The sequence below is a fragment of the Achromobacter sp. AONIH1 genome, from assembly GCF_002902905.1.
GTDB lineage: Bacteria > Pseudomonadota > Gammaproteobacteria > Burkholderiales > Burkholderiaceae_B > Achromobacter.
This window is the reverse complement of sequence record NZ_CP026124.1, coordinates 5,074,692-5,129,701: the sequence shown is the minus strand read 5'-3', so window position 1 is coordinate 5,129,701 and position 55,010 is coordinate 5,074,692. Positions and strand designations below refer to the sequence as shown.

The 55,010-nt window shown below is 69.1% G+C and carries 54 protein-coding genes (2 of these 54 cut by a window edge); 23 read left to right on the top strand and 31 right to left on the bottom strand.

All coding sequences use genetic code 11. The features are described from left to right. Positions 1 to 509, top strand: the 3' portion of a protein-coding gene (locus C2U31_RS23495) for an SDR family oxidoreductase (protein ID WP_103275002.1). It extends 238 nt beyond the left edge of the window; only the last 509 of its 747 coding nucleotides appear in the window; its start codon lies off the left edge, out of view; its stop codon occupies positions 507 to 509. Between the two features lie 2 nt (positions 510 to 511). After that, a complete protein-coding gene (locus C2U31_RS23490; RefSeq protein ID WP_369869696.1) occupies positions 512 to 1,603 on the top strand; it encodes a DNA glycosylase AlkZ-like family protein in 1,092 nt (363 codons plus the stop codon). A gap of 12 nt (positions 1,604 to 1,615) precedes the next feature. Here C2U31_RS23490 and C2U31_RS23485 read toward each other — a convergent pair whose 3' ends face one another. The 17 genes from C2U31_RS23485 to C2U31_RS23405 all read right to left on the bottom strand — a co-directional run bounded on the left by C2U31_RS23485 (position 1,616) and on the right by C2U31_RS23405 (position 16,178). Further along, a complete protein-coding gene (locus C2U31_RS23485; RefSeq protein ID WP_103275001.1) occupies positions 1,616 to 3,025 on the bottom strand; it encodes a hypothetical protein in 1,410 nt (469 codons plus the stop codon). A gap of 155 nt (positions 3,026 to 3,180) precedes the next feature. Beyond that, positions 3,181 to 4,458 (bottom strand): c-type cytochrome biogenesis protein CcmI, encoded by a 1,278-nt coding sequence (gene ccmI, locus C2U31_RS23480; RefSeq protein ID WP_103275000.1) that lies wholly within the window; start codon positions 4,456 to 4,458, stop codon positions 3,181 to 3,183. Next, complete coding sequence (locus tag C2U31_RS23475; protein ID WP_103274999.1) at positions 4,455 to 4,907, bottom strand: cytochrome c-type biogenesis protein; 453 nt, start codon at positions 4,905 to 4,907, stop codon at positions 4,455 to 4,457. The genes ccmI and C2U31_RS23475 overlap by 4 nt, the downstream gene beginning before the upstream one ends. Then, complete coding sequence (locus C2U31_RS23470; protein ID WP_103276536.1) at positions 4,904 to 5,425, bottom strand: DsbE family thiol:disulfide interchange protein; 522 nt, start codon at positions 5,423 to 5,425, stop codon at positions 4,904 to 4,906. The genes C2U31_RS23475 and C2U31_RS23470 overlap by 4 nt, the downstream gene beginning before the upstream one ends. After that, on the bottom strand, positions 5,422 to 7,416 hold the full coding sequence (locus C2U31_RS23465; RefSeq protein ID WP_103274998.1) for a heme lyase CcmF/NrfE family subunit: 1,995 nt from the start codon (positions 7,414 to 7,416) through the stop codon (positions 5,422 to 5,424). The genes C2U31_RS23470 and C2U31_RS23465 overlap by 4 nt, the downstream gene beginning before the upstream one ends. After that, positions 7,413 to 7,874, bottom strand: coding sequence for a cytochrome c maturation protein CcmE (gene ccmE, locus C2U31_RS23460; protein ID WP_103274997.1), 462 nt, complete (start codon positions 7,872 to 7,874; stop codon positions 7,413 to 7,415). Before ccmE ends, C2U31_RS23465 begins: the two co-directional genes overlap by 4 nt. Further along, positions 7,871 to 8,023 carry a heme exporter protein CcmD gene (ccmD, locus tag C2U31_RS23455; RefSeq protein WP_103274996.1) on the bottom strand — a complete coding sequence of 51 codons (153 nt, stop codon included), beginning with the start codon at positions 8,021 to 8,023 and terminating at the stop codon, positions 7,871 to 7,873. The genes ccmE and ccmD overlap by 4 nt, the downstream gene beginning before the upstream one ends. Continuing rightward, positions 8,020 to 8,787, bottom strand: coding sequence for a heme ABC transporter permease CcmC (ccmC, locus tag C2U31_RS23450; protein ID WP_199770878.1), 768 nt, complete (start codon positions 8,785 to 8,787; stop codon positions 8,020 to 8,022). Before ccmC ends, ccmD begins: the two co-directional genes overlap by 4 nt. Positions 8,788 to 8,796: 9 nt before the next feature. Then, complete coding sequence (ccmB, locus tag C2U31_RS23445) at positions 8,797 to 9,462, bottom strand: heme exporter protein CcmB (RefSeq protein WP_103274994.1); 666 nt, start codon at positions 9,460 to 9,462, stop codon at positions 8,797 to 8,799. Next, positions 9,428 to 10,117: a heme ABC exporter ATP-binding protein CcmA gene (gene ccmA / locus C2U31_RS23440; protein WP_103274993.1), complete on the bottom strand. Its 690-nt coding sequence runs from the start codon at positions 10,115 to 10,117 to the stop codon at positions 9,428 to 9,430. Before ccmA ends, ccmB begins: the two co-directional genes overlap by 35 nt. Beyond that, on the bottom strand, positions 10,104 to 10,733 hold the full coding sequence (locus tag C2U31_RS23435) for a cytochrome c3 family protein (protein ID WP_103274992.1): 630 nt from the start codon (positions 10,731 to 10,733) through the stop codon (positions 10,104 to 10,106). Before C2U31_RS23435 ends, ccmA begins: the two co-directional genes overlap by 14 nt. A gap of 18 nt (positions 10,734 to 10,751) precedes the next feature. Next, entirely contained in the window at positions 10,752 to 11,228 is a 477-nt protein-coding gene (locus tag C2U31_RS23430) for a nitrate reductase cytochrome c-type subunit (protein ID WP_103274991.1), read from the bottom strand. Between the two features lie 20 nt (positions 11,229 to 11,248). Then, positions 11,249 to 13,744: a periplasmic nitrate reductase subunit alpha gene (gene napA, locus C2U31_RS23425; protein WP_103274990.1), complete on the bottom strand. Its 2,496-nt coding sequence runs from the start codon at positions 13,742 to 13,744 to the stop codon at positions 11,249 to 11,251. Then, entirely contained in the window at positions 13,728 to 14,057 is a 330-nt protein-coding gene (locus C2U31_RS23420; protein WP_103274989.1) for a chaperone NapD, read from the bottom strand. The genes napA and C2U31_RS23420 overlap by 17 nt, the downstream gene beginning before the upstream one ends. Further along, the gene (gene napE, locus C2U31_RS23415; protein ID WP_369869695.1) at positions 14,057 to 14,230 is read right to left on the bottom strand and encodes a periplasmic nitrate reductase, NapE protein; all 174 of its coding nucleotides are present in this window, start codon (positions 14,228 to 14,230) and stop codon (positions 14,057 to 14,059) included. The genes C2U31_RS23420 and napE overlap by 1 nt, the downstream gene beginning before the upstream one ends. A 119-nt stretch (positions 14,231 to 14,349) precedes the next feature. Then, positions 14,350 to 15,219, bottom strand: coding sequence for a 3-keto-5-aminohexanoate cleavage protein (locus C2U31_RS23410; protein ID WP_103274987.1), 870 nt, complete (start codon positions 15,217 to 15,219; stop codon positions 14,350 to 14,352). Then, entirely contained in the window at positions 15,216 to 16,178 is a 963-nt protein-coding gene (locus tag C2U31_RS23405) for a 3-hydroxyacyl-CoA dehydrogenase family protein (protein ID WP_103274986.1), read from the bottom strand. Before C2U31_RS23405 ends, C2U31_RS23410 begins: the two co-directional genes overlap by 4 nt. A gap of 140 nt (positions 16,179 to 16,318) precedes the next feature. Here C2U31_RS23405 and C2U31_RS23400 point away from each other — a divergent pair, with 140 nt between their 5' ends. Both C2U31_RS23400 and C2U31_RS23395 read left to right on the top strand, forming a co-directional pair. Then, a complete protein-coding gene (locus C2U31_RS23400) occupies positions 16,319 to 17,227 on the top strand; it encodes a LysR family transcriptional regulator (RefSeq protein WP_103276535.1) in 909 nt (302 codons plus the stop codon). Positions 17,228 to 17,414: 187 nt separating this feature from the next. After that, complete coding sequence (locus C2U31_RS23395; RefSeq protein WP_369869794.1) at positions 17,415 to 17,882, top strand: MarR family winged helix-turn-helix transcriptional regulator; 468 nt, start codon at positions 17,415 to 17,417, stop codon at positions 17,880 to 17,882. Between the two features lie 36 nt (positions 17,883 to 17,918). On the opposite strand, the gene C2U31_RS23390 is transcribed toward C2U31_RS23395, so the two are convergent. Continuing rightward, positions 17,919 to 18,908 (bottom strand): XdhC family protein, encoded by a 990-nt coding sequence (locus C2U31_RS23390; RefSeq protein ID WP_103274984.1) that lies wholly within the window; start codon positions 18,906 to 18,908, stop codon positions 17,919 to 17,921. A 61-nt stretch (positions 18,909 to 18,969) separates the two neighbouring features. Here C2U31_RS23390 and C2U31_RS23385 point away from each other — a divergent pair, with 61 nt between their 5' ends. The 5 genes from C2U31_RS23385 (at position 18,970) to C2U31_RS23365 (ending at position 23,392) form a co-directional block, all read left to right on the top strand. Continuing rightward, complete coding sequence (locus C2U31_RS23385; protein WP_103276534.1) at positions 18,970 to 19,596, top strand: NTP transferase domain-containing protein; 627 nt, start codon at positions 18,970 to 18,972, stop codon at positions 19,594 to 19,596. 249 nt (positions 19,597 to 19,845) lie between these two features. Then, positions 19,846 to 20,808 carry an amidohydrolase family protein gene (locus C2U31_RS23380; RefSeq protein WP_103274983.1) on the top strand — a complete coding sequence of 321 codons (963 nt, stop codon included), beginning with the start codon at positions 19,846 to 19,848 and terminating at the stop codon, positions 20,806 to 20,808. A gap of 20 nt (positions 20,809 to 20,828) precedes the next feature. Beyond that, positions 20,829 to 21,653, top strand: coding sequence for an alpha/beta fold hydrolase (locus tag C2U31_RS23375; protein WP_103274982.1), 825 nt, complete (start codon positions 20,829 to 20,831; stop codon positions 21,651 to 21,653). A 29-nt stretch (positions 21,654 to 21,682) separates the two neighbouring features. Further along, positions 21,683 to 22,732, top strand: a complete 1,050-nt coding sequence (locus tag C2U31_RS23370) for a 2,5-dihydroxypyridine 5,6-dioxygenase (protein ID WP_103274981.1) — start codon at positions 21,683 to 21,685, stop codon at positions 22,730 to 22,732. Between the two features lie 39 nt (positions 22,733 to 22,771). Then, positions 22,772 to 23,392 (top strand): N-carbamoylsarcosine amidohydrolase, encoded by a 621-nt coding sequence (locus tag C2U31_RS23365; protein WP_103274980.1) that lies wholly within the window; start codon positions 22,772 to 22,774, stop codon positions 23,390 to 23,392. Between the two features lie 72 nt (positions 23,393 to 23,464). Here the strand turns inward: C2U31_RS23365 and C2U31_RS23360 are convergent, their stop codons facing one another. From C2U31_RS23360 to C2U31_RS23345, 4 genes are read right to left on the bottom strand one after another with little or no spacing between them, the layout of a single operon-like run. Continuing rightward, positions 23,465 to 23,983 carry a nuclear transport factor 2 family protein gene (locus C2U31_RS23360; protein WP_103274979.1) on the bottom strand — a complete coding sequence of 173 codons (519 nt, stop codon included), beginning with the start codon at positions 23,981 to 23,983 and terminating at the stop codon, positions 23,465 to 23,467. A 17-nt stretch (positions 23,984 to 24,000) separates the two neighbouring features. After that, positions 24,001 to 25,290 carry an aromatic ring-hydroxylating dioxygenase subunit alpha gene (locus C2U31_RS23355; protein WP_103274978.1) on the bottom strand — a complete coding sequence of 430 codons (1,290 nt, stop codon included), beginning with the start codon at positions 25,288 to 25,290 and terminating at the stop codon, positions 24,001 to 24,003. A 35-nt stretch (positions 25,291 to 25,325) separates the two neighbouring features. Next, a complete protein-coding gene (locus C2U31_RS23350) occupies positions 25,326 to 26,624 on the bottom strand; it encodes an NAD(P)/FAD-dependent oxidoreductase (protein ID WP_103274977.1) in 1,299 nt (432 codons plus the stop codon). A 2-nt stretch (positions 26,625 to 26,626) separates the two neighbouring features. After that, a complete protein-coding gene (locus C2U31_RS23345) occupies positions 26,627 to 26,941 on the bottom strand; it encodes a non-heme iron oxygenase ferredoxin subunit (RefSeq protein ID WP_103274976.1) in 315 nt (104 codons plus the stop codon). Positions 26,942 to 27,343: 402 nt separating this feature from the next. Between C2U31_RS23345 and C2U31_RS23340 the strand changes: the two genes are divergently transcribed. From C2U31_RS23340 to C2U31_RS23300, 9 genes are all read left to right on the top strand, one after another. Further along, on the top strand, positions 27,344 to 28,447 hold the full coding sequence (locus C2U31_RS23340; protein ID WP_103274975.1) for a TRAP transporter substrate-binding protein: 1,104 nt from the start codon (positions 27,344 to 27,346) through the stop codon (positions 28,445 to 28,447). 23 nt (positions 28,448 to 28,470) lie between these two features. After that, complete coding sequence (locus C2U31_RS23335; RefSeq protein WP_103274974.1) at positions 28,471 to 30,873, top strand: xanthine dehydrogenase family protein molybdopterin-binding subunit; 2,403 nt, start codon at positions 28,471 to 28,473, stop codon at positions 30,871 to 30,873. Next, positions 30,870 to 31,697, top strand: a complete 828-nt coding sequence (locus C2U31_RS23330) for a xanthine dehydrogenase family protein subunit M (protein ID WP_103274973.1) — start codon at positions 30,870 to 30,872, stop codon at positions 31,695 to 31,697. The genes C2U31_RS23335 and C2U31_RS23330 overlap by 4 nt, the downstream gene beginning before the upstream one ends. A gap of 5 nt (positions 31,698 to 31,702) precedes the next feature. Then, positions 31,703 to 32,908 carry a 2Fe-2S iron-sulfur cluster-binding protein gene (locus C2U31_RS23325; protein ID WP_103276533.1) on the top strand — a complete coding sequence of 402 codons (1,206 nt, stop codon included), beginning with the start codon at positions 31,703 to 31,705 and terminating at the stop codon, positions 32,906 to 32,908. Between the two features lie 51 nt (positions 32,909 to 32,959). After that, complete coding sequence (locus tag C2U31_RS23320; RefSeq protein WP_103274972.1) at positions 32,960 to 33,985, top strand: ABC transporter substrate-binding protein; 1,026 nt, start codon at positions 32,960 to 32,962, stop codon at positions 33,983 to 33,985. After that, the gene (locus C2U31_RS23315; RefSeq protein WP_103274971.1) at positions 33,982 to 34,791 is read left to right on the top strand and encodes an ABC transporter ATP-binding protein; all 810 of its coding nucleotides are present in this window, start codon (positions 33,982 to 33,984) and stop codon (positions 34,789 to 34,791) included. The genes C2U31_RS23320 and C2U31_RS23315 overlap by 4 nt, the downstream gene beginning before the upstream one ends. Continuing rightward, entirely contained in the window at positions 34,788 to 35,564 is a 777-nt protein-coding gene (locus C2U31_RS23310) for an ABC transporter permease (protein ID WP_103274969.1), read from the top strand. The genes C2U31_RS23315 and C2U31_RS23310 overlap by 4 nt, the downstream gene beginning before the upstream one ends. A 74-nt stretch (positions 35,565 to 35,638) precedes the next feature. Next, positions 35,639 to 36,265 carry a TRAP transporter small permease subunit gene (locus C2U31_RS23305; protein WP_103274967.1) on the top strand — a complete coding sequence of 209 codons (627 nt, stop codon included), beginning with the start codon at positions 35,639 to 35,641 and terminating at the stop codon, positions 36,263 to 36,265. Between the two features lie 2 nt (positions 36,266 to 36,267). After that, positions 36,268 to 37,923, top strand: a complete 1,656-nt coding sequence (locus tag C2U31_RS23300; RefSeq protein WP_103274966.1) for a TRAP transporter large permease subunit — start codon at positions 36,268 to 36,270, stop codon at positions 37,921 to 37,923. 177 nt (positions 37,924 to 38,100) lie between these two features. Here the strand turns inward: C2U31_RS23300 and C2U31_RS23295 are convergent, their stop codons facing one another. Next, complete coding sequence (locus C2U31_RS23295) at positions 38,101 to 38,784, bottom strand: GntR family transcriptional regulator (protein WP_103274965.1); 684 nt, start codon at positions 38,782 to 38,784, stop codon at positions 38,101 to 38,103. Between the two features lie 83 nt (positions 38,785 to 38,867). Next, positions 38,868 to 40,652, bottom strand: coding sequence for an IlvD/Edd family dehydratase (locus C2U31_RS23290; protein ID WP_199770877.1), 1,785 nt, complete (start codon positions 40,650 to 40,652; stop codon positions 38,868 to 38,870). A 244-nt stretch (positions 40,653 to 40,896) separates the two neighbouring features. Between C2U31_RS23290 and C2U31_RS23285 the strand changes: the two genes are divergently transcribed. Then, on the top strand, positions 40,897 to 41,892 hold the full coding sequence (locus C2U31_RS23285; protein ID WP_103274964.1) for a tripartite tricarboxylate transporter substrate binding protein: 996 nt from the start codon (positions 40,897 to 40,899) through the stop codon (positions 41,890 to 41,892). A gap of 211 nt (positions 41,893 to 42,103) precedes the next feature. Next, positions 42,104 to 44,113: a cyclic di-GMP phosphodiesterase gene (gene pdeR, locus C2U31_RS23280; RefSeq protein ID WP_103274963.1), complete on the top strand. Its 2,010-nt coding sequence runs from the start codon at positions 42,104 to 42,106 to the stop codon at positions 44,111 to 44,113. Positions 44,114 to 44,167: 54 nt separating this feature from the next. Here the strand turns inward: pdeR and C2U31_RS23275 are convergent, their stop codons facing one another. Further along, on the bottom strand, positions 44,168 to 45,052 hold the full coding sequence (locus C2U31_RS23275) for a crotonase/enoyl-CoA hydratase family protein (protein WP_103274962.1): 885 nt from the start codon (positions 45,050 to 45,052) through the stop codon (positions 44,168 to 44,170). Positions 45,053 to 45,496: 444 nt separating this feature from the next. On the opposite strand from C2U31_RS23275, the gene C2U31_RS23270 reads away from it, so the two are divergent. Together C2U31_RS23270 and C2U31_RS23265 are read left to right on the top strand one after the other, a co-directional pair. Next, a complete protein-coding gene (locus C2U31_RS23270) occupies positions 45,497 to 47,599 on the top strand; it encodes a TonB-dependent siderophore receptor (RefSeq protein ID WP_103274961.1) in 2,103 nt (700 codons plus the stop codon). A 113-nt stretch (positions 47,600 to 47,712) separates the two neighbouring features. Further along, entirely contained in the window at positions 47,713 to 48,717 is a 1,005-nt protein-coding gene (locus C2U31_RS23265) for a dienelactone hydrolase family protein (protein WP_158658447.1), read from the top strand. 45 nt (positions 48,718 to 48,762) lie between these two features. Here C2U31_RS23265 and C2U31_RS23260 read toward each other — a convergent pair whose 3' ends face one another. Continuing rightward, positions 48,763 to 49,506, bottom strand: a complete 744-nt coding sequence (locus tag C2U31_RS23260) for an SDR family oxidoreductase (RefSeq protein ID WP_103274959.1) — start codon at positions 49,504 to 49,506, stop codon at positions 48,763 to 48,765. Between the two features lie 115 nt (positions 49,507 to 49,621). On the opposite strand from C2U31_RS23260, the gene C2U31_RS23255 reads away from it, so the two are divergent. Beyond that, a complete protein-coding gene (locus C2U31_RS23255) occupies positions 49,622 to 50,533 on the top strand; it encodes a LysR family transcriptional regulator (RefSeq protein WP_103274958.1) in 912 nt (303 codons plus the stop codon). A gap of 37 nt (positions 50,534 to 50,570) precedes the next feature. Here C2U31_RS23255 and C2U31_RS23250 read toward each other — a convergent pair whose 3' ends face one another. From C2U31_RS23250 to C2U31_RS23230, 5 genes are all read right to left on the bottom strand, one after another. Then, on the bottom strand, positions 50,571 to 51,380 hold the full coding sequence (locus C2U31_RS23250) for an aminoglycoside phosphotransferase family protein (RefSeq protein WP_103276531.1): 810 nt from the start codon (positions 51,378 to 51,380) through the stop codon (positions 50,571 to 50,573). A 77-nt stretch (positions 51,381 to 51,457) separates the two neighbouring features. Further along, positions 51,458 to 51,883, bottom strand: a complete 426-nt coding sequence (locus tag C2U31_RS23245) for an NUDIX hydrolase (protein ID WP_103274956.1) — start codon at positions 51,881 to 51,883, stop codon at positions 51,458 to 51,460. Between the two features lie 2 nt (positions 51,884 to 51,885). After that, complete coding sequence (locus C2U31_RS23240; RefSeq protein ID WP_103274955.1) at positions 51,886 to 53,163, bottom strand: ABC transporter substrate-binding protein; 1,278 nt, start codon at positions 53,161 to 53,163, stop codon at positions 51,886 to 51,888. Positions 53,164 to 53,260: 97 nt separating this feature from the next. After that, entirely contained in the window at positions 53,261 to 54,004 is a 744-nt protein-coding gene (locus C2U31_RS23235; RefSeq protein ID WP_103274954.1) for a GntR family transcriptional regulator, read from the bottom strand. Positions 54,005 to 54,030: 26 nt separating this feature from the next. After that, a protein-coding gene (locus C2U31_RS23230; RefSeq protein WP_103274952.1) for an AMP-binding protein crosses the window boundary here: on the bottom strand, positions 54,031 to 55,010 show its 3' portion. Its footprint extends 673 nt past the window's final position; only the last 980 of its 1,653 coding nucleotides appear in the window; the start codon falls outside the window, past its right edge; the stop codon is at positions 54,031 to 54,033.

Here is a 55,010-nt window from a genome sequence, read left to right as displayed (position 1 = left end):
CGGTCGCCGCGCTGGTGAACAACGCCGGCATCCTGGAGACCCAGATGCGGGTGGAGCAGATGGACGCCGCGCGGCTGCAGCGCATCATGCAGGCCAATGTGGTCGGCCCCTTCCTGTGCGCCCGCGAGGCGGTGCGCCGGATGTCCAAGCGGCACGGCGGCGCGGGCGGCGTCATCGTCAATGTGTCCTCGGCCGCCGCGCGCCTGGGTTCTCCTGGTGAATACGTGGACTATGCGGCGTCCAAGGGCGCGCTCGACACCATGACCATCGGGCTGGCCAAGGAGGTTGGCGCCGAGGGCATACGCGTCAACGCCGTGCGCCCCGGGTCCATATACACGGAGATCCATGCCAGCGGCGGCGAGCCGGACCGCGTCGATCGCGTGGCCGCGCGCGTGCCGATGGGCCGGGGCGGACGCGTCGAGGAAATCGCCGCCGCGGTGCTGTGGCTCTGCTCGGACGAAGCGACCTACGCCAACGGCGCCATCCTCGACGTGAGCGGCGGAATCTGACCATGGACCCCCGCCTCGAAGACCTGCGCCGCTATGCCGTCGCCCGTAGCCTGTTCACCCCGACCACGCTGCCGGCGGCGATCCGCCGCCTGGGCTTCGTGCAGGCCGATCCGATCCGCGCCCCGGCGCGGGCGCAGGACCTGACGCTGCGCCACCGCGTCAAGGACTACCGCGCCGGCGATCTGGAAAGCCGCTACGCGCGCCTGGCGATCGATGAGGACTGCCTGGTCAACTACGGTTTCCTGCCGCGCGAGCACCTGGCCCTGATGCATCCGCGCCAGGCGCGCAAGGCCTGGAGCGCCGAGACGCGGCGCAAGGCGGCCGACGTTCTGGACTTCGTGCGGGCGCGCGGCGCGGTGCATCCGCGCGAGGTCGATCAGCACTTCGCGCATGGGCGCGTGAAGAACTACTGGGGCGGCTCGAGCAACGCCAGCACGCAGCTGCTCGACGACATGCACTATCGCGGCTTGTTGCGGGTGAAGCGGCGCGATAGCGGCACGCGCGTTTACGAGGCGGTGGCGCATCCGCCGGCCGAGGGCGGCCCGGCCGCCAGCGCCCGGCGCGCGCAGGCCCTGATCGATCTGGTCGTGCGCAAGTACGCGCCCTTGCCGGCGGCCAGCCTGACTTATCTGGCGCGCCTGCTCGGCTATGGCGCGCCGCACATGGCGGCGCCGATCCAGGCGGCGTTGCGGCGCGCGCGCGAACAGCTGGCGAGCTGCCGCATCGACGGCACCGTCTGGTACTGGCCCGCCGACGAGAACCCGCGCTCGCGCCGCTACGCGTTCGACGAGCGGCTGCGGCTCCTGGCTCCCTTCGATCCCGTGGTCTGGGACCGGCGTCGTTTCACGCTGTTCTGGGACTGGACGTACAAGTTCGAGGCCTACACGCCGCCGGCCCGGCGTCAGTTCGGCTACTACGCGCTGCCGATGCTCTGGCAGGGCCGCGTGATCGGCTGGGCCAATCTGCCGGCGCGCGACGGCAGCGTGGAGCCGGCGTTCGGCTACGTGGCCGGCGCGGCGCCCAGGGGCGCGGACTTCCGGGGCGCGCTGGACGAGGAATTGCAGCGCATGCGGCAGTTCCTGGCGGCGCGCTGATGCCGTTGCCGGCTATTGCGCGTCGGTTGCCTGCAATGCCTTGAAGCGGTTCTGCCACTGCCGGATCAGCTCGACCATTTCCGCGCCGGTGCGATCGTCGAGCCGATTGGGATCATGCGGCGTCACGGGCAGCATGTTCTCTTCGAGCAGCATGTGATTCAGGACCAGGAATGCAATGGTGCGTATGTTCCCATCCGGGAACAGGTGGTGTTGCTCCAGGGTCTGGCAGCATTCGGCGATCGATGCCAGCACAAGGGCCTCGCGTTCGTGGCCCGGCGTGTCTTGCAACAGCGCCATCCGCTCGTAGTGTGCGTTGATGATCTGGTCGGCCTTCGCGCGGCACTGTTCCTCTGACCGAGGGAACGCGTGCACGCGCATATGGCCGCCGGCGCCTTTCAGCTCGCTCCATAGCTGACGGGGCGAGTATTTTTCCCGACGCTCAAACCACTCGAGCTTGCGGTTCACGCCAAGATCGCCATCACCGAAGTCCGCGCCATACGTGACCCATGCGTTGTCGCGATAGTTCCGGGGAAGGTCCGTTCCATTGTCGTGCTTCACGCCTTCCACCGCCCAACGGTGGTATTGCTCGAAGAGAGCGCCATCCAGCCGTCGATTTTCCCTGACCACGCCCAGCATATTGGTGAATGCGGTCATCATCGCGGCCATGTAGCCTCTCTCATCTTCGTACAGGGCGGGATTGCAGAAGTCGGCATCGTCGCCGTCCATCAACAGGCGGTAGCCGTCGCGCTGCGGATTGCGCATCTGCGCGAAGCAGGGAAATCCGCTGTCGCGCAGGGCCGAGGCAAAGCGTAGCTGTGCGGCCTCCAGGCTCAGCAGGTTGCGGATCGCATCGACATATTCCTTGCCGAGCCTCTCGCGCAACGCGCTGGCGTCGCAGAGCAGCTGCATGATCGCCGCCAGCTTCGCCGGCGTGCCGGCGCCGGCGGGCAACCGCGCATAGGCTTCGGAGATTCTCTTTTGCACCGCTGCCTGGATCTGATCGAAGGCCTGGGGAAGATTCGACTCGCGATCCGGCAACACGCGCGCGCCCTGCAGCGAGTCCGGCAGCGCCGGCCAGTCGTCTGGCAGCCGATGACCCTCCCAGAATCCCGCATGCTGCAGGCAGGTTTTCACCGTGGACAGGCGCAGGCTGGGCGCCAGCTTTTCTTCCGGGTCGATGTCGCGTTCCAACATCAGTCTGGCCACGCCGTGCGAAGCGCCCGTGATCAGCGTCAGGAACTGCTGATATGGCGTCACGGCACCCGCATTGGCATGCTTGTCCACCCTGGGGGGCGGGCTGGGGGCCAGGCATGGCAGGCCGTTCGCGCCAATGCCGATGTGCTTCGCGCCATCGCCCTCGTCGCAGGCGCGGGCGAGCGTGTACCAGTAGCTCAAGGCAGACGCGTCGGCCGTCAGGGTCATGCCCGTTCTCCATGCGCGCGATGGCGCGTTCGAGTGTTCGCGGCAAGCCGGAATTGGGCGCCGTCCAGCCTTGTGTGACCTCGCCGGGCCTTGCGGTTCCTTCGAAGCGGGCAATTGCCCTTGCCTGCATGGCGCCGGCAGTACGGCGACAGGCGCTAGGGCGCGATGGTGTCGGCCACCAGGTCCAGGCCGGCGCTGCCGGGCGCCACGTCGGACAGCGCGCCGGCCACGTCGCCCGGCTGCGCGGCGGCCAGGCCGTCGCGGCTGACGCGGATCTCCACGCGGACCTTGCCGCCGGCCGCCGACAGCCGGGCGGCGGGCGACATGGCGAGGCTGTCGTCGAGCGAGAAGGCGCGCGGCAGGTCCGAGACGCGCAGGCGCAGGACCGCCAGCGGCATGCGTGGTCCGGCCATGGCGCGCGCCAGGATGAATACCGTGTCCCCGGGCTGGACCCGCGCGCGCAGCGCGTCGGCGATGCGGGCCTGTCCGCTGATACGCTCCGGCGCGCTGGCGGACGCAGGCCCTGGCGTCGGGCCCGATGCCGGCGCTGGCGCGGCCATCGTTGCGCGCGCCGGACCGGCCGTTGCGGCCAGGTTCCGAGCCTGCGCGATATTGCTCTCGATCTGGCGCGCGGCCTCGGAATCCGGCGGCAACAGCGGGCGCAGGCGCTCCCAGTATCCCAGCGCCTCGGCCGCGTCGCCGCGCCGCAAGGCCATCATGCCGGCCAGGGCCAGCGCTTTGGGATGATCCGGCTCCGCCGCCAGCGCCTGGGCGACGGCGGCAATCGACGCGGCGTCGGGCGCGCCCTGGTTGGCGGACAGCAGGGCATCGGCCATGTCAGCCAGCACCGAGGGCTGGCCGGGGTACAGGCGCAGCACTTCCCGGTATGCGGCCACGGCGTCGCCGTAGCGGCCCAGCGTTTCATAGGACCTGGCCAGCATGTACCAGCCATCGGCGTCGCCAGGCGCGGCGCGCAGCCGCTGCGCCAGCGCATTGACCGCCAGAGCCATGTCGTCGCCGGCGTCGGCCTCGTGCGGCTGCGGCGCGGCGACCTGGGCGGCGCTGGCCGCCGCGCGCGGATTGCCCAGCTTGCCGTACAGGGCCGCCGCGGCCAGCGGCACGGTCACGCTCAGCAGGCAGGCCGTGGCCAGGGCGGCGCGCTGTCCGCCGGGACGTCCCAGGGCCGGCCGCGCCGAGCGGCGCAGCGCCAGGTCGTGCAGCAGTTCGCGTTGCAGCTCTTCCTCGGCCGCCAGGTCCGGCGCGCCGCCGGCCGCGTCCAGCCGCAATTGCTCGCGCCGCGCCAGGTAGAAGTCGCGCAGGCCATCCTCGGCGGCGCCCGTCGCGGCAGCGGCGGTCTTGCGCAGCAGCGGCGCCACCAGGCAAAGCAGCGCGGCCAGCAGCAGGAACAGGAAGGTGAGCCAGAGCGCGGTCATGGTTCGGTGTCCAGGAAGCGCGTCGCGCGGGCGCGTTCCTGCTCGGTGAGCGGGGCGCGCGGGTCCTGGCGGCGCCGGATGGCGCGCCACAGGACCGCCGCGCCCGCCGCCAGCAGCGCGAAGGGTCCCAGCCACAGCAGCCAGGTCGCGGGTTTGAACGGCGGGTCGTAGCGCACGAAATCGCCGTAGCGGTCCTCGAAGAAGCGCATGACTTCGCGATCGGATCTGCCCTCGGCGAGCTGCTTGCGGATCAGCGCGCGCATGTCCTCGGCCAGCGGGGCGTTGGATTCGGCCAGGCTCTGGTTCTGGCAGACCAGGCAGCGCAGGCCGTGCGCGAGCCGGTCGGCGCGTTCGGCCAGCGCGGGCGCAAGCGGGACGGTGGTCTCGCCGGCCAGGGCGGGCGCGGCGGCATGCAGGGCCAGCATCAGGAGCAGCAGCGCGCGCGTCATCGCAGCGACTCGATCAGGGGCAGCAGCTGGTCGCGCCAGATGGCGGGCGTGATCAGCCCGAGCTGGCGGTAGCGGACCCGGCCGTCGCGGTCGATGATGAAGGTCTCGGGCACGCCGTAGACGCCATAGTCCATGCCCACGCGCCCGTCCGGATCGCTGGCGGACGCGGCATAGGGGTCGCCGTTGCGAGCCAGCCACGCCAGCGCGTCCTCGGGCTTGTCCTTGTAGTTCAGGCCGTATAGCGGAATGGCGTGGCGCTGGCTGGCGTCGCGCAGCACCGGCAGTTCGTCCCGGCACGGTCCGCACCAGGAGGCCCAGACGTTGAGCAGCCAGACCTGGCCGCGCAGCGCGTCCACGTCCAGCCGCTGGCCGGGCTGGCCGAGCACCGGCAGGCCGATGGCCGGCGCCGGCTTGTCGACCTTGACCGAGGGCAGGGCGCGCGGATCGCGCGACAGGCCCAGCGCCAGGAACAGGGCCATGGCCAGGAAGGCGGCCAGCGGCAGCACGTAGCGCATCAGATCTCTCCCCGGCGGGTCGTCAGCGCCGGTGCGGCGTCGCGCCGGGCCGCGCGCGCTTCGCGATAGCGCTTGTCGCTGGCGGCCAGCGCGCCGCCCAGCGCCATCAGCAGGCAGCCGGCCCAGATCCAGGCCATGAAGGGCTTGGTCTGCAGGCGCACCGTCCAGGCGTCGCCGCCGGCCGGCTCTCCCAGCGCCACGAACAGGTCGCGGCTGAAACCGCTGTCGATGGCGGCCTGCGACAGCGGCATGTCCTGGGCTGTGTACAGGCGCTTTTCCGGATATAGCACGGCCACGGTCCGGCCGTCGCGCGAGACGTCGAAGCGCGCGCGCTGCGCCGTGTAGTTCGGGCCGGCGGCCGGCTCCAGGCCGACGAAGGCGTAGCGGTAGCCGCCGGCTTCCTCGACCGCGCCGGGCGCCATGCGCAGCTCGCGCTTGACCTCGTAGCCGTTGGCCAGCGTGACGCCGGCGATGAAGACGCCCATGCCGGCATGGGCCAGCAGCATGCCGTACCAGGCGCGCGGCTGGCGCGGCAACCGGCGAGTCCAGGCCCCATCGCCGTCGTTCAGCCGCTGCCAGGCGTGCGCGCAGGCGCTGGCCACGGACCAGCCCGCCAGCCACAGGCCCAGCACGACCAGGGGCGAGCCCAGCCGCGCCGGCCCGGGCATGGCCAGCGGCGCCAGCACGGCGGCGGCGACGCTGACGCCGAAGGCCAGCCGCAGCCGGCGGGCCAGGTCCGGCGCTTCGGCGCGCTTCCAGCGCGCCACCGGACCCACGCCCATGAGGAAGATGGCCGGCGCCATCAGCGGCACGAACACCGCTTCGAAGTAGGGCGGGCCGATGGAGATCTTGCCCCAATCCAGCACGTCCAGGACCACCGGGTACAGCGTGCCCAGCAGGACCGAGGCCGCCGCCACCGCCAGCGCCACGTTGTTGCCCAGCAGCAGCGATTCGCGCGACAGCAGGCCGAAGCCGCCGCCCAGCCCGACCTTGGGCGCGCGCCAGGCATACAGGGTCAGAGAGCCGCCGACGATCAGCGTCATGAAGCCGAGTATGTACAGTCCGCGTCCCGGATCCACGGCGAAGGCGTGCACCGACGTCAACACGCCGGAACGGACCAGGAAGGTCCCCAGGATGCTGAGCGAGAAGGCGCCGATGGCCAGCAGCACGGTCCAGCTGCGGAACGCGCCGCGCTTTTCGGTGACGATGAGCGAGTGGATCAGCGCGGTGCCTGCCAGCCAGGGCATGAACGAGGCGTTCTCGACCGGATCCCAGAACCACCAGCCGCCCCAGCCCAGCACATAGTAGGCCCAGGCGCTGCCCAGCAGGATACCCAGCGTGAGGAACGTCCAGGCCGCCAGCGTCCAGGGCCGCACCCAGCGCGCCCACATGGCGTCCAGCTCGCCGGACAGCAGCGCGGCGATGGCGAAGGCAAAGGCCACCGAGAAGCCCACATAGCCCATGTAGAGCATGGGCGGATGCAGGATCATGCCCGGGTCCTGCAGCAGCGGATTCAGATCGCGGCCCTGCATGGCGGCCGGCATCAGCCGTTCGAAGGGGTTGGACAGGAACAGCAGGAACAGCAGGAAGCCCACGCCGATCCAGCCCATCACCGCCAGCGCGCGGCCGGCGAAGGCCGGCGGCAGGCGCCGGCTGAACAGCGCCACCGCCAGCGTCCAGGCGGTGAGCAGGTACAGCCACAGCAGCAGCGAGCCTTCGTGGCCGCCCCAGACCGCTGCGTAGCGGTAGGCCAGCGGCAGGTCGGCGTGCGAATTGGCCGCCACGTACAGCACGGAGAAATCGTTGCGGGCGAAAGAGAGCGACAGGCAGGCGAAGGCGACGGTGGTCAGGCCGAACAGGGCGAAGGCCGCCGGCCGGGCCACGCGCAGTCCCGGCTGCCAGTCCAGCGCGGCGCCGGCCAGCGGCAGGATGCCCAGCGCCAGCGCGGCCAGCAGCGCCAGGATCAGGCTGAACAGGCCGATCTCGGGAATCATCGGGCCGCCTCCCGCCGGGGCGCGGCGGCCGCGCGCTGCAGGGCGTCGGCGGCCTGGGGCGGCATGTAGTTCTCGTCGTGCTTGGCCAGCACCTCGGTGGCGCGGAACACGCCATCCTCGCCCAGCTTGCCGGCGGCGACCACGCCCTTGCCTTCGCGGAACAGGTCGGGCACCAGCCCGCGATAGACCACGGGCACGGCGTGCGCGGTGTCGGTCACGCGGAAGCGCAGCGTCAGGCCGTCGGCGTCGCGGCGCAGCGAGCCGGGCTCGACCAGCCCGCCGACGCGGAAGCTGCCATGGCGGGGCGCCTCGCGCGCCGCCACCTGGGTGGGGCTGAAGAAGAACACCAGGTTCGATCGCAGCGCATTGATGACCAGCGCGGCGGCCAGCGCCAGCAGGGCGAGTCCGCCCGCCAGGAACAGGGCGCGGCGCCGGCGCGGGGAGATGGCCGGCTTCATGGCAGGTCCGCGCCGGGGCCTTGCCGGCGCTTGCGGGCGCGACGCCACAGCAGCAGCGCCTCCAATGCCAGCGCGGCCAGCGTCACCCCGTAGGCGCCCAGCAGATAGGGGCCGTGTCCGGATAGCGAGAACAGCGTGTCCAGGCTCATCGCCGGGCCCCCGCAAGCAGGGCGGCCGGCTCGCGTTCGGCGATGATGCCGCGCACGCGCGCCAGCACCACTGCCGCGCCGTACAGCCAGAACGCGGCCACCATCAGCAGCATGGCGCCGAGCATGGGGTCGGCCATGCTGGGGGCGCTGGTGAAGGTGATGCTGGCGCCCTGGTGCAGCGTGTTCCACCAGCGCACCGAGAAATAGATGACGGGCACGTTGACCGCGCCGGCCAGCGCCAGGATGGCGCCGCCGTGGTCGGCGCGGCGTTCGTCGTCCGTGGCGGCCTGCAGCGCCATGAAGCCCAGGTACAGGAACAGCAGCAGCAGCTCGGAGGTCAGCCGGGCGTCCCAGACCCACCAGGCGCCCCAGGTCGGCTTGCCCCACAACGCGCCGGTCCACAGGGTCAGGAAGGTGAACAGCGCGCCGGTGGGGGCCAGCGCGCGCATCATCATGAACGACAGGCGGGTGCGGTAGATCAGCCCCAGCGCCGCGTACAGGGCCATGAGCAGGTAGAGGAACATGGACATCCAGGCCGCCGGCACATGGATGAACAGGATGCGGTAGACCTCGCCCTGCTGCGCGTCGACCGGCGCGAGCGCCAGTCCGGCATACAGCCCCAGGCCGCCGCAGGCGCAGGCGGCCAGCGCCAGCAGCGGAACCAGGCGGCCGGCCAGGGGGTGGAAGCGCGTCGGCGAGGCATAGCGCAGCCAGCCGCCGGCGGCGGACGGCGTGGCGGGGGCGAGGAGGGGCTGTTCAGGCATGGGCATTCCTCAATCCAGCGCGACGCGCAAGGCGGCCGATGTGGCCCAGGGGCAGAGCAGCGCGGCCAGGCACAGGCAGGCGCCGAGCAGCGACAGCTGCGGCCCGGCCGGCAGGCCCGCCTGCGTGGCCGCGACGGCGCCGCTGCCGAAGATCAGGACCGGCACGCACAGCGGCAGCACCAGCAGCGGCAGCAGCGCGCCGCCGCGCAGGCCCAGCGTCAGCGCCGCGCCCAGGCCGCCCACCAGCGCCAGCGTCGGTGTGCCCAGCAGCAGCGACAGCGCCAGCACGCCGATGGCCTCGGGCGCGAGGCCGAACTGCAGCGCCAGCGCCGGGCCCGCCAGGACCAGGGGCAGGCAGGCCGACAGCCAGTGCGCCGCCAGCTTCACGGCCACCAGCAGCGGCAGCGGATGCGGGGACAGCAGCAGCTGGTCCAACGCGCCGCTGTCCAGGTCCTGGCCGAACGGGCGCTGCAGGCCCAGCAGCAGGCCCAGCAGGGCGCAGACCCAGAGCACGCCAGGGCCGATCGCGCGCAGCAGCTCGGGGTCGGGGCCGACGGCCAGCGGGAACAGCGTGCCGGCCACGATGAAGAACAGCGTGGCGCCCAGCGTTTCGGCCGGGCGTCGCCAGGCCAGTTTCAGGTCACGTTGTCCCAACAGCCGCAACGTCGCCAGCATGCGCGTAGCCATCCATGTCCAGGGTTGATGCGATGCCGGCCTGCACGAGTTCGGCGGTCTGGCGGTGCGAGGCGACCACGGCGCCGCCGCCGGCCGCGAGATGGACGCGCAGCGCCTCGCGCAGCAGGTCCAGGCTGGCGGCGTCCAGGCCGGCGTCGGGTTCGTCCAGCAGCCATAGCGGCTTGCCGCCCAGTGCCACGGCGGCCAGCGCCAACCGCCGGCCCTGGCCCTGCGACAGGCGGGCGGCGGATGCGTCGGCGCAGCCATCCAGCCGCCAGCGGGCCAGCGCGGCGCCGATGTCGGCCTCGGCGCGCGGCGTGCCGGCCAGCGCCAGGGCGCAGCGCAGGTGCTCGCGCGCGCTCAGGGCGCCGTTCAGGCCGTTGCCGTGGCCCAGGTAGGCCATGCCGGCGAAGTAGGCGGCGGGGTCGCGCCGGACGGGCGCGGCCCGCCACAGCAGTTCGCCCGCCAGGGGGCGCAGCAGTCCGGCCAGCATGCGCAGCAGGCTGGTCTTGCCGCTGCCGTTGGCGCCGCGCAGGTGCAGCAGGCGGCCCGCGTGCAGTTCCAGGTCCACGGGACCGAACCCGGCCGGTCCGCCCCGGGGGCAGATCATGCCGTGCGCGGCCAGCAGGGGCGGCGGCGCGTCAGCGGGCCGCACTTGCGCTTTCCTTGCCCGTCGCGGGCGCCGACGAGAACTCGCCCGGCGGGATGTTCGGCAACTGGTGCGCGATGCCCTTGTGGCAGTCGATGCAGGTCTTGCTCTTGTCGGCCAGGTAGGTCGAGTGCATGTTCTGCGCCCGCACGCTCTGGCGGGTGAAGTCCATGTATTCATAGTTGTGGCAATTGCGGCATTCCAGCGAATCGTTGGCCTTGAAGCGCGCCCATTCGTGGCGCGCCAGTTCCAGCCGCTTGTCGACGAATTTCTCGCGGGTGCTGATGGTGCCGAAGATCTTGCCCCAGACTTCCTTGGATGCCTGCATCTTGCGCGCGATCTTGTCGGTCCAGTTGTGCGGCACGTGGCAGTCGGAGCACAGTGCGCGCACGCCGGAGCGGTTGGTGAAGTGGATGGTGCCCTTAAGCTCGGCGTACACGTTGTCGCGCATCTCATGGCAGCCGGTGCAGAACTTTTCGGTGTTGGTCAGCTCCATGGCGGTGTTGAAGGCGCCCCAGAACAGGATGCCGGCGATGAATCCGCCCACCGTCAGGAAGCCCAGGCTGAAATGCACGCTGGGGCGGCGGATGATGTTCCAGTAGCGCTTGATGAGTGCGACCATGCGGGCCTCCCGTCGGCGTCAGCGCTTGCCCGAGGCCGGCGCGGTCAGGCGCTTGAGGATCACGTCGATGTCCTCGTAGGTGTTGGACACCAGCGGCTTGGCCTCGGCCTGCGGCACGTGGCATTGGACGCAGAAGTAGCGCCGGGGCGAGACCTCGGCCAGCACGTTGCTGTCGCGGTCCATGTAGTGGGTGACGCTCAGCGGCGGGGCCTGCGTTTCCTCGGTGTTCACGCGCGCGTGGCAGGCCAGGCAGCGATTGAAGTTCTTGTCGATCTGGTAGCCGTCGATCTTGTGCGGGATGGTGGGCGGCTGCATCGAATACGTGCGCATCCGCTTGATGTCCTTGTTCTCGATCGGGCTGATGAGCGGCGGGTCGGCTTCCTCGGCGATGGGCGTGGGGCCGCGCATGGGGTCTTCCAGTTCCACGGGCGGCGCGGCCCAGGCGGCGGACGCGAGGGCGAGGCACAGGGCGGGCGGCAGGACGCGTAGGTTCATGGTTGTCTCCGGTTCGCCGCTCAGACCTTGACGATCTTGACCGCGCACTTCTTGAAGTCGGTCTGGAACGAGATCGGGTCGGTGGCGTCCAGCGTCACCTTGTTGATGAGCTGGCCGGCGTCGAACCAGGGCACGAACACCAGGCCGCGCGGCGGCTTGTCGCGTCCGCGGGTTTCCAGGCGGGTGCGCATTTTGCCCCGGCGCGAGATGATCTCGACCTCGACGCCGCGCCGCAGGCCCATGGCCTGCGCGTCGTCCGGGTGCATGAAACAGACGGCGTTGGGAAAGGCGCGGTAAAGCTCGGGCACGCGCCGCGTCATGGAGCCGGAGTGCCAGTGTTCCAGCACGCGTCCGGTGGACAGCCAGAAGGGATATTCCTTGTCCGGCGATTCCGGGGGCGGCTCGTAGGGCAGCGCAAAGATCACGGCGCGGCCGTCGGGGTTGCCGTAGAACTCGAAGCCCGCGCCCGGCTTGACGTAGGGGTCGCTGCCTTCGCGGTAGCGCCACAGGGTTTCCTTGCCCTTGACCACGGGCCAGCGCAGGCCCCGCGTCTCGTGGTAGGTGTCGAACGGCGCCAGATCATGGCCATGACCGCGGCCGAATTCCGCGTATTCCTCGAACAGGCCCTTCTGCGCATAGAAGCCGAAGGCGTCGGCCTCCTGGTTGGCGTAGTCCTTGTCGCGCTCGCTGTTGGGATAACGGTTGACCTTGCCGTTGGCGTAGAGCACGTCGAACAGGGTCTTGCCCCGGTACTCGGGTTTCCTGGCCAGCAGGTCGGCGGGCCAGACTTCCTCGATCTTGAAGCGCTTGGCGAACTCCATCAGCTGCCACAGGTCCGAGCGCGCCTCGCCCGGTGCATTCACGAGCTGGTGCCAGAACTGGGTGCGGCGCTCGGCGTTGCCGTAGGCGCCTTCCTTTTCCACCCACATGGCGGCGGGCAGGATCAGGTCGGCCGACAGCGTGGTGACGGTGGGATACGCGTCCGACACCACGATGAAGTTGTCCGGGTTGCGATAGCCGGGCAGGCCTTCGTTCATGAGGTTGGCGGCGGCCTGGATGTTGTTGTTGACCATCACCCAGTAGGCGTTGATCTGGCCGTCCTTGAGCATGCGGTTCTGCAGCACCGCGTGCGCGCCCACCTTGTCCGGAATCGTGCCCTCGGGCAATTGCCACAGCTCCTCGGCGTGGGCGCGGTGCTTGGGGTTGGTGACCACCAGGTCGGCCGGCAGGCGATGCGAGAACGTGCCGACCTCGCGCGCGGTGCCGCAGGCCGAGGGCTGGCCCGTCAGCGAGAACGGGCTGTTGCCCGGCGTGGAGATCTTGCCGGTCAGCAGGTGGATGTTGTAGACCATGTTGTTGGCCCACACGCCACGGGTGTGCTGGTTGAAGCCCATGGTCCAGAAGGACGTCACGCGCACCTTGGGATCGGCGTATAGCTCGGCCAGGTCCTGCAGCTGCTTTTTCGGCACGCCGGACAGCTTGGACGTGTATTCCAGGTCGTACTTGGCGACGAAGCGGGCGAAGTCGTCGAAGGTGATGGGCTTGGAGCCGCCCGCGTCGCCGGCGTTCCTGGCCGCCTTCTGCAGCGGATGATCGGGCCGCAGGCCGTAGCCGATGTCGGTGTTGCCCTCGCGGAAGACCGTGTGCTTGTCGACGAATTCGCGGTTGACCCGCTTGGTCTGGATGATGTGGTTGGCGATGTAGTTCAGGATCGCCAGGTCGGTCTGCGGCGTGAACGTCAGCGTCAGGTCCGCCAGTTCATAGGACCGGTGCTCGAACGTGGACAGCACCGCCACCTTGGTTCCGGGCGCGGACAGACGGCGGTCGGTCACGCGGGTCCACAGGATGGGATGCATCTCGGCCATGTTCGAACCCCACAGCACGAAGGCGTCGGCGTTCTCGATGTCGTCATAGCAGCCCATGGGCTCGTCGGCGCCGAAGGTGCGCATGAAGCCCACCGCCGCCGAAGCCATGCAGTGGCGCGCGTTCGGATCCAGGTTGTTCGAGCGAAAGCCCGCCTTCATCAGCTTGAGCGCAGCGTAGCCTTCCCAGATGGTCCATTGGCCCGAGCCGAACATGCCTACGGCCGTCGGGCCCTTGTCCTTGAGCACCCGCTTGAACTGCTCGGCCATCACGTCGAAGGCCTGGTCCCAGGATACCGGCGCGAATTCGCCATCCTTGGCGTACTTGCCGTCCTTCATGCGCAGCAGTGGCGTGGTGAGCCGGTCCTTGCCGTACATGATCTTGGACAGGAAGTAGCCCTTGACGCAGTTCAGGCCCTTGTTGACCTCGGCGTTGAAATCGCCATGCGTGGCCACGACCTGGTTGTCTTTCACGGCCACGTTGACCCCGCAGCCGGTGCCGCAGAACCTGCAGGGCGCCTTGGACCACTTCAGCTTGGCCGCCTCGGACTCGGTCACGATGTTCTGCGCGTAGCCGACGATGGGAATGCCGGCCACGGTGGCGGCCGCGGCGGCGGCGGACTGCTTGATGAAATCCCTACGGGCCATTGCCATCGTCGATCTCCTCGTTCATCGCGTCCAGCGTGTCGGCGTGCTGATAGACCAGCGCCGACGCCAGCACGCCGTCCAGGCGCTGGATCGTGGAGATCTGCGCCATCATGTCGTCGGTGGAGGGAGCTTCCAGGGTGACCACCAGCTTGCCGGTGTCGGAGGCGCCATGGATGTCCGCGCCGGGAAGGGCGAGGATCGCGCGGCGCACCTCGTCCAGCCGGCGCGGCGCGGCGTGCACCACCAGGCTGGCGATATGCAGTTCAGGGGAAGGGGAGCCGGGCCGTTCGGCCCTGCTACAGGAGGCGGCAGGCTCCATCAGCTGCCCGGGGGACCGGCGAAGAGCTGGTAGAACCAGACGATGAAACCATAGCCCGCGACGATCAGCACCGACAGGACGGGCGCCATGACCGCGGTCAGGAACAGGAAACTTCGCAACTCCTGGGGCTTGGTATAGCCGTCAGATTCGTTTGACACACACCACCTCACCATTGCAGTCGGGGTATTGCGTTGAACGTGCGGATGTCGAAGTTTTTAGCAGAAGCCCTTTCAGGCCGTCAATGTTGCGGCACGGCGAAACCGCGATCCGGCCTCGCCGCGCCGGCGCTTGATCAGGCGATGGCGCCGTAGATCCGGCGCGCGTCGGCCGCGTTGGCCAGCGGACGGCCCAGGGCGCGCGCGCCTTCGGCCGCCTGCCGCACCAGCGCGGCGTTGTCCGGCGCGATGGCGCCGTCGCGCAGCTTCAGGTTGTTCTCGAAGCCTACGCGCATGTGGCCGCCGAAAGCCGCCGCGGTCGTGACGCAGGCGTTCTCCTCTGGTCCGAAAGCGCAGACGGCCCAGGGCAGCGCATGGTCGCTGGCGGCCAGAAAGGGCAGCAGATCGTGGGCGGACGAGGTCTGCCCCGCGCTGTAGCGGCCCAGCACGAACAGCACCGACCAGGCGCCGGCCGGCGCCAGTCCGCGCTGGCGCAGCGCCTGCCAGCGGCGCACGTCGGCGTCGTCGTACAGGATGATCTGGGTCAGCACGCGGCGCTCGGCCAGCCAGGCCAGGAAGGCCGCCAGCTCGCCTTCCGGGATCTCGGGCACGGCGATCTCGCGCAGTCCGATCGAGACGGCCTCGGGCGCCAGTTCGCGCACCATCGCCATCTGTTCGGCGGCGCGATAGACGCCGGCGGCCTCGCTGGTCACCTGCACCAGCAGCTCGTCGCCCACCGCCTTGCGCACGGCGGCCAGCGCGTCGCGATAGGCCTGGGCGTCCAGCAGGTGGCGTCCGTCCGGGCGGCGCACATGCATGTGCATCATGGCCGCGCCGGCGTCCAGGCAGGCGCGCGCCTCGCGGCCCAGCGCCTCGGCCGTCATCGGCACGGCGGGATGGTCGGCGGCCTGCTTGTAGGCGCCGTTGGGCGCCACGGTGATGATGACGGGGGATTCGGCCAGCGGCAGGCGCGGCGCCTGCGGCCTGGGATCGGCGGCGTGGGTCATGGCTGGATCTCCGGCAGTTCGGGCGCGATCAGGTCCAGGCCGGCGCGCAGCAGCCGGTCGTAGCGCGCGCGCTCGGCGGCGATGGTCTCGGGCGTCCAGGCGTAGAAGCCTTCGCCGGTCTTCATGCCGTGGCGGCCATCGGCGGCGCGCTCGGCCAGGCAGCGCGCGGGGCGGTCCGCGTTGCAGAACGTGGGGTACATGGTGGCGCCGGCGGCCGCGTGCACTTCGATGCCGGCATGGTCGCGCTGCATGACCGGGCCGGCCGCCAGGAAGCGGAAGCCGAAGCCGAAGCGCACCGCCGCGTCCACGTCCTCGGGCGAGGCGATGCCGCGATCGATCAGGTCGAAGGCCTCGCGCGACAGCGCGTGCTGCAGGCGGTTGGCCAGGAAGCCCGGCAGGTCCTGTCGCACCTTCACCGGCACGCTGCCGCAGCGCTTCATGAAGGCGATCAGCGCGTCGGCGCTGGCTTCGTCGCTGGTGTCGGCCATCACCACTTCCACCAGCGGCACCAGGTGCGCCGGCATGAAGAAGTGCAGGCCCAGCATGCGCTCGCGCGTGTCCAGTCCCTGGCCGATGGCGCTGATCGGGAAGCTGGAGCTGTTGCTGGCCAGGATGGCGTCGGGGCGCGCGCGGCGCGCCAGGTCGGCGAACAGGGCCTGCTTGATGTCGAGCCGTTCGGGAATGCACTCGATCACCAGATCGACGCTGGCCCAGTCCACCTGGTCCAGGCTGGCCGCCACGGCCAGGCGCGGCAGGTTGGCCTCGCGGCCGATCTGGGCCAGGTTCTCGCCGACCCGTTGCGGCAGTGCGGCGGCGCGGTCCGGGTTGGATTCGATCACTGTCGTGCGGCACGACGCGCGTGTCAGCACCACGGCCACGTCGGCCCCCATGGTGCCGCCGCCCACCACCACCGCATGCGCCGCGCCCGGATTGGGCAGCGCCTTGGCGTCTGTCTGCATGGTTTGCTCCTGGTCTGTCCTGGCGCCGTTTGCGCCACTGCGATGGGGGCCGAGTGTAGAGAAGCTTGTTTGATTGATGAATCAGATTTTTTGGATAGAATGATCTTTATATTCGATCAATGGGCTGGGCGAGGGCGGACATGCAGATCAACCTGTCGATGCGCGACATCGACACCACGCTGGTGCTGGGGCGCACGCTGAACTTCCGGCAGGCGGCAGCGCAGCTGCACCTGTCGCAGTCGGCGCTGTCGACCCAGGTGCAGCGCATCGAGGACGCGCTGGGCGTGCGCCTGTTCGACCGCACCACGCGCACCGTGCGCCTGACGGCGGCGGGCGAGGTCTTCATGCAGCAGGCCGCCTCGCTGCAGGCGGCGTTCCGCGACGCCATCGCCGCCGTCAGCGGCATCGCCAGCGTGGAGCAGGGGCAGGTGTCGGTGGCGGCGCTGCCGTCGCTGGCCGCGCGCCTGCTGCCGCGCGTGCTGATGGCGTATCGCCAGGCCCATCCGCAGGTGGCGTTGAAAGTGCGCGACACGCTGTCCGGCCCGGCCTTTGACCTGGTGCGCGCCGGCGAGGTGGACTTCGCGCTGACGGCGGCCGATCCGCAGCAGGCCGACCTGCACTACGTGCCGCTGATGTCCGACAGCTTCCTGCTGCTGATCCCCGAGGCGCATCCGCTGGCCAAGGCGCGCGGCCCGCTGCGCTGGGCCGACACGGCCGGCGCCGAGCACGTGTCCATGGTGCATCCGAGCAGCGTGCGCCAGTACACCGAATGGGCTTTCCTGCAGAACCGCATCCGCTTCACGCCAGCTTTCGAGGCCGAGCACCTGACCACCATCGTTTCCATGGTGGAGTGCGGTTTCGGCGTGGCGGCGTTGCCCGAGATCGCGGCCGGCGCGGTGGCGCAGAACGGCATCGTGCAGCGTCCGCTGATCGGGCCGGTGGCCGAGCGCTCGATCGGGCTGGTCACCTCGCGCGGCCGCAGCCTGTCGCCGGCGGCGATGGCGCTGGTGCAGGTCCTGAAGGAATATCTGGCGAAGCAGGCGCGCTAGGCTGCTCTTGCCCTGCGCGGGCAGGCGTTGATCTGGCACAAGCGTCCGGCTCGCGGCGCTCGACAGGCGATGGCCGGTGGTATTATCCTCAGTGCACTAACTAAATTGGAGCTGCCTCAACGTGCCGGATGTACAGAAAAAGACGACGTCCCAGAAGCGCGTCGCAACTCAGAAGACAGACAGCAAGATTTTCGATCCGGCCAAACAGGTGCTGTGGTCGCGCCCCGGCTATCTGGTGCGACGCCTGAACCAGATCCACTACGCCATGTTCTACGAGGAATGCAAGACGCAGAACGTGACGCCGGTGCAATACGGCGTGCTGACCGCGCTGTCGCTCAGCCCCTGGCTGGACCAGACCGCCATCGGCATGGAGCTGGGACTGGACCGCACCACCACGGCTGACGTGGTCAAGCGCCTGCAGGAACGCGGCCTGGTGGAGCGGCGCACCAATCCCAACGACAAGCGTTCGCGCCAGGCGGTCATCACCCAGGAAGGGCTGCGCATCATGGGGTTGCTGCAGGAAGGCATGGCGCGCGCCCAGCAGCGCCTGCTGGAGCCGCTGTCCACGCGCAACCAGGAAATCTTCATGAAGCTGCTGTCCACCCTGGTGGAGGCCAACAATCAGTACAGCCGCACCACGCTCAAGCCCATGTAGGCCGGGCCCGCGCGGGGCAGGGGCCGGCAGCCCTGCTCAGCCCTGGCGCGCGCTGGCTTGCGAGGGCTTGTAGGCGGCTTCGGCGCCGCCCAGCGTGTTGCGGACCCAGATCAGTTCGGCGGCGATCGCCACCGCGATCTCGGCCGGCGTCTTGCTCGCGATGCGCAGGCCCACCGGGCCATGCAGGCGTTCGATCTGGCTCTCGTCCAGGTCGAACAGCCGCAGCCGCTCGCGGCGCTTTTGCTGGTTGGCGCGCGACCCCAGCGCGCCCACGTAGAACGCGGGGGATTTCAGCGCTTCCAGCAGGGCCATGTCGTCGAGCTTGGGGTCATGGGTGACGGCCACGATGGCGGTGCGTTCGTCCGTGCCGATCTCCAGCACCGCGTCGTCGGGCATGCGGGTGAGCAGGGTCGCCTGGGACGAGTTCCAGTCGCCGTGGAACTCCTCGCGCGGGTCGCATACCGTGACGTGGAAATCGAGCGTGGCGGCCACGCTGGCGAGCACCTGGGCGGTCTGGTTGGCGCCGATGATCAGCAGCCGCCAGCGCGGCCCGTACACGCTGCGAAAGATGCGTCCGTCGAAATCCGGGCCGTCGGCCGGACCGGCGGGCGACACCGAGCTGGCGCCATCGTGAAGGTCCACCGTGCGCTGGATCAGGCGATGGCCGCGAATCGATTCCAGCACGAGGTCGAGCCATTGCGTGTCGCGCAACGGTTCGCTGATCAGGCGCAGCGTGCCGCCGCAAGGCAGGCCGAAGCGCGCGGCCTCGTCGCGGGTGACGCCGTAGGTCAGGCGCGCGGGAGCGTCCGCGAGCGCGCCTTCGCGCGCGCGGCGCATCAGGTCGTCCTCGATACAGCCGCCGGACACCGAGCCGACCATGCGGCCGTCGTCGCGCAAGGCCAGCATGGCGCCCGCCTGGCGGGGCGCCGAGCCCCAGGTCTGCACTACCGTCACCAGGTGCGCGCGGCGGCCAGCGGCCACCCAGTCGCGGGCATGTTGCAATACGTCCAGATCCAGAGCGTTCATCGGCTTCTCGCAGGCAAGGGCCGTGGCGCTGCCCCGGCTTATATTCACTATACTGATGATCATGTCGAATGTCCCTAGTGTCTACCCCTACCTGGCGTCCCCAAGTGCCGGCATCCTGCTGGCGGCGGGGCAGGGCTCGCGCTACGCCGCGCAGCGGCCGGGCGCCGACAAGCTGCTGGCATCCTTGCCACAGGGCCCGTGCGTGGCCGTGGCCAGCGCGCGCCGGCTTCGGGCGGCCGTGGACAGCGTCGTCGCCGTGGTGCGCCCGGGCAACGCGGCGCTGGCGGCGCTGCTGCGGGCGGAAGATTGCCGGGTGATCGAGGCGGATCCGGCGGGCGAGGGCATGGGGACCAGCCTGGCGACGGCGGCGCGGCATTTGCTGGCCCTGCCCGGCACGCCGCGCGCGGTGCTGGTGGCGCTGGCGGACATGCCCTGGATTCGCCACGCCAGCATGGCGGACGTGCTGGATGCGCTGCAACATGCGCCGATGGCGGCGCCGTCGCATCGGGGACAGCGCGGCCATCCCGTGGGATTCCGCGCGGACCTGCTGCCTCGGCTGGCGCTGTTGAGCGCGGACGAGGGCGCGCGGCGATTGCTCGGGCAACCGGGTCTGCGCCTGGTCGAGGTGGAGGATCCAGGCGTGTTGCTCGATATCGACACGCCCGCCGACCTGGACAGGGCAGGCTGAGCGCCGCCCGCCCGCGAGGCCGCCGTGGCGGCCTTTTTTTCGGGCTCCGGGATTTCCCCTATTTGTCAGTACGCTGACTATAAAATCAGTATACTGACCTAAATCCGGAAGCCGTCGCGGCGCTTTTCCCTATGAGAAGGCAGTTGCGCGTGATTCCGGTTTTTCCGGATTAATAGTCAGTGTGCTGATAAATAATGCTGACGCGCCGTGGCCGGGTAGGACCCGGGCCACCAAACTGGGAGCAGGGGAATGAGCAAAGTACGCAAGATCGCGTTCGAGGAACACTACACCGCGGTCGGATTCAAAGACTATTCAAAGAGCTTCGCGCAGCACATCGATCCAACGGTGCTGGCCGACCTGGCCGCGCGGCTGGTGGACTTCGACGAAGTCCGGCTGGGCGAGATGGACCGGGGCGGCATCGACTACGTCATCCTGTCGCAGACCGGGCCGGGCGTGCAGGCCGAGCCCGACGCCGCCGTGGCGTTGCGCCGCGCCCGCGAGAACAACGATTTCCTGGTCCAGCAGGTGGCCCGCCACCCGACGCGCTATGGCGCCTTCGCCACCATACCCATGCACGATCCCCGGGTCGCCGCCGCCGAACTGGAACGCTGCGTCAGGGAGTTGGGCTTCAAGGGCGCGCTGATCAACGGCCACACCAACGGCGTGTACTACGACGGGCGCGCCTATGACACGTTCTGGGAAAAGGTGCAGGAGCTGGATGTGCCCGTCTACCTGCATCCGTCCGATCCCCATGTGGTTCCGCAGGCGTACTCCGGCCACCCCGAGCTGGTCGGCGCGTGCTGGGGCTGGGGCGTCGAGACCGCCACCCACGCGCTGCGCCTGCTGTTCGGCGGCGTGTTCGACCGCTATCCCGGCGTCAAGCTGATACTCGGGCACATGGGCGAGGGCCTGCCATTCCTGCGCTGGCGCTTCGACAGCCGTTTCGCGGTGTACTCGCACGGCATCAAGCTGGAGCGCGCGCCCTCGGCCTACCTGGGCAGCAACATCGTCATCACCACGTCGGGCGTCTGTTCGCCGCCGACCTTGACCGCCGCCATCGCCGAAATGGGGCGCGAGGCGGTGATGTTCTCGGTGGACTATCCCTACGAGTCGACCGCGCTCGCCGTCGAGTTCATCGAGCAGACGCCGATGGATGAGGCGACCCGCGCACTGATCTGCCACGGCAACGCGCGGCGCCTGTTCAAACTCTGAATCCAGCGTGCGAGACTGACATGAGCAATTTCCTGTACGGCGGCAATGTCCACGCCAACGGCATCCGCCAGCACTATCTGCGCTACGGCGGCGCGCGCGGCGCGGGGCGCGATCCGGTCATCATCGTGCCGGGCATCACCAGTCCGGCGATCACCTGGGGATTCGTGGGCGAGCGCTTCGGCGAGTCCTTCGATACCTACATCCTGGATGTGCGCGGCCGGGGCTTGTCCGAGGCCGGCGCGGCGCTGAACTATGGCCTGGACGCGCAGGCCGCCGACGTGCTGGCGTTCGCGCAGACGCTGGGCCTGGAGCAATACAGCGTGGTCGGCCATTCCATGGGCGGCCGCATCGGCGTGCGCGCCGGGCGGAGCAAGCCGGCCGGCCTGCGGCGCCTCGTCCTGGCCGACCCGCCGGTGTCGGGCCCCGGCCGCCGGCCGTATCCGGCCAAGCTGCCCTGGTACGTGGACTCCATGGCGCAGGCGCGCCAGGGCATGGACGCCGAAGCCATGCGCGCGTTCTGCCCCAGCTGGACCGATGCGCAGCGCCAGCTGCGCGCCGAGTGGCTGCATACCTGCGACGAGCGCGCCGTCATCCAGAGCTTCGATGACTTCCATAACGACGACATCCATGCGGACCTGCCGCTGCTGGACGCGGCGGTCCTGCTGATCACGGCGGAACGCGGCGACGTGGTGCTGGACGCCGACGTGGAAGAGATCCAGCGGCTGGCGCCAGGCACTCGGCATCACCGGGTGCCCGCCGCCGGCCACATGATTCCGTGGGACAACGAGGAAGGCTTCTACGCGGCCTTCGGCGACTTCCTGGGCGCGCCGCTGGCGCGCGCCTGAGACGCAGATCGTCAAGCAAGGAGGGCATCATGCCTATCAGCGACTATGAAATGGTGAAGGCCTGGCAGCAGGTGCTGACCCTGTCCAGGCTGCAAGCGGGGCAGACGGTCACGGTGCTGACCAGCGCGGCCACCCATCCGCAAACGCTGGCCACGGCGCTGATCGCGACGCAGGCCATGGGCGCCGTGGTCAACCGGCTGGACCTGCCGCCCGTCAATGGCGAGCGCGCGTTGAGCCGGGACGCGCTGGCCTATCTGGGCACGACTCCGCTGACCGGCAACAAGGCCGCGATCGCGGCCTTGAAGGAAAGCGATCTGGTGCTGGACCTGATGACGCTGCTGTTCTCGCCGGAACAGCACGAGATCCTGGCCTCGGGAACCAAGATCCTGCTGGCGGTGGAGCCGCCGGAGGTGCTGGCGCGGCTGGTGCCGACCGAGGGCGACCGCGCGCGGGTCAAGGCCGCCGCCGCGCGCATCGGCGCCGCGCGCGAGATGAGCGTCGTGTCGGAGGCGGGCACGGACCTGCGCTGCCCGTTGGGCGAATTCCCGGCCATCAGCGAATACGGTTTCGTCGATGAACCCGGGCGCTGGGACCACTGGCCCAGCGGCTTCGTGCTGACCTGGCCGAACGAAGGTGGCGCGCGGGGCAAGATCGTGATCGATGTGGGCGACATCCTGCTGCCGCAGAAACTCTATGTGCGCTCGGCCATCGAGCTGACCGTCGAGAACGGCTACGCCACGCGCATCGACGGCGGCGTGGACGCGGAACTGCTGCGCGAGTACGTGGCGTCGTTCAAGGATCCGGAAGCCTACGCGATTTCGCACATCGGCTGGGGTCTGCAGCCGCGCGCGCACTGGACCACGCTGGGCCTGTACGACCGTGAAGCCACCATCGGCATGGACGCGCGGGCCTACGAGGGCAATTTCCTGTTCTCGCTGGGACCGAACAACGAAGCCGGCGGCAGCCGCTGCACCACCTGCCACATCGACATCCCGCTGCGCGGCTGCACCGTGCGGCTGGACGGAGAGGACGTGGTGCGCCAGGGCAGGGTGCTGGATGGCGCCGGCCCGAGGGACTAGTCCAGGGCTCAATCCATGACCGCTACAGGAAATCCGCACATGAATGACGATATCTCCGCCTATGAACGGCAAGGCTTCGGCGCGGCCATGGCGCCCAAGGCGCCATACGGTCTGCTGATCGTGGATCTGGTCAATGGCTTCGCCGATCCGGCGGTGTTCGGCGGCGGCAATATCCCCGAGGCCATCGCGCGGACGGTGGGCCTGCTGGCGCACGCGCGCCAGCAGGGCTGGCCGGTGGCCCACAGCCGCATCGTGTTCGCCGACGACGACGCCGACCACAACATCTTCACGCTCAAGGTGCCGGGCATGCTGACCTTGAAGGAAGCGGACCACAACAGCGCCATCGTGCCGCAGCTCGCGCCCGCTTCCGGGGAGCTGGTGGTGCGCAAGACGGTGCCTTCCGCGTTCTTCGGCACCAGCCTGGCCGCCTGGCTGTCACAGCGCGGGGTGCAGACGCTGCTGGTCGCCGGCGCGGTCACCAGCGGCTGCGTGCGGGCCAGCGTGGTGGACGCCATGCAGTACGGCTTTCGCCCGCTGGTGGTGTCGGACTGCGTGGGCGACCGCGCCATCGGCCCGCACGAGGCCAATCTCTTCGACATGCGGCAGAAGTACGCCACCGTGCTGACGCGGGACGAAGCCTTGCGGGCGACGCGGGCCTAGTCGGTTCGCGGTGAGAAAAAAGGGGTTGCGCCGCGAGGCGCAACCCCTTTTCCTTGCCGGGGCGGGACGGGCCTAGACGGGATAGACCAGGTCGTTGGCGAGGATGGTGGTGTCATACACCACCTGGCGTTCCTTCAGCTTGAGCACGCCGTCCTGCCGGGTGTAGCGGTCGTAGTAGGCGCCGGCCAGGTGCAGCGTGGTGGGGCCTTCCACCAGCGTCTGCATCAGCAGGAACGCGGCCTGCGCCTGGATCTCGCCGTCGGCGGATTCGCTGATGACGCGGGTATTGCTGACCATGTGCAGCATGTAGCGCGGGGCGAACATCTGGGTGCGGGAAATGGCCACGGCCCGGTCATGCATCATGGCGCGGCCCTCGGAATAGACCAGGCCGACCGGCAAGCCCAGGTCGGCGTTCTCGCGCGCGGTGACGCGGTACAGACCGTCCTCGGTGAAGAAATCCGGCCAGGATTCGACCTGGCCCGCGTCCAGGGCGGCGCAGTAGTCGGCGTGGAATTCTTCGATCTCCAGACGCAGCGCGATGGCGCGGGCGGGATCGATCTGTCGGGGGGAAAATTCGAATCGGGTTCTCATGTCTTGGTGTTCCTGCCTCAGAAGCCCATCACGCCGCGGTAGTAGCTGTACATGGAGCGGATGGCGGCTTCCGAGATCAGCGTGTTGGACGTGCCCTGCTTGCCGGATTCCAGCTTGAGCACGTTGACGTCGGTGCTGGCGCGGCGCACGCCTTCCTGCACGAACTTCATGGCCTCGTTGTCCTCCAGGCCGAGGAATCCCGCCGGGCCCATCAGGTTGCCCTGGCGCAGGCGATGGCGTTCCATCTCGGGCGTGTCGTCCTCGTAGCCGAACATGGTCCATTGCATGATCATGCTGTCGGGCCCGTTGGGCACGATCTGGCGCACGCCCAGCGTGTTCATCTCGCGTTGCACGATCAGGTTGGGCCAGATGGTCTGCATGGTGACGGACCAGGGCGAATCGAACTCCTTGACGAATTCGAGGAAGCGGTCGTCCTGCAGATGCAGGCCATCATGGAACGAGCGCATTTCCTTCTTGTTCTCTTCGCTGACGCTGGCGTATTTGTCCTCGCTCTTGGCCGAGGCCATGGTGCCGTGGCGGCCATGCACCGTGTCGACCAGCATGGCGGACTTGTTGCCCGCCACCAGCAGGCCGAACACCACCAGGAACGAATGCAGCAAGGTGGCGTGGTAGGGATCCTTCAGGTTCTCGTGATACATCTTCCAGTTGCAGGGCAGCTCATTGCGGTAGTAGCCGTGGATCTTGAGCTTCTTGCCGGGGAAGACGGTGTCGAAATCGGCCAGGATAGCGGGCGTCAGGTATTCCTCCAGGGCCTCGACCTCGTCGCTGTAGGACGCGAAGATCACGCCGTTGCGGGTGGCGACGCGCAACTTGCGCAGGCCGTGTTCCTCGTTCTTGAAGTCCTTGGGCATGCCGCCCTCGCGGTTCACACCGCGCTTGAACGGGATGCCTTGCAGATTGCCTTTCAGGTCGTAGGACCACTGGTGGTAGGGGCAGACGAATTCCTTGGCGTTGCCCTGGCTGTTGCGGCAGAACTCCGCGCCACGGTGGGCGCAGCGGTTCTCGAAGACATTGACCGAGCCGTCCTCGGCGCGCGAGACCACCACCGGGGTCGGTCCGACATAGGACCGCTTGTAGTCGCCCGGGTTGGGCAGCTCGGCTTCCAGGGCCACGTAGTTCCAGGTCTTGCCGTGGAATATCTTCTCGATTTCCTGGTCATAGACGGCGCGGCTGGTGTAGACCCAGTCCGGGATGTAATGCAGCGCGTCCTGCGGCCAGACACAGTCGGTCAGCGCGGTGTTCTTGGATGCCATCGTGAGGCCGATGACGGTTTGTGATTGATACATGACTAGCTCCAGTCGATACGGGGCGGCAATCGGTTTCAGGTCGTGGCGGCGCGCTGCTGGCATGCCTTCACCAGCGGCTTGAGCGCCACGGTTTCGTCGGCATAGCGCTGCGGGTCGATGGCGATGGCTTGCTCGAACAGCACGCGCAGCTGGCGCAGGTCGCCGCCGGCGTTCACCGCGATGGCGTGCACCGGCACGCCGTCGCGGTGGCCGAGCCAGATGAATCGGGGCGTCTCGGCCTGTGCTTGCGGCACGCCGCGGCAGGCATAGACCAGGCCGGGCTGGGGCAGGCCCAGCATCTGCACGTTGCAGCCATACTGATCCGTCCAGAACCAGGGATAGGGTTCGGCGGGAGCGGGCTGGCCCAGCATGCCCGCGGCGGCGGCGCGCGCCTGTTCATTGGCGTTCTGCCAGGATTCCAGCCGCAGCGCCATGCCGAGGCGGGAGCGATGCTGGCTGGCGCAATCGCCGGCGGCGTACAGATGGGGATCGCTGCTGCGGCAGGCTGCATTCACCGCGATGCCGCCGTTGGCGGGGTCCAGCGCCAGGCCGGCCTGGACTGCCAGCGACACCTCGGGCGTCAGGCCGATGGCCACCACCACGATGTCGGCCGCCACGGTGGCGGCATCCTGCAAGGTGATGAGAAAGCGCGCCTGGCGCCGGACGGCGGCGTCCGCTTGCGGCTGGCGGTCGCAGCCGGCAATGCGCGCGCCCAGGCGCAGGTCCACGCCGGCGTGGCGGGCGCGTTCGGCCAGCCAGTCCGACAATGCCTCGGGCAGCACGCGCTCCAGCAGGCGCGGCGCGCTTTCCAGGACGGTGACTTCGGCCCCCAGCGCACGCGCGGTGGACGCCACTTCCAGGCCCAGGAAGCCGCCGCCGATGACGGCGACGCGTGTCTGGGGCGCGAGGCCCGCGCGCAGCGCGGCGGCGTCGTCCAGCGTGCGGATGTAATGCACGCCGGGCGTGCCGCGCGGCAGGCCGGGCAGTTCGCGCGCCCGCCCGCCGGTCGCCAGCAGGCAGCGGCTGTAGGGCAGATCGCGGCCGTCGGCCAGTCGGGCAATGCGGCGGCCGGCGTCGATGCGCACGACCTCGGTGCCCGTCAGCAGCGTGATGCGCTGGCGTTCGTAGAAGTCCTCGGGATGCACGGAGGTGCGACCATGCGCATCGGCCGTCTGCAGCGCATCCTTGGACAGCGGCGGCCGTTCATAGGGCGCGTGCGCTTCCTGGCCGACCAGCGTGATGGCGCCTTCGTGGCCCAGCTCGCGCAGCGTCGCCGCCGCCACCGCGCCGGCCTGGCCGGCGCCGATGATGAGGATCGTATCCGCGTCGGCCATGGTCAGCCCTGCAGATCGGCGTAGATGTCCTGGCCTTCGACCTTGACGGGGTAGACGCGGATGCCGGTGGTGGCGGGCGCGCACATGGCCTTGCCGGTGCGGATGTCGAAGCGGGCCTGGTGCAGCGGGCATTCGATGCAGCCGTCTTCGAGGTAGCCGTCGGACAGCAGCGCGTAGGCGTGCGTACAGACGTTGTCGGAGGCATAGAACTCGCCCTCGCTGCGATACAGCGCAAGCTGCTTGTCGCCGGCCGCGACGGGGATCACCTCGTCGTCGTCGGTCAGTTGGTCGGTGGAGGCGATGCGGATCCAGTTCATATCAACTCGCTAGTCAGTATGCTGAGTAATTGTCGTCAGTGTACTGGTTAAAAAATCAAGCCAGGAGCTAGGGATTTCCCCGACTTTCAGGCAGCAGCGGTACGGCGTCGCGGGAGCGTTGCGGTGGTGGCTTGCCGCCTGCGTCTTTGGGTGCCCGCTATATGAAAGGAGTACCCGCAAATTGCCTGGAAGACGCTGCCGAAATTTCGGCGGAATCGGTGAAAACCCAGGCGTTTCGCGGCTGACAGCAGTGGGGGTTTACCTTGTTGACACTCAAAATTACTGTCAGTATGCTGACCAAAAATTCAGTGTGCTAACGTTTTTTTGGTTGCGCGAGCGCGGCGTTGGCACGAGTAGAAACGGGTCCAAGGGGACTCAATCGAACCAGATCGGGAGCAATCAATGCAACGACGCCGTTTCCTCGCACAAGCCGCCGGCGCAGCCGGCGCCGGCCTTGCCGCCGTGGGCATGCCAGCCGTCGCGCAATCCGCGCCGGCGGTGCGCTGGCGCATGTCCACCAGCTGGCCCAAGAGCCTGGACACCATCTACGGTTCGGCCGAAGACTTCTGCAAGCGCGTGGCGCAGCTGACCGAAGGCAAGTTCGAGATCCGCGCCTTTCCGGGTGGCGAGCTGGTGCCGGCGGCGCAGAACATGGATGCGGTCAGCAATGGCACGGTCGAATGCAATCACGTGCTGAGCACCGCCTATATCGGCAAGAACACGGCGCTGACCTTCGACACCGGCCTGTCCTTCGGGCTGAGCGCCCGCCAGCACAACGCCTGGATCCACTACGGCGGCGGCATGGCGATGCTGCGCGCGCTCTATAAGAAGTACAACATCGTCAATCACGTCTGTGGCAACGTGGGCGTGCAGATGGGCGGCTGGTACCGCAAGGAAATCAAGTCGGTCGCCGACCTGAAGGGCCTGAACATGCGCATCGGCGGCATCGGCGGCATGGTGCTGTCCAAGCTGGGCGCGGTGCCGCAACAGATTCCTCCGGGCGACATCTACCCGGCGCTGGAGAAAGGCACCATCGACGCGGCCGAATGGATCGGGCCCTACGACGACGAGAAGCTGGGCTTCAACAAGGTGGCGCCTTACTACTATTCACCGGGCTGGTTCGAGGGCAGCGCGTCCATCACCAGCATGGTGCACGACAAGGCCTGGGAGGCCCTGCCGCCGGCCTATCAGGCCGCGTTCGAGGCCGCGGCGGGCGAACAGACCATGCGCATGCTGGCCCACTACGACGCGCGCAATCCGCTGGCGCTGCGCAAGCTGATCGCCGGCGGCGCCAAGGTCAGCTTCTTTCCCAAGGAAGTGATGGACGCGGCGTACAACGCCTCGCAGGAACTGTGGGCCGAGCTCTCTGCGAAGAATCCGGATTTCGCGGCGATCTTCCCCGACTGGAAGAAATTCCAGGCCGAGCAGGCGGGCTGGTTCCGGGTGGCCGAAAGCCCGCTGGACAACTACACCTTCGCCGCCGTGGCGAAGGCCCAGGCCAAGTGAGCCGCGCCGGACAGAGGGGAGTCATGACGACAGCAGACGCCGATACGCACGGCCGGCCAGGCAAGCCGCAGGGGGTGGGCGCGCGCGTGCCGCGCAAGGAGGACGCGCGCCACCTGCATGGCAAGGGCAACTTCGTGGCCGATATGGCCATGCCCGGGCTGAGCGAGGTCGCCTTCCTGCGCAGCCCGCTGGCGCATGCGCGCATCGCCTCGGTGCGCGTGGCCAGCCAGATCGCCGATAAGGCGTTCGTGCGCCAGGCGATGGCGGACGCGCGCGACATCGTGGCGGACTCGACGCTGCCGAGCTACCAGGTCTCGGCCCAGCCGCCGCTGGCATCGGGCAAGGTGCGGTTCGTGGGCGAACCCGTCGCCATGGTGGTCGCGCCGACCCGCGCCGAGGCCGAGGACTACGCCGAACTGATCGAGGTCGACTACGACGACCTGCCGGTGTACGCGGACGTTGCCAGCGCCCAGGCGGCGCAAGGCGATTTCGTGCACGAGCAATGGCGCGACAACGTCTTCGTCACGCTCAATGTCGACAAGCAGTTCGACGAACTGGCGGCGCAGGCGGACGTGGTGGTGCGGCGCAAGATCGACCTGGCGCGGCAATGCATGGTGCCGATGGAGGGCAAGGCGGTGCTGGCCTACTGGGACCATCAGGCTGACCAGCTGGTGGTGGTCAGCGCCACGCAGGTGCCGCACATGATCCGCAGCGTGCTGGCCCAGTGCCTGGACCTGGAACAGGGTCGGGTGCGGGTGGTGTCGCCGGACGTGGGCGGCGCCTTCGGCTACAAGTGCGTGCTGCAGCAGGAAGAACTGTGCGTGGCCTGGCTGGCCAAGACCTTCAAGCGGCCGTTCCGCTTCATCGAGGACCGCCGCGAGCACCTGACGGCGGGCGCTAACTCGCGCGAGCACCATTATGAAATGGTGGCCTACGCCGACCGTCGCGGCAAGCTGCTGGCGCTGGACGCCAGGATCACCATCGACGGCGGCGCCTATTCGGTCTGGCCGTTCACCATCGGCCTGGAGCCGGGCCAGGCCATCGGCAACCTGCCGGGGCCGTATGCGTTCAAGGGCTATCGCTGCGAGACCAAGGCGGTGGCCACCAACAAGCCGGGCTTCGTGCCGTACCGGGGCGTGGCGCGCACCGGCGTCTGTTTCGCCATGGAGCTGACGATGGACGCGATCGCCCGCGAGGTCGGACGCGAACCCTGGGAAATCCGCCAGGAGAACCTGGTGCAGGGCGAACAGATGCCCTACGTCAACGTCACCGGCAAGCACCTGGACAGCGGCGATTATCCGGCCAGCCTGCGGCAGGCCATGGACATGATCGGCGTGGACGCTATCCGCGAGCGCCAGCGGCGCGGCGAGGCCGACGGCCGCCTCATCGGCGTGGGCCTGGCCACCTATACGGAGCAGGCCGCGCACGGCACCTCGGTGTTCGCCGCCTGGGGCACGCCCGTCATTCCGGGCTTCGACCAGGCCACGGCCCGGGTCACGCCCGATGGCGGGCTGGAGCTGCGGGTCGGCGTGCATTCGCACGGGCAGGGCATGGAAACGACCTTTGCCCAGATCGCCAACGAGATCCTGGGCGTGGACGTGGCCAGCATCAAGCTGCTGCATGGCGATACCGGGCAGACGCCATTTTCCACCGGCACCTATGCCTCGCGCTCGCTGGTGATGTCGGGCGGCGCGGTGTCGCAGGCCTGCAAGCGCCTGCTGCCCAGGCTCACGCATATCGGCGCGCACCTGCTGCAGGCCGATGCCGCCAGCGTGGCCTGGAACGGCGACCGGCTGGAAGCGGGCGGCAAGTCGGTGTCGGTCAAGGATGTGGCCGACGCCTGGTACCTGCGGCCGCAGTTGCTGCCGCCCGACGTGGATCCCGCCGGACTGGAAGTCACCGTCGGCTACAAGCCCAAGGTCGACACCGGCTGTTTCACCTACGCCACCCACGCGGCGGTGGTGGCGGTGGACCCCGGCACCGGCGGCGTGGAGATCCTGGACTATGTGGTGGTGGAGGACTGCGGGACCATGATCAATCCCATGGTGGTCGAAGGCCAGACCATCGGCGGCGTGGCTCAGGGCATCGGCACCGCCTTCTACGAGGAAACGCCCTACGACGACAACGGCCAGCCGCTGGCGTCGACGCTGGCCGACTACATGCTGCCCGGCGCCACCGAGGTGCCGAACATGCGCCTGCATCACTTCGAGACGCCATCGCCGCATACCGAGTTCGGCGCCAAGGGCATGGGCGAGGGCGGCGCCATCGCGCCGCCGGCGGTGCTGTTCAACGCGGTCAACGACGCGCTGCGTCCGCTGGGCGCGGCCGAGCTGCTGCGCACGCCGCTGTCGCCGACGCGGGTGCTCGCCGCCATCGCGCAGTGCAGCCGCCAGCCCGCGTCCGCCAGCGCGGAGGTGACGGCATGAAGGCCGCCGCGTTCGAATACACGCGTCCGGGCTCGCTGCAGGAGGCCTTGCGGGCGCTGCGCGCGCACGAAGGCCGCGCCAAGCTCATGGCCGGCGGGCAATCGCTGGGACCCATGCTGAACCTGCGGCTGGCGCGTCCGCCCGTCGTCATCGACATCTCCGGCCTGGCCGAACTGCGCACCGTCACGCGGCAGGACGGCGGGCTGCGCGTGGGCGCCGCCGTGACCCACGCCGAGATCGAGGATGGCGTGCACGAACTGCTGCGCGGCACGCCGTTGCAGCAGGTGGCGCCGGGCATCGCCTACCGCGCCATCCGCAATCGCGGCACGCTGGGCGGCAGCCTGGCGCATGCCGATCCGGCGGCCGACTGGGTGCTGACCATGGTCGGCCTGGGCGCGACGCTGGAGATCGCCGGCCCGGACGGGGTCCGCATGCTGCCAGCCCAGGACTACATGCAGGGCGCCTATACCACCGGGTTGCGCGAGGACGAGCTGATCGCCGCCGTGCATGTGCCAGAGGCGGGGCCGGCGGCGCGCTGGGGCTATTACAAGTTTTGCCGCAAGACCGGCGAATTCGCCGAGGCCAGCTGCGCCGCGTGGTTCGATGCCGCGTCGAAGACGGCGAGGATCGCGGTGGGCGCGCTGGACGGCGCGCCCGGATTGCTGCCCCGGCTGGCCGCGAGCATCGCGCGGCAAGGACTGGCGGGCCTGGACCCCGTCCTGCTCGCCGACGAGCTGGCCGGCGTCATGCCGGGCAAGGATGAACACCACCGCAAGCTGCACGGGACCGCGGTGACGCGCTGCCTGGCGCAGGCATTGGGTTGACGGGAATAGCCATGGTTCAGGTGACATTGGAAGTGAACGGCAAGCGCGTATCGCACGAGGCGCCCGCGCGCATGCATCTGGGGGATTTCCTGCGGGACCAGGCGCGCCTGACCGGCACCCATCTGGGCTGCGAACACGGCGTCTGCGGCGCCTGCACGGTGCTGGTGGATGGCGCGCCGGTGCGGTCCTGTATCTCCTTCGCGGTGGCCTGCGAGGGACGGCAGGTGACCACCATCGAGGGCTACGACGCCGATCCGGTGATGCAGCGGTTGCGCGCCGCCTTCACGCGGCACCACGCCCTGCAATGCGGCTACTGCACGCCCGGCATGCTGGCGACGTCGCGCGACATCGTGCTGCGGCTGCCGCAGGCGGACGAGGGCAGGGTGCGGGTGGAACTGTCCGGCAATCTGTGCCGCTGCACCGGCTACATGGGCATCGTGGCCGCCGTGATGTCCGTGCTGGCGGAGCTGCGGGCGCAGCCGGATCCCGCCGTGGATGCGCTGCGTGCCGCCCTGGCGCAGGGCCGGGGCGCCGCGCCCGAGGCCGTGCGGCAGGCGGCATTCGCGGGATTCACGCCGGTGGCGGATGGCGCCGGGGCAGCGGCCAAGTCCGCGCCCGTTCCCGCCGCCGCGCAGGCCGGCAAGAAGGAAGGCCGGGGCAGCCAGATCGACGGCGGTTTCACCGTGCCCTTTCCGGCGGCCGAGGTCTGGGCCTTCATGGTGGACCTGCCGGCGCTGGCCAGCTGTCTGCCCGGCGCTTCGATCGAGGAGCATGAAGGCGACCGGGTCAAGGGCAAGATCGCCATCAAGTTCGGACCCATGTCCGCCGCCTTCAACGGCGCGGCCCGCCTGGAGCGCGACGACGCCGCCATGCAGGCGGTGTTCCGTGGCGCCGGGCAGGACTCGCTCAGCCAGTCGCGCGCCAATGGCGACATCACTTACCGGTTGCAAGCGCTGTCGCCCGGCGAGACGCAGGTGCACGTGAACCTGCTGTATTCGCTGCAGGGGCCCCTGGCGCAGTTTTCGCGGTCCGGGCTGGTGCAGGACTTCGTGCGCCGCATGATCGCGGACTTCGGCAACAACGTCACCGCCCGGCTGCGGCGGCCCGCCGCCGCGGGCGAGGCGCCGGTCCAGGCCAGCTTCAATCCCACGGCCATGTTCTTCAGCGTGCTGTGGGCGCGCATCAAGCGGTGGTTCGGCCGGGGCGGCTGAGCGGGAAGCGGCGCCGGCGGCGTCCGGCGTCGACACATAACGGGGAAAATCATGTTCGCGGTAATCGCACGAAACTGGCGCAACGCCTTGTTGGGCCTGGCCGCTGTCGCGCTGAGCGCGCCCGCCTGGCCGCAGGCCCTGGAGCCCTTGCGGGTGCGGCTGGACTGGACGCCCTGGGGCGTGCACGGCGCCTTCCATTTGGCGCAGCAGAAGGGCTGGTACCGCCAGGCCGGCCTGGACGTGTCGCTGGAGGACGGCAACGGTTCGGTGACGACGGTGCAGATCGTCGGCGCCGGCGACAGCTTCGACCTGGGACACGCGGCGCTGGCCTCGGCCATGATCGCCCGTGAAAAGGGCATGCCGGTCAAGGCGGTGGCCGTGTTCGCCAGGCAGAGCGACATCGGGCTGCTGGTGCCGGCCGACGCCGGCATCAGCGGCCCCGCGCAGCTGAAAGGCAAGAAGGTCGCCTACACCGCCGGCTCGCTGGAAGCGCCTTTCATCGACGCCTTCCTGGCGGCCGGCAAGCTCAAGAAAAGCGATCTGGAGCTGATCAATGTCGACGCCGCCAGCAAGGCATCCACCTATGCGGTGGGGCGGGCGGACGCGGCGTTCTCCACCATCCCGTTCTTCCTGCCGGTGGTGTCGCAGACCCGGCCGTCGAACGCAGTGCGCTTCGCCGACTTCGGCCTGAACATGCCCAGCTTCGGCCTGTTCGCCAACGAGTCCAAGCTGGCCCGGCGGCGCGACGCCATCGCGCGCTTCGCCAGCGTGAGCGCGCGGGCCTGGGAGTACATCTATGCGGGGCATCAGGACGAGGCGGTCGCCGCCATCCTGGCGCAGCGTCCGCAGTCCAGGCTGGACAGGAAGGTGCTGCGCGGCCAGATCGACGCCTTGCAGCCGTACTTCGGCCAGCCGGCGGCCGGCGCGCGCCTGGGCGCCATCGTGCCGCAGGATTGGACGCAGGCCGTCGCGACCCTGTCGACCGTGGGGCTGATCGGCGCCGACGCCCAGGCTGCTTCGTTCTACGAGCCTGGCCTGGTGCACGCGGAACGCTACGACAGCCTGGTGCAGCCATGACGCAATGGGCCGTGGCGGCGAACGGCGTGCGCAAGCGCTATCCCGGCGCGGCAGGCGTGGAGGCGCTGGCATCGGTGTCGGTCGAGGTGCCGCGCGGCCGCTTCGTCAGCATCCTGGGACCCAGCGGCTGTGGCAAGAGCACGTTCCTGCGCTGCGTGGCCGGATTGGAGACCATTTCCGCCGGCGACCTGCGGGTCGAGGGCAAGCCGGTGCAGGGGCCGCCGGACGGCATGGGCATGGTGTTCCAGCGCGACGCGCTGCTGGAATGGCGCGACGTCCGCCGCAATATCCTGCTGCCCGTCGAATTCGCGCACAAGCCGGCGGCGGCCTACGCGGACAAGGTGGGCGCGCTGCTGGCCCTGACGGGCCTGGAGAAGTTCGCCGGGAGTTATCCGCGCGAACTGTCCGGCGGCATGCGCCAGCGGGTCGCGATCTGCCGGGCCCTGGTGGACGATCCCAGGCTGCTGCTGATGGACGAGCCCTTCGGCGCGCTGGACGCGCTGACGCGCGACCAGATGAACGTGGAGCTGCAGCGGATCTGGATGGAAACCCGCAACACGGTGCTGTTCGTCACGCACGGCATCGCCGAGGCGGTGTTCCTGGGCGACGTGGTCATGGTGTTCTCGCCGCGTCCGGGCCGCATCCTGGAAACCATGGAGATCGACCTGCCCCGGCCACGGCCGCTGGCGCTGCGCGAAACACCCCGGTTCGGCGAATACGTGCGGCACATCCGTGGCATGTTCCAGCGCATGGGCCTGATCGATGAGGGCGGCGCGGCCGCGCCGGTTCCGGAGGCCATCCGATGATCAGGCTATTGAAAGGCGCGGGCCGGCGCATGGCCGGGCTGGCGTCGGTGCTGGTCTTTCTGCTGCTGTGGGAGGCGGCCGCCCGGCTGTTCCAGGTGCGCGCCATCATGCTGCCGCTGCCGGGCCAGGTGGCGCTGGAGCTGGCGTCCGAGTGGGCCTGGTACGCCGGCCACGCCGCGTACACGCTGATGACCACGCTGGCGGGTTTCGCGCTGGCGGTGGCGTTCGGCGTGCTGACCGCCGTGATGCTGGTGGGATCGCGCTGGTTCGAGCGCTTCATCTACCCCTTGATCGTGGCCTTGAACAGCGTGCCCAAGGTCGCCATCGCGCCCTTGTTCGTGATCTGGATGGGCACCGGCGCCGAGCCGAAGATCGCCATCGCCTTCCTGATCGCGGTGTTCGCGATGATCGTGGACACCGTCCACGGCCTGCGCTCGGTGCCGCAGGACGTGCTGGACCTGGGGCGCGTGCTGAAGGGCTCGCGGCGCGATTTCTTCTTCAAGGTGCGGCTGCCCAGCGCGCTGCCCTCGATCCTGGCCGGCATGAAGGTCTCGATCTCACTGGCCCTGGTCGGCGCCATCGTCGGCGAGTTCGTGTCCTCGCAGCGCGGCCTGGGCTACGTGATCATGAGCGCCCAGGGCACCTTCGACACGGTCCGGGTGTTCGCGGCGATCTTCGTGCTGGCGCTCATGGGCATGGCGCTGTTCTCCTTGCTGGTGTGGCTGGAGCGGCGGCTGACGCCGTGGCTGCGGCATCACCGGGAAGACGGCTGAAAGATGCAAACCCGGGGCGCTCCGGGAAGCCCGCAGGGCAGGCGCCTGATTGGAATCGATACAGGGGAAAACAGATGCAAGCACTACTCGCCTTGTCGCGTGGCATAGACGCGGTCAATCTGCGCGTGGGCCGGGCCGTGTCCTGGGTCACGCTGCTGGTGGTCCTGGTCAGCACCGGCAACGCCATCATGCGCAAGTTCTTTCACGACAGCTCCAATGCCTGGCTGGAGTTGCAGTGGTACATGTTCGGCGCGATGTTCCTGCTGACCGCGGGCTACACGCTGCTGAAGAACGACCATGTCCGGGTGGACATCATCGCCTCGAAGCTGTCGCGCCGGGCGCAGATCGGCATCGAGATCTTCGGCGTGCTGTTCTTCCTGATGCCGGCCTGCCTGCTGATCATGTATCTGTCCTGGCCGGTGTTCATGGATTCGTATCTCAGCAACGAGTATTCATCCAACTCCGGCGGGCTGATCCGCTGGCCGGTCAAGCTGCTGATTCCCGTCGGTTTCGCGCTGCTGGCGCTGGCCGGCCTGTCGCACCTGATCAAGTGCGTGGGCTTCCTGGCCGGGCGCTGCCGCGACCCGCGCGAGCGCGAGGGCGCCAAGAGCGCCGAGGAAGAACTGGCCGAGGAAATTGCCCGCGAAGCGCAGGCGCGCGAAGCCGCCGCACAGAACGAACTGAACGAGAAGGGCCGCTGACCATGGAATTCCTCATCGCCAATCTGGCGCCGATCATGTTCGCGACCCTGATCGGTTTCCTGCTGCTGGGCTTTCCGGTGGCGTTCGCGCTGGCGGCCAACGGCATATTGTTCGGCCTGGTCGGCATGGAGCTGGGCCTGCTCAACTCCTCGCTGTTCCAGGCGCTGCCTCAGCGGGTGTTCGGCATCATTTCCAACGACACGCTGCTGGCGGTGCCGTTCTTCACGCTGATGGGTCTGGTGCTGGAGCGCTCAGGCATGGCCGAGGACCTGCTGGAGACCATCGGCCAGCTCTTCGGCACGCTGCGCGGCGGCCTGGCGATCGCGGTCGTGTTCGTGGGCGCCATGCTGGCCGCCACGACCGGCGTGGTGTCGGCCTCGGTAATCTCGATGGGCCTTATCTCCCTGCCCATCATGCTGCGCTATGGCTATGACCGCCGGCTGGCCAGCGGCATCATCGCGGCTTCTGGCACGCTGTCGCAGATCATCCCGCCCTCGCTGGTGCTGATCATCCTGGCGGACCAGCTCGGCCGTTCCATCGGCGACATCTACCGCGCGGCGATGGTGCCGGGTTTCATCCTGGCGGGGCTGTATATCGTCTACATCGTCATCATGAGCCTGCTCAAGCCGGACTCGGCGCCGGCGCTGCCCGAAGAGGCGCGTCGTTTCCAGGCTCCGAATGGCGGCCGGGGCGGGCGCTCGCTGCTGGTGCTGATGGCGATCTCCGCCGTGTCGGCGTACTTCCTGGGCCTCTGGGTCGAAAACAACACCGCGCCGTTGGACGAGCGCATCGTGGTGGCGCTGCTGTTCTGGGGCGCGACCGCCTTCGTCATCGCGCTGGTCAACAAGGCGTTGGGGCTGGGGCTGCTGTCCGCCCTGGCCGAGCGCGTGACCTTCGTGATGATCCCTCCGCTGGCGCTGATCTTCCTGGTGCTGGGCACCATCTTCATCGGCGTGGCCACGCCGACCGAGGGCGGCGCCATGGGCGCGGTGGGCGCCATCCTGATGGCGGTGGCGCGCCGCCGGCTGTCGCTGGACCTGTTGCGGCAGGCCATGGACACGACCACCAAGCTGTCCTGCTTCGTGGTGTTCATCCTGGTGGGCTCCACCGTGTTCGGCCTGACCTTTCGCGCCGTCAATGGCGATCTATGGGTCGAGCATCTGCTGACGGGCCTGCCCGGCGGGCAGTGGGGCTTCCTGATCGTGGTCAGCATCCTGACCTTCGTGCTGGCCTTCTTCCTGGACTTCTTCGAGCTGGCGTTCATCATCGTGCCCTTGCTGGGGCCGGTCGCCGACAAGCTGGGCATAGACCTGATCTGGTTCGGCGTGATCCTGGCCGTCAACATGCAGACGTCCTTCATGCATCCGCCGTTCGGCTTCGCGCTGTTCTACCTGCGTTCGGTGGCGCCCCGCGAACGCTACAAGGACAGGGTGACGGGCAAGATGATCGAGCCTGTCACCACCGGGCAGATCTATTGGGGTTCGGTGCCGTTCATCGTGATCCAGCTGCTCATGGTGGGCGCGGTGATGGCGTTCCCGGGCATGGTGATGCACTACAAGGGCGACGCCGCCATCGTCGATCCGAATTCCGTGTCGCTGGAAGTGGGCGGCGGCGATGGCGCCAGCGCCTATGGGACGGACGCCAGTCCGTTCAAGTAACAGGGCAGGGGCGGGCTAGTGTGCTGTCCCGTAGGTACGTCCGCATGACGAAATTCATCCATAGACGTCAGGGCTAGGCGCAAACCGCAGCGATACCCGTAGGTATCGCGAGGATTTGCAACGACGCCATGGCGGCTAGGGGTGGATTTCGTGCGGGCGTATCTGCGGGACAGCACACTAGGCGCCGAGCCGGGCCCGTTCCGACGCCAGATAGGCGTCCCGCGATGGCAGCAGGTGGTCGCGGCAGAGCGCCATCAAGGCGTCGCGGTCGCCATCGCGCAGGGCGTGGATCATAGCCCAGTGCTCCTGGCGCGCGCGTTCGCGATAGCCGGGCGATGCCAGCGAGCCGAAGCGGATGGGATGGGTGCGGCGCGCGTATTCCTCGATGGCCTGGCCCAGCACCGTGTTGTCCAGCAAGCCGAAAAGCTCGCGATGAAAGCGCTGGTTGCTGCGGAACACGCGGCGCGCGTCGCCGTCGGCGACCGCCGCATCGTGTTCGCGCTGCACGGCCACCAGCGCCGCCAGCCGCGCCTGCGGCACGGGCAGCGGGATCTGGCTGGCGGCATGCACCTCCAGCACTTGCCGCAGCGCGTACAGCTCCATGACCTCGCGCGCCGAGAAGGCGCGCACCACCGCGCCGATATTGCGCTTTTTCTCCACCGCGCCCAGCGCTTCCAGCTCGGCCAGGATCTGGCGCACCGCGTGGCGCTTGAGGCCGAAGCGCTCCATCAGCTCGTCCTCGGTCAGGCGCTGGCGCGGGTGCAGGCGTCCGAAGACGATGTCCTCTTCCAGCTCGGCCAGGGCGTCCGCGAGCGCGTCGGCGGCGGGTTCTGCGTGGTCGTCGGGGGAGATGGCGTTCATGATCGGCGGTCGGGCTGGGGGTTCGGGCGGTGACGTTCGGGCTGTGATCTAGGCGCGTGCAGCGGGTTGGCGCGGGCCGGCCGCTACGGCTTGGGCACGGTATCCCGGGTGGCGCCGGCGCGCAGGAAGTCGAAATCCACACCCTGATCGGCCTGCGTCACGGTCTGCATGAAGAGTTTGCGGTAGCCGCGCTCGGCCGTGGGACGCGTGACGGGCGCGGCCGCCATGCGGCGCGCCAGCTCGGCGTCGTCCACCAGCAGCGCGATCTCGCGACGCGCCACCGACAGGCGGATGCGGTCGCCATTCTGCACATAGGCCAGCGGCCCGCCGATGGCGGCCTCGGGCGTGACGTGCAGCACGATGGTGCCGGCCGCCGTGCCGCTCATGCGGCCGTCGGAGATGCGCACCATGTCCTTGACGCCGGCCCGCGCCAGCTTCCTGGGGATTGGCATGTAGCCGGCCTCGGGCATGCCGGGGGCGCCGGTCGGACCGATGCGCTTGAGCACCAGGATGTCCTGGGCGGTCACGTCCAGCGCGTCGTCGTCGATGCGGCGGGCCATGTCCTCGGCGTCCTCGAACACCACCGCGCGGCCTTCGTGTTCCATCAGCGCCGGGTTGGCGGCCGACTGCTTGATGATGGCGCCGCCTGGCGCCAGGTTGCCGCGCAGCACCGCCAGGCCGCCCACCGGATAGATGGGCGCGGCCGGGCTGCGGATCACGTCCTGGGGGAAGGGCGCGGGCGCGTCGTCCAGTTCCTCGCCCAGCGTGCGGCCCGAGACCGTCAGCGCGTCCAGGTGCAGCAGCGGCCGCAGCTCGCGCAGCAGCGCGGGCATGCCGCCGGCGTGGTGGAAGTCTTCCATGTAGTGCTGGCCCGAGGGCTTCAGGTCCACCAGCACCGGCGTCTCGCGGCTCATGCGGTCCAGGCCGGCCAGATCGATGTCGATGCCCAGTCGGCCGGCGATGGCGGTCAGGTGGACGATGCCATTGGTCGAGCCGCCGATGGCCAGCAGCACGCGCAGCGCGTTCTCGATGGACTTGCCGGTGATGATGCGATCGGGCGTCAGGCGCGATCGGGCCAGCGCCACGGCGCTGGCGCCGGTGTGCTCGGCCACGCGCACGCGGTCGGCGGTGACGGCCGGGGCCGACGCGCCGCCGGCCACCATCATGCCCAGCGCCTCGGTCAGGCAGGCCATGGTGCTGGCCGTGCCCATCACCGAACAGGTGCCCACGCTGGCCACCAGCTGGTTGTTGACGTCGGCGATTTCCTCGGCGTCGATCTCCTCGGCGCGGTAGCGGCCCCAGTAGCGGCGGCAGTCGGTGCAGGCGCCGACGCGCTCGCCGCGATGCGATCCGGTCAGCATCGAGCCGGTCACCAGCTGGATCGCCGGCACGCCCGCCGAGGCCGCGCCCATGAGCTGGGCCGGCACCGTCTTGTCGCAGCCGCCGATCAGCACCACGGCGTCCATGGGCTGCGCGCGGATCATTTCCTCGGTGTCCATGGACATGAGGTTGCGCAGGTACATGCTGGTCGGCTGCGAGAAGCTCTCGTGCACCGAGATGGTGGGGAAGTCCATCGGCAGTCCGCCGGCCAGCATCACGCCGCGCTTGACTGCCTCGATCAGCTGCGGCGCGTTGCCGTGGCATGGGTTGTAGCTGCTGCCGGTGTTGACGATGCCGATGATGGGGCGTGACAGCGCGTCGTCGGTGTAGCCGGCGCCCTTGATGAAGGCCTTGCGCAGGAACAGGGAAAAGCCCGTGTCGCCATAGTTGGTCAGGCCGCGCGCCACGCCCTGGGGGCCTTGCGCTGGGGTTGGTCCGGCGGCTTGCGCCTGCGCCGGCGTGGGCGTTCCCTTGGTCTTGTCCGTCATCGTCGTTCTCTGTCAGGCCGGGGTTTTGATCTCAATAATATTATTGATAATCCGAGTCCGAGATCATAGCCACCTGGGAAACTGGCCCGCAAGCGCTTTGATGCGGTCTTTTTATTGATTTGATTGGTAGATCAGTCGATAGAAAAATTCTGATTCTTCAATCAGGTCATGGCCCCTACACTGGCGCGGTTGACGAGCCGGGCGTCCGTTCCAATTCTTATACCCATCCCGGCAGGAGACCTACATGCCCGTTATCGCCAGCGGCGCGCGCCGCGCCGTGCTGCTTTCCCTGCTGGCCGTGTGCGCCGGCGCGTCCGTCCCGGCCCTGGCCGCCGACGCCTACCCGGACAAGCCGATACGGCTGATCGTGCCCTATCCCCCCGGCGGCGCCACCGACGTGATCGGCCGCGTGCTGGCCCAGGAGCTGACCGGCGCGCTGGGACAGACGGTGGTCGTGGAGAACCGCGCGGGCGCGGCCGGCAATATCGGCGCCGATCAGGTCGCCAAGGCGCCGGCCGACGGCTACACCCTGCTGATGGGCGCGCTGACCAGTCATTCCATCAATGCCGCCCTGTATCGCGGCCGCGTCACCTACGACGTCGAGAAGAGCTTCGCGCCGGTGTCCATCGTCGGCACCGTGCCGCTGGTGTTCGTGGTCAATCCTTCCGTGCAGGCCACCAGCCTGTCGCAGCTGATCGCCCTGGCCAAGTCCAAGCCGGGCTACATCACCATGGGCTCGGCCGGCAACGGCTCGCCCCAGCACCTGGCCGGCGAGATGTTCAAGCGCGCCGCCGGCGTGGACATCCTGCACGTGCCGTACAAGGGCAGCGGCCCGGCCATGACCGACCTGATGGGCGGCCAGGTGCTGAGCATGATCGAAACCGTGCCCGCCGCCCAGGGCAGCATCAAGGCCGGCAAGCTGCGCGCGCTGGCGGTGACCTCGGCCGAGCGCGTGCCGGCGCTGCCCGACACGCCCACCGCCGCCGAGGCCGGGCTCAAGGATTTCGAAGTCAGCTCCATGTTCGGCATCGTCGCGCCCGCCGGCACCCCGGCGCCGGTCGTCGAGCGTCTGAACGGCGAGCTGAAGAAGATCCTGGCCAAGCCGGACGTGAAGGCCTCGCTGCTGAACCAGGGCGCGATCGCCACCTGGACCACGCCGGCCGACGCCGGCGCGCGGGTGTCGGCCGAAGTGGCGCGCTGGACCAAGGTGATCGACGAGGCCGGCGTCAAGCCGGAATAAGCGGATCGCGGCGGGCGCTTCCGGGGCTTCCGGCGGCCTCCGCCAGCAAAGGCTTGCAACACGTTCGTGTTAGGCGCAAGCCCGGGCCGGCTCTCGCGCACCCCCCTCGAGGCTGGCCGGAAGCGTTGCTTTCTCATATAGTGGTTGACCCCGGCTTGGCTAGGCCGTAATGTATTTTGCGAGCCATTCCAAGACGGCGCGGGGGAAGACAATGGCCGATTTCCAGGACGACAATCAGGACGACAGGTCGCTCCTGTACCAATACTTCGGCACGCACAGCCCATATTGGCGGCTGGCGAGCGATAGCGATGCCTTCGAGCTGTCCGCGATCAAGGGCGCGGCCAATATCGCCACGGCGCTGAGCCCGGAGCAGGCCGCCGCCATCCGCGACCTGACCGGCATCACCTCCAGCCTGCGCATCGAGGTCAAGCTGTATGGCGAGCCCATCGGCCTGCACCTGGTCGGGCGCAAGATCAATCCCAAGGAATGGGCCGGCACCGCGTCGGCCTACTCGGACACCGAATCGGTGGCCAAGGACCTGGTCGAGGGCCTGTCCTTCGCCGAGACCGTGGTGTCGCAGGCCAACTCGGTCATCGTCATCGTCGACCAGCACGGCCGGGTGCAGCGCTTCAACAAGCTGAGCGAGGAATACACCGGCAAGCGCGAGCAGGACATCGTCGGGCGCAGCGTGTTCGACATGTTCATGACCCGCGAGGAGGCCTCGGCCTCCCGCCGCAACATCGCCGCCTTCTACCGCAACGGCCAGTCCTACGAGGTCGAGCGCCTGATCAACACGGTCAAGGGCCCGAGGCTGTTTCTGTTCCGCAACAAGTTCGTCACCAGCGGTAGCGGCGAAAAGCGCGTCTATCTGATCTGTTCGGGCACCGACATCACCGAGGAGCGGCAGGCCCAGGAACGCCTGCGCGTGCTGGCCAACACCGACGTGCTGACCAATCTGCCCAACCGCCATGCCATCACCGCGCAGCTGCAGGCGGCGCTCTCGGCGGGCGAGGGCGGGCGCGGCGGCGTGCTGTTCCTGGACCTGGACAACTTCAAGCGCATCAACGACCACTACGGCCATGGCTTCGGCGACCAGCTGCTCAAGGCGGTGGCGCTGGCCATTTCCGGCTGCCTGGCCGAAGGACAGACGCTGGCGCGGCTGGGCGGCGACGAGTTCATCGTGCTGCAGGAGGGCGCCGAAGTCCACGAGCTGGAGGCGACCTCGCAACGCATCATCGAGCGGCTGCGCGAGCCGTTCCGCCAGGGGCTGATCGAGGTCTACACCAGCTGCTCGATCGGCATCGCCATGTATCCCGAACATGGCGCCGACCTGGACAGCGTGGTGCGCAGCGCCGACATCGCCATGTACGTGGCCAAGGAATCGGGGCGCCACACCTATCGCGTGTTCCTGCCCGAGATGGACCGCCGCAACGCCGATTACGTGTGGCTGGACACCAATCTGCGCAAGGCCATGGCCGACGGCCACCTGATGCTGCACTACCAGCCCAAGCTGTCCGGCCGCACCGGCGAGCTGGACGGGGTCGAGGCCCTGCTGCGCTGTAAGTCGCCCGAGCGCGGCATGGTCGGCCCCGGCGCCTTCATTCCCTACGCCGAGGATTCGGGGTTGATCGCGCCGCTGGGCGTGTGGGTCATGCGCGAGGCCGCGCGCCAGGCGGCCGCCTGGAAGCGCGAGGGCCTGAACATCCGCGTCGCGGTCAACGTCTCGGCGCGCCAGCTCGAGGACAAGGGCCTGGTCAGCGAGTTCATGAGCGCGCTGTCCGACGCCGGCCTGGATCCCTGCATGCTGGACATCGAACTCACCGAGAGCTGCCTGATCGAGGACGAGCATTCGGCCATCGAGCTGATCAAGCAGTTCCGCAAGCTGGGCGCGCGGGTGCACCTGGACGACTTCGGCACCGGCTATTCCTCGCTGTCGCAGCTGGCGCGCATCCCGCTGGACGCGATCAAGCTGGACGCCAGCTTCGTGCGCGGGGTCAACGAGAACCCGGTCTCGCAGGCGCTGGCGCGCGCCATCGTGACGGTGGCGCGCACGCTGGAGCTGAAGGTGATCGCCGAGGGCGTCGAGACGTCCGAGGAAACCGCCTTCCTCGACACCCTGGGCGTGGATGCAAAGCAGGGCTATCTGTACGCCAAGCCCATGCCGGCGGCCGAGTTCACCGAATGGCTGGCGCGGCGGCGTCGGCTGCACCTGATCGCCTGAGCGCGTGCGCCGGGTCGCCCCGGCGCCTGCACGCGCCCGCCGCCGCGCGGGCGCTCAATGCATGGTGGCTTCCATGCCGGCCTCCGGCCCGGCGGCGCTGCGCCGGTTCTGCGCAATGACCAGCCGCTCCATGTAGGCGCGGTCCTTCGGGTCGATGGAGAAGGCGGCCTCGACCCAATCCTCGGTGATGTCCATCAGTTCCGAGCGCGACAGCCGCAGCACGCGCTGGCGCGCGCGCAACATGGCGCGCGTGCCGTTGAGCTTGGGCCGCAGCACGTCGATGAAGGTGCGCGTGGCCTTGTAGGCGTCGCCCGGCTCGAACAGCACGTCGACCAGGCCGCGCGCCTGGAACCACTCGGCCGTGTGCGACTCGCCGGTGCCGATCAGTTCTTCGGCCAGCCGCATGCCCGAGCGCCGCGCCACCAGCGAATAGCCGCCCATGCCGGGGAAGAGGTTGAAGGCCATTTCGGGAAAGCCCATGCGGGCATTGTTCTGCGCCAGCACGAAATGGTGCGCCAGCGCGGCCTCGAAGCCGCCGCCCAGCGCGGTGCCCTCGATCATGGCCAGCGAGATCGCGCCGGTGTCGAAGCCGCGGCTGGCGGCGTGCACGCAATCGACGCAGGCGCGCGCGTAGGCGCGCAAAGCCTCGCGCCGGCCGCCCCGGATCGCTTCGGAAAAGAAGTTCAGGTCGCCGCCCACGTTGTAGATCTGCGGGATCAGTGAGCCCGTTACCCAGAAGTCGATGGGCAGCCCGGAGTCCTTGGCGGCGCGGGCCAGCGTCATGATCTCGTCTATCAATTCATGGTTGAAGCAGGGCCGCGGCTGGGCCCGCAGCATCATCCATATGACGCGTCGTCCCTCCTCGTAGTAGGCGGAGATCTGTTTCAGGTTGCCAGCTTGGGCAAAAGGATGGCAGTCCGGATGCATGAGTTGATTCATTGCTGTCGTCCAATCGATGAAGGTGAGTCGGAGTACTGCGGGGCCAGCCTAATACAGAGCCTTTCCTGCCCGCCTCATGCTTCGCTCCTCCGTGTGGCCATGCTTGCGTGTAGGCCAAAGACCCGAGTGCATCGGCGCGTGCCGGCCTCGTTGCGTCCAGGCTCGGCCGATCGGACGAGGACGGCCTGGGCGCAAGGGATGAGGGCCCTCGCGAGTTTGCGGGTATCGAAGGGCGCGGCGGGCATCGGCGGCGTACTCGTGCGGATGGGGGAGGACCGCGTGCGCCGGACGATCGACGGCCGGGAGGAGGATGGACGGCTGTTGTCCATCCGCAACGAGGCGCGCGCGGGGTATTAGTTATGAGAAGGTTCTTATTTACGAATGAAAGTGATTCTCGATAATATTCCGTCTCGATAAGACCTACTCACCACCGCAGCTCGCACCATGCACGTTCTCTTCAAGCCGCGCGCCCTGACCCTGGGCGTGGCCCTGGCTCTGCACGCCATCCCCTTTGTTTCCGTCCACGCGCAGACCGCGCAATTGCAGCCCATCAGCGTCGAAGGCCAGAGCGTCGACGATCCGCGCGTGCCGCAGGTCACCACCGCCACCCGTACCCAGACGCCGGCCCGTTACGTGCCGCAGGCCATCGACAGCGTCAAGGTCGAGAACGTCCAGAGCTACGGCGTCAGCACGCTGGGCGAGGCGCTCTCGGGCATCCCCAACGTCTCCAGCGCGCAGGACACGCGCTTCGATTCGCTGCGCATCCGCGGCTTCGACGCCAGCAACGACTTCTACCTGGACGGCATCCGCGACGACAGCCAGTACGTGCGCGACCTGCACAACATCGAGCGCATCGAGGTGCTCAAGGGCCCGGCCGCCGTGCTGTACGGTCGCGGCAGCCAGGGCGGCATCGTCAATCGCGTCAGCAAGGCGCCGCAGCCGGGCCGCGAGTCCTCGCTGGAGGCGCAGGGCGGCAGCTGGGGCCTGCGCAGCTTCTACGGCGACCTGAGCGCGGACCCCAGCGACACGGTCAGCGTGCGCCTGAACGTGGGCCAGGAAGACGTCGACAGCTTCAGCCACAAGATCGGCGGCAAGCGCCAGCTGCTGGCGCCGTCGCTGAACTGGCGCATCACGCCGGACCTGGACTGGCTGGTGCAGTATGAATACAGCCGCTACGATCGCACGCCGGATCGCGGCATCCCCAGCGTCAACGGCCGTCCGGCCGACGTGGGCCGCCGTACCGTCTATGGCGACCCGGACCGCGACTACATCGACGACCGCGCCCAGTCCTTCCGCTCGCGCCTGGCCTACACGGTGGCGCCGGGCTGGCAACTGCGTCACACGCTGGGCGTGTTCGCGCTGGACAGCGAGTTCGACAACACCTACCTGACCGGCTACAACGCCGCCACCGGCAAGGTCAGCCGCACGCGTTGGCAGCAGGACCTGCGCACGCGCAACATCAGCAACAACTTCGAGGCCGAGGGCCTGTTCCATACCGGCGCCATCGAACACCGCGTGCTGTTCGGCATGGAATTCGCCAACCAGGATCGCTCGCCCAGGCTGTACACCGCCGCCACGCGCGGCCCCGGCGCGCAGCCCGTGCCGACGCTGGACCTGTACGACCCGGACCTTTCGCGCCAGCACCAGGGCGCGATGACGATCAACAGCGACGCGCGCCACAAGGTCCGCACCCAGGGCTACTACGTGCAGGACCAGATCAAGCTGAACGAGGCCTGGCAGGTGCTGCTGGGCCTGCGGCTGGACCGCTTCAACATCGATTCGACCAACCGCCTGCTCGACGCCTCGGCCTCGCGCAGCAGCAGCGGCGTCAGCCCGCGCGCCGGCGTGGTCTGGACACCGCTGCGCGACCATTCCTTCTACGCTTCGTACAGCAAGACCTTCTCGCCGACCGGCGGCGGCCTCATCGGCATCACGCCCAACGCGCGCGGCAATACCAATGAGCTGGACCCGGAGCGCACCCGCCAGTACGAAGTGGGCGTCAAGAGCGACTGGCTGGACGGCCGCCTGAGCACCACGCTGGCGTTCTACAACCTGGAGCTGTACAACCGCCGCACCACCGATCCCAACGATCCGAGCATCGTGCTGCTGACCGGCCTGCAACGATCGCGCGGCGTGGAGCTGACCGCCGCAGGCCGCCTGCAGGGCAACTGGTATCTGCGCGGCGGGCTGGGCCTGCAGAACGCGTCGATCGTCGAGGACAACAACGGCCTGGCCGGCAACCGCGTCGGCAACGTGGCGCGCCGCAATGGCAGCGTGTTCCTCACGTACAAGCCGGCCGAGGGCCTGTACGGCGAAACCGGCGTCACCTTTGTCGGCCAGCGCTATGCCGACAACGCCAACACGGCGGTGCTGCCCGGCTATGCGCGCTGGGACGCGCTGGTCGGCTATCGCACGGGTCAGTGGGACTGGCGCCTGGCGGTGCGCAACCTGACCGACAAGACCTATTACGCGTCGGCCACCAGCGCGGGCCAGATCCGCATCGGCGAACCGCGCACCGTGGTGGCGACCGCGCAGTACCGGTTCTGAGCGGGGCGTTGTTCCAAGCTGGGCAAGTCCCGGCTTGCAATCGGCAGGGGCAGGGGTAGGCTTCTGCTGTCGCGCGCGGGCCGTCCGCCGCGGCCAGCCCGGAGGCTTTCGCCATGCGAGACACGCGCGACCCGTCGAACACACTCGAATCCCTGCCCGCATGCCGGGCATCGCGCCCACGGCGCGGGTGGGTCCAGGCTGTCCTGCTGGCCTGTGCGGCGGGGGCGTTGCCCGCGCTGTCGGGCTGCGCCGGACAGGGCGCGAAGGCCGCGACCGAGATGTTGCCCAACGAAAGCGTGGTGCGCGTGCCGGTCCAGGTCGACCTGGAGAACGGCGGTCAGGCCAGGGGCGAGCTGGTCGTCACCGTGTTCACGCCCCAGGGCGAGGGCCGGCATCCGCTGATGGTGATCAGCCACGGCCGGGCCGGCGACGCCGCCGGCCGCACCAAGCTGGGCCGCGCGCGCTATGCGACGGCGGCCCGCTATTTCACCGACGCTGGTTTCGTCGTGGCCGTGCCGGTGCGGCTGGGCTATGGCGCCACTGGAGGCCCCGATCTGGAAAACAGCGGCCCTTGCGGCGACCGGCGTTTCACGCCCATGTTCAACCGTGCCGCGAGCGAGATCGCGCAGGTGATCGAGGCGATGGCGCGGCGGCCGGACGTGGATCCGGCCAACGTGGTGGCGCTGGGCCAGTCGGTGGGCGGCGGCTCGACCGTGGCGCTGGCGGCGGCCGGGCCGGCCGGCGTGCGCGCCGCCATCAATTTCGCGGGCGGTTCGGGCGGGGATCCGGTCAAATCGCCTGGCAAGCCCTGCGGGCCCGAGCGCTTGCAGGAAACCTATGCCGGCTACGCTGCGACCACCCGCATGCCCATGCTCTGGATCTATACCGAGAACGACCTGTACTGGGGGCCGGAATGGCCGCAACGCTGGGCCGAGGCCTACAACGCCGCCGGCGGCCATGCGCAATTCGAACGCCTGGGGCCGGACGGCGACAACGGCCATTCGCTGTTCACGCATGCGCCCGAGAAATGGAAGCCGCTGGTGCGCGACTTCCTGCGCGCGCAGGGTTACGCCATGCCGGAGCCGGGCGCGGCATCCGGCCAGGCGCGCCGTCCCTGAACGTAAACGCGGACGGGAGCGCTTCCATCCGCCCGCCGCGCCGCGTCAGGCCACGCCGCCGTTGGCGCGCAGCACCTGGCCGTTGACCCAGCCGCCGTCCGGTCCGGCCAGGAACGCCACCACGCCGGCGATGTCGTCGGGCTGGCCCAGCCGCTCCAGCGGCGGCAGCCTGGCGTAGTGCTCGATCAGTTCCGCGCTCTTGCCCGTCATGAAGAGTTCGGTGGCCACCGGCCCGGGCGCCACGGCGTTGACAGTGACGCGGCGGCCACGCAGCTCCTTGGCGAAGACGCGGGTGAAGCCTTCCACCGCCGCCTTGCTGCCGATGTAGGCGGCATAGCCGGGCAGGTTCAGCGCGATCGTGGTGCTGGACAGGTTGATCACGCGACCATCGTCGGCCAACCGGGTCGCCGCGGCGCGCAGCATGTTGAAGGTGCCGCGCGTGTTGATGTTGAACATCTGCTCGTACTGTTCGTCGCTGGTCTGCGCCAGCGGCTGCACATGCAGCACGCCGGCGTTGTTGACCAGCACGTCCACCCGGCCCAGCGCGGCTTCGGCCGCTTCGAACAGGGCGTTGGCCTGGGCGGGGTCGGACACGTCGGCGCGCAACGCGGCGGCCTGGCCGCCGGCCTGGCGGATCTGCGCCGCCAGCGCTTCGGCGGCGGCGCTGCTGGACGCGTAGTTGATGGCCACGGCGTGGCCGTCGCGGGCCAGGCGCAGCGCGATCGCCGCGCCGATGCCGCGTGAGCCGCCGGTGACGAGGGCGACGCGCCGGGAAGTCTGCTGGGTCATGGAAATGCTCCGTGTCATGAGGGAATGCTTGCCATGATCCGCTATTCCACTGGAAAAATAATCAGCCTATATTTGCAGACATAATTTCATTTGCATAAATAATAGGCCGAGCCCCATGGACCGTTTCCAGGAAATGCAGGTGTTCGCGCGCATCGCCGAGCGCCACAGCTTCTCCAAGGCGGCCGAGGATCTGCGGATTCCGCCCGCCACCGTCACCAACCTGATCAAGCGCCTGGAACAGCGCCTGGGCGCGCGGCTGCTGGAGCGCACCACGCGCCAGGTCCGCCTGACCCACGACGGCGAGATCTACTACCGGCGCTGCGTGCGCCTGCTGGCCGACCTGGAGGAAGCCGACGGCGCCTTCCTGGACAAGGCGCCCAAGGGCCTGCTGCGCGTGAACGCGCAAGGCACGCTGGCGCGGTATTTCGTGATGCCGGGGCTGCCCGGTTTCCTCGCGCGCTACCCCGACATCACGCTGCACCTGGGCGAGGACGACCGCTACGTGGACCTGGTGCGTGAAGGCGTGGACTGCGTGCTGCGCGCCGGCGAGCTGCAGGACTCGTCGCTGGCGGGGCGGCGCATCGCACTGATGCCGCAGGTGACGGTGGCCAGCCCGGCCTATCTGGCGCGGCACGGCGAGCCGGCCGGACTGGAGGACCTGGACGCGCATTGGGCGGTGAACTACCAGTCCAGCGCCACGGGCCGCGCCATGACCATGGATTTCCTGGTCGATGGCCGCAGCGTGCAGGCCGCGCCGCGCGCGGCGGTCAGCGTGAGCGGGGCCGAGCTGTACACGGGCGCGGCCCTGGCCGGGCTGGGATTGATCCAGGTGCCGCGCTACCGCGTGGCGCGGGAGCTGGCGGACGGCCAGCTCAAGGTCGTGTTGCCGCACCTGCCGCCCGCGCCCATGCCGGTGTCGGTGCTGTATCCGCAGAACCGGCAGGTGTCGGCGCGGGTGCGCGTGTTCACGCAATGGCTGGCGCAACGATTCGAGGCGGCCTTTGGCGCGGACATGCCGGTCAGGTAGCGTGCCCCGAGCGCGCGAATGGCGGCCGTGGCGGCGCTCAACGCGCCAGCCGCGCCAGCGCCTGGCCGGCGATGTTCAGGTCGATGGCCGCGTCATCGCCGTCGCCCATGAACCAGGCGGCCGACAGGCCGCACCAGGCCGCGATCCATTGCAGCAGACGGCGGGGTTCCAGGCCGGACGCGGTCGTGATCAGCGCGAAGCGGCGGTCGAAGCAGCCCGGCACGATGGCGACCGGCGGCCTGGGGTCGGCCAGATCCGGATTGCAGAAGATGTTGGCGTAGTCGAAGGCGCGCTCGCCATGCAGGCGCTTGGGGTCGATCACCAGCCAGCCGCGCTCGCCGAAGTCCAGGATGTTGTCGTGGTGCACGTCGCCATGCAGCACGGCCGGGTCGCGCGGATCGTCGAGCAGGGCGCGCGCGTGGCGGGCGCAGTCGGCCAGGATGCCGCCTTGCGCCTGCGCCATGGGCCACAGGTCGACGAACCAGGATTCCAGCGTGCGCAGCGGCGGCGGGGCCTTGGCGCGCGGCGCGTGCAGGCGGGCCAGCACATCGCAGATGATGCGCGTGGCCTCGTCGTCGCGGCCGTTGCGGGCGTACTCGGCCAGCGAGCGTGTGCCGGTGGCGCGTTCCAGCAGGATGGCGTCGTCGTCATGCGCCAGCACGCGCGCCGCGCCCTGGCCGTCCCACCAGCGCATCAGCACGCCGCCTTCTCTTTCGTCCTGTTCGTGCGAGATCTTCAGCATGGCGGGCTGGCCCTCGTGCAGCACGGGCAGCAGACGGGCGGCCGGCGTGGTGATCGGGGCGCCGGCGGGCGCGAGGTTCCAGCGTTGCAGGTAAGCGTCGAACATGGGGCGGGCGGGATGAGCGGCGTGGCCGTCCATCATAGGGGAATGCGCGGCGGGGATGACGGGAGGCGCGGCGCGGTTCAGCCCGCCAGCGCCGCCGCCTTGCGCGCCACGTCCGCCACGCCGAAGCTCAGGGCCAGCGCCTGCGCGTCCAGCTCGGCCAGCGGCACCCAGCGCGCCTGGCTGGCGTCGTCGCCGGCCACCGGCTCGCCCGAGATCCAGCGGCACAGCACGGCCACCAGGATGTAGTGGCGGCGCAGCAGGCCGTCGGCGTCGTGGTCGAACACGTCGACCGCGTCGAACACCGTCAGCGGCTCGGCGGTGACGCCGGTTTCCTCGAACAGCTCGCGCGCGGCCGCGTCCTCGATGCGTTCGCCCATCTCGATCTTGCCGCCGGGAAAAGCCCAGCGCCCCTGGTCCGGCGGATTGGCGCGGCGCACCAGCAGCACCTGGCCGTCGCGGATGACGGCGGCGATGGTGGCGGGGATGGGGCGCTGGGTGTGCATGGTCAGTCCTTGGCTGCCCCGGCCTGCTTGACCAGCGGGCACGAGGATTTCGACAGGGGCATGAAAGCCTGGTCGCCCGGCAGCGTGGCCAGCAGCTTGTAGTAGTCCCAAGGCTGCTTCGACTCGGACGGCTTCTTGACCTCGAACAGGTACATGTCATGCACCATGCGGCCATCCTCGCGGATGCGGCCGTTGGTGGCGAAGAAGTCGTTGATGGGCATGGCCTTCATCTGTTTCATGACCGCGGCGGCGTCGTCGGTGCCGGCGGCCTGCACCGCCTTCAGGTAGTGCATGACCGAGGAATACGTGCCCGCCTGGCTCATGTTGGGCATTTTGCCAAGTTTGTCGTAGTAGCGCTTGGACCAGGCGCGGGTCTGCTCGTTCAGGTCCCAGTAGAAGGCCTCGGTCAGCGTCAGGCCGGCGGCGGCTTCCAGGCCGATGGCGTGGATGTCGTTGATGTACAGCAGCAGGCCGGCCATCTTCTGGCCGCCGCGGGTCAGCCCGAATTCGCTGGCCGCCTTGATCGCGTTGACCGTGTCGCCGCCCGCGTTGGCCAGCCCGATGACCTGCGCGCGGCTGGCCTGGGCCTGCAGCAGATAAGAGGCGAAGTCCGACGAGCCCAGCGGATGGCGCGCCGCGCCCAGCACGGTGCCGCCATTGGCCTTGACCACTTCGGTGGCCGAGGCTTGCAGCGTATAGCCGAAGCCGTAGTCCGCCGTCAGGAAATACCAGCTCTTGCCGCCTTGCTCCACCGTGGCGCGCGCGGTGGTGTTGGCCAGCGACCAGGTGTCGTAGGTGTAGTGCACCGAATAGGGCGAGCACAGGTCGTTGGTGATGCGCTCGGTGCCGGGACCGCTGTAGACCACGATGCGTTTTTTCTCGCGCGCCACCTCCAGCACCGCCAGCGCCGGCGCGGAGCCGGCCACGTCCATGATGGCATCCACCTTCTGCGTGTCGTACCACTCGCGCGCGCGGGCGGCGGCGATGTCGGCCTTGTTCTGGTGGTCGGCCACCAGCAGGTCGATCTTCTTGCCCAGCACCTGGCCGCCGAAATCGGCGATGGCCATCTCGGCGGCGGTGGCGCTGCCCTTGCCGGTGACGTCGGCGTAGACGCCGCTCATGTCCAGGATCAGGCCGAGCCGGACGATATCGTCGGAGATGGCGGGGGCCTGGGCCAGCGCGGGCAGGGCGGGGATGGCGGCCAGCGCCAGGGCGGCGCACAGGCGGGTGAGCGGCCGGCGCGGGATCGCGGCCGGACGGAATTGCGGTTGGGACTTCATGGAAGGGGTCTCCTCTTGGGTGCCGGGTGTCGTCGGTCTTCGTATGGCGCCTGGGGCTGATTGCTGCGGCGCTCTGTTATTCATTCGTTCGTGTGTCTCAGCGGCCGGCCAGCAGGTCGAACTCCATCCTTACCTTGCGGAACGGAAACTCCAGCCGCGCGTAATACACCACGTTGTCGTCGATGCAGGCGTAGCGGCGCAGTTCGGCCACCGGCGAGGACACGGGAATCTGCAGCGCCTCGGCCGATTCCTGCCCTGCCTCGATCACGTTGAGCACCTGGCGCGCCTGCGTCAGGCGCGCGCCGTAGTAGCGGTCCAGCACCGGCGCCACGGTGCTTTTGTTGATCTGCGCGCGGTGCTTGCGGAACAGCGCGCTTTCCAGGAACACTTCGCTGTAGCAGAAGGGGCCGCCCTCGGTGGTGTGCACGCGACGCAGGTACTGGAAGCTGCCGTCGCGGCCGGCGTCGCAGGGCATGCCCAGCGGGTCGGGCAAGGGCAGGCCGGCCTCGGCCTCCACCAGCGACACGGTGCCCAGCTGGTTGCTCAGTTCGACCGTCTCGGCCCAGGTCTTGGGGATCAGCAGCGTGGGCGTTTCGGGCAGTTCGGCGTTGACGAAGGTGCCCGAGCCGCGCGAGCGGCGGATCAGCCCGTCCTGCTCCAGCTGGCCCAGCGCCTGGCGGATGGTGGCGCGCGAGATGCCGTAGGTTTCCACCAGCGCTTCGAGCGGCGGGATCTGCTGGCCGGGCCGCCAGCTGCGGTTCTGGATATGGCTGCGGAACAGGGCGGCCGCCTGCAGGTAGAGCGGCTGCGGGCTGTGCGAGAAGAGCTTGGGCGCGGGCATGGGCGTCGGTCGTGGGCGGGTTCGGATCAGGGGGCGGCGGCGAGCAGGGCCTCGGCCATCTCGCGCAGCCTGTGCTTCTGGATCTTCACCGAGTTGGCGCTTTCAATGGACGGGAAGGCATCCAGCGCGGTGAAGCCGGCGGGCACCTTGAAGCCCGCCATCACGGCCTTGCAGGCGGCGGTCCAGCCCGCGGCGTCGGCCCGCGCGCCCGGTTGCAGCAGCACGAAGGCGTAGGGCACGGTCTTGTCCGCGCGCGTCGCGCCCACCACCTGGCAGGCGCGCACGCCGGGCAGCGACTCGACCACCTGCTCGATCTCGGCCGGATTGACCAGGAAGCCCGCCAGCCGCAGCGAGTCGCCCATGCGCGCCTGGAACACGAACTGCTGCTCGCTCAAGGCATAGCCCAGGTCGCCGGTCTTGAAGTAGCCGTCGTCCGTGAACGCGCGGGCGGTGGCTTCGGGATTGTCCAGGTAGCCCAGCATCAGACTGGGCGAACGGATTTCCAATTCGCCCGACTGTCCCGGCGGCAGCACGGCGCCGCTTTCCGGATCGCGCGCGCGTACCCGCGCCTCGGGATGGACCAGCGCGCCGCCCGGCAGCAGGCGCGCCGACACATCGCCCCGGGCCGGCGTCGTCGGCTGGCCGGCGGCCAGCGCCTGGAGTTCGCTCGATCCGTACAAGCCCGTCAGCGGCACGTCCTGCTGCCGCGCCAGGTCCAGCATGCCGTCCAGCGCCGGGGTGAAGCTGGCGAAGCCGAACAGCCGCGCCGATGCCAGGTCGCCGGGCGCGGCCGCGCGCATGATGCCCGTCAGGGCCTCGTTGTTGGCGTAGGTATGAGTGATGGCGTGTTCGCGAATCTCGCGCGCCGAGGCCGCCGCGTCGAACACCGGGGAGCAGACCACCGGCGCGCCTTGCGCCAGCCCGCTGACCAGCGTGGAGAAGCCGAATGCGCCGCAGAACGGCGCGCTGGCCAGCACGCGGGTGGCCGGCCCGTAGGCGAAGGCGC

Excerpts from the sequence above, each read along its gene's own strand:
- C2U31_RS23380 (WP_103274983.1), top strand. The coding sequence starts at position 19,846 with ATGAGCAAAGTACGCAAGATCGCGTTCGAGGAACACTACACCGCGGTC.
- C2U31_RS23400 (WP_103276535.1), top strand. The coding sequence starts at position 16,319 with ATGCAGATCAACCTGTCGATGCGCGACATCGACACCACGCTGGTGCTG.
- C2U31_RS23235 (WP_103274954.1), bottom strand. The coding sequence starts at position 54,004 with ATGCCCGCGCCCAAGCTCTTCTCGCACAGCCCGCAGCCGCTCTACCTG.
- ccmI (WP_103275000.1), bottom strand. The coding sequence starts at position 4,458 with ATGACCGCGCTCTGGCTCACCTTCCTGTTCCTGCTGCTGGCCGCGCTG.
- C2U31_RS23490 (WP_369869696.1), top strand. The coding sequence starts at position 512 with ATGGACCCCCGCCTCGAAGACCTGCGCCGCTATGCCGTCGCCCGTAGC.
- C2U31_RS23330 (WP_103274973.1), top strand. The coding sequence starts at position 30,870 with ATGAAGGCCGCCGCGTTCGAATACACGCGTCCGGGCTCGCTGCAGGAG.
- C2U31_RS23385 (WP_103276534.1), top strand. The coding sequence starts at position 18,970 with ATGTCGAATGTCCCTAGTGTCTACCCCTACCTGGCGTCCCCAAGTGCC.
- C2U31_RS23370 (WP_103274981.1), top strand. The coding sequence starts at position 21,683 with ATGCCTATCAGCGACTATGAAATGGTGAAGGCCTGGCAGCAGGTGCTG.
- C2U31_RS23240 (WP_103274955.1), bottom strand. The coding sequence starts at position 53,163 with ATGAAGTCCCAACCGCAATTCCGTCCGGCCGCGATCCCGCGCCGGCCG.
- C2U31_RS23345 (WP_103274976.1), bottom strand. The coding sequence starts at position 26,941 with ATGAACTGGATCCGCATCGCCTCCACCGACCAACTGACCGACGACGAC.
- C2U31_RS23315 (WP_103274971.1), top strand. The coding sequence starts at position 33,982 with ATGACGCAATGGGCCGTGGCGGCGAACGGCGTGCGCAAGCGCTATCCC.
- C2U31_RS23355 (WP_103274978.1), bottom strand. The coding sequence starts at position 25,290 with ATGTATCAATCACAAACCGTCATCGGCCTCACGATGGCATCCAAGAAC.
- C2U31_RS23310 (WP_103274969.1), top strand. The coding sequence starts at position 34,788 with ATGATCAGGCTATTGAAAGGCGCGGGCCGGCGCATGGCCGGGCTGGCG.
- C2U31_RS23360 (WP_103274979.1), bottom strand. The coding sequence starts at position 23,983 with ATGAGAACCCGATTCGAATTTTCCCCCCGACAGATCGATCCCGCCCGC.
- ccmB (WP_103274994.1), bottom strand. The coding sequence starts at position 9,462 with ATGCTGGCGACGTTGCGGCTGTTGGGACAACGTGACCTGAAACTGGCC.
- C2U31_RS23295 (WP_103274965.1), bottom strand. The coding sequence starts at position 38,784 with ATGAACGCCATCTCCCCCGACGACCACGCAGAACCCGCCGCCGACGCG.
- napE (WP_369869695.1), bottom strand. The coding sequence starts at position 14,230 with ATGGTGAGGTGGTGTGTGTCAAACGAATCTGACGGCTATACCAAGCCC.
- ccmD (WP_103274996.1), bottom strand. The coding sequence starts at position 8,023 with ATGAGCCTGGACACGCTGTTCTCGCTATCCGGACACGGCCCCTATCTG.
- C2U31_RS23485 (WP_103275001.1), bottom strand. The coding sequence starts at position 3,025 with ATGACCCTGACGGCCGACGCGTCTGCCTTGAGCTACTGGTACACGCTC.
- C2U31_RS23435 (WP_103274992.1), bottom strand. The coding sequence starts at position 10,733 with ATGGTCGCACTCATCAAGCGCTACTGGAACATCATCCGCCGCCCCAGC.
- C2U31_RS23320 (WP_103274972.1), top strand. The coding sequence starts at position 32,960 with ATGTTCGCGGTAATCGCACGAAACTGGCGCAACGCCTTGTTGGGCCTG.
- C2U31_RS23255 (WP_103274958.1), top strand. The coding sequence starts at position 49,622 with ATGGACCGTTTCCAGGAAATGCAGGTGTTCGCGCGCATCGCCGAGCGC.
- C2U31_RS23340 (WP_103274975.1), top strand. The coding sequence starts at position 27,344 with ATGCAACGACGCCGTTTCCTCGCACAAGCCGCCGGCGCAGCCGGCGCC.
- C2U31_RS23305 (WP_103274967.1), top strand. The coding sequence starts at position 35,639 with ATGCAAGCACTACTCGCCTTGTCGCGTGGCATAGACGCGGTCAATCTG.
- C2U31_RS23275 (WP_103274962.1), bottom strand. The coding sequence starts at position 45,052 with ATGAATCAACTCATGCATCCGGACTGCCATCCTTTTGCCCAAGCTGGC.
- C2U31_RS23375 (WP_103274982.1), top strand. The coding sequence starts at position 20,829 with ATGAGCAATTTCCTGTACGGCGGCAATGTCCACGCCAACGGCATCCGC.
- C2U31_RS23265 (WP_158658447.1), top strand. The coding sequence starts at position 47,713 with ATGCGAGACACGCGCGACCCGTCGAACACACTCGAATCCCTGCCCGCA.
- C2U31_RS23335 (WP_103274974.1), top strand. The coding sequence starts at position 28,471 with ATGACGACAGCAGACGCCGATACGCACGGCCGGCCAGGCAAGCCGCAG.
- napA (WP_103274990.1), bottom strand. The coding sequence starts at position 13,744 with ATGGCAATGGCCCGTAGGGATTTCATCAAGCAGTCCGCCGCCGCCGCG.
- C2U31_RS23465 (WP_103274998.1), bottom strand. The coding sequence starts at position 7,416 with ATGATTCCCGAGATCGGCCTGTTCAGCCTGATCCTGGCGCTGCTGGCC.
- C2U31_RS23290 (WP_199770877.1), bottom strand. The coding sequence starts at position 40,652 with ATGACGGACAAGACCAAGGGAACGCCCACGCCGGCGCAGGCGCAAGCC.
- C2U31_RS23350 (WP_103274977.1), bottom strand. The coding sequence starts at position 26,624 with ATGGCCGACGCGGATACGATCCTCATCATCGGCGCCGGCCAGGCCGGC.
- C2U31_RS23300 (WP_103274966.1), top strand. The coding sequence starts at position 36,268 with ATGGAATTCCTCATCGCCAATCTGGCGCCGATCATGTTCGCGACCCTG.
- ccmE (WP_103274997.1), bottom strand. The coding sequence starts at position 7,874 with ATGAAGCCGGCCATCTCCCCGCGCCGGCGCCGCGCCCTGTTCCTGGCG.
- C2U31_RS23420 (WP_103274989.1), bottom strand. The coding sequence starts at position 14,057 with ATGGAGCCTGCCGCCTCCTGTAGCAGGGCCGAACGGCCCGGCTCCCCT.
- C2U31_RS23410 (WP_103274987.1), bottom strand. The coding sequence starts at position 15,219 with ATGACCCACGCCGCCGATCCCAGGCCGCAGGCGCCGCGCCTGCCGCTG.
- C2U31_RS23285 (WP_103274964.1), top strand. The coding sequence starts at position 40,897 with ATGCCCGTTATCGCCAGCGGCGCGCGCCGCGCCGTGCTGCTTTCCCTG.
- C2U31_RS23270 (WP_103274961.1), top strand. The coding sequence starts at position 45,497 with ATGCACGTTCTCTTCAAGCCGCGCGCCCTGACCCTGGGCGTGGCCCTG.
- C2U31_RS23245 (WP_103274956.1), bottom strand. The coding sequence starts at position 51,883 with ATGCACACCCAGCGCCCCATCCCCGCCACCATCGCCGCCGTCATCCGC.
- C2U31_RS23405 (WP_103274986.1), bottom strand. The coding sequence starts at position 16,178 with ATGCAGACAGACGCCAAGGCGCTGCCCAATCCGGGCGCGGCGCATGCG.
- C2U31_RS23430 (WP_103274991.1), bottom strand. The coding sequence starts at position 11,228 with ATGAACCTACGCGTCCTGCCGCCCGCCCTGTGCCTCGCCCTCGCGTCC.
- C2U31_RS23390 (WP_103274984.1), bottom strand. The coding sequence starts at position 18,908 with ATGAACGCTCTGGATCTGGACGTATTGCAACATGCCCGCGACTGGGTG.
- C2U31_RS23475 (WP_103274999.1), bottom strand. The coding sequence starts at position 4,907 with ATGACGCGCGCGCTGCTGCTCCTGATGCTGGCCCTGCATGCCGCCGCG.
- C2U31_RS23260 (WP_103274959.1), bottom strand. The coding sequence starts at position 49,506 with ATGACCCAGCAGACTTCCCGGCGCGTCGCCCTCGTCACCGGCGGCTCA.
- pdeR (WP_103274963.1), top strand. The coding sequence starts at position 42,104 with ATGGCCGATTTCCAGGACGACAATCAGGACGACAGGTCGCTCCTGTAC.
- ccmC (WP_199770878.1), bottom strand. The coding sequence starts at position 8,787 with ATGCCTGAACAGCCCCTCCTCGCCCCCGCCACGCCGTCCGCCGCCGGC.
- C2U31_RS23365 (WP_103274980.1), top strand. The coding sequence starts at position 22,772 with ATGAATGACGATATCTCCGCCTATGAACGGCAAGGCTTCGGCGCGGCC.
- C2U31_RS23250 (WP_103276531.1), bottom strand. The coding sequence starts at position 51,380 with ATGTTCGACGCTTACCTGCAACGCTGGAACCTCGCGCCCGCCGGCGCC.